Source organism: Pantoea sp. SGAir0215 (assembly GCF_043543215.1).
Map to the genome: position 1 here is coordinate 2995264 of NZ_CP028031.1, position 57412 is coordinate 3052675.

A 57412-nucleotide genomic window follows, 5' to 3' on the forward strand; every position below is an offset into this window, starting at 1 on the left:
GGGGCGCTGGGGCTGTTTGGCTATGATCTGGGGCGACGCTTTGAAACGCTGCCCGACACCGCCCTTCACGATCTGACTACGGCAGACATGGCCGTGGGCATCTATAACTGGGCACTGATTGCCGACCATCACCTCGGTAAACTCACCCTGGTCGCCCTGGACGATATCGCCTCGCGCCTTGCCTGGCTGGAAAACTGGCCCGAACGTGACGCGGCGACGTTTTCCCTTACCAGTGACTGGCGGTCAAACCTCAGCATAGACGACTACGCGGAACGTTTTAATAAGGTACAGGCCTATATTCAGGCCGGTGACTGCTATCAGGTCAATCTGGCACAGCGCTTCAGCGCCAGCTATCAGGGGGATGAATGGCGGGCATTTTGTATGCTCAACCAAGCCAATCGCGCCCCGTTCAGCGCATTTTTGCGCCTGCCCGACAGCGCCATTCTGAGCCTGTCTCCCGAGCGCTTCCTGGCACTGGATCAGCAGGTTATCACCACCCGTCCCATCAAGGGTACGCGTCCGCGTGCGGCCGATCCTGAGGCAGATGCGGCCCAGGCTGAAAGTCTGCGCACGGCGGCGAAGGACCGCGCAGAAAACCTGATGATAGTCGACCTGCTGCGCAACGATATCGGTCGGGTCGCCGTCGCGGGCTCCGTGCACGTGCCCGAACTGTTTGTGGTCGAGCCGTTCCCGGCAGTCCATCATCTGGTCAGCACTATTCAGGCCACGTTGCCGGATCATCTTCATGCCTGCGATCTGCTGCGTGCCTGTTTTCCCGGCGGCTCGATTACCGGTGCGCCTAAAATTCGCGCCATGGCGATCATTGATGAACTGGAGCCTCACCGCCGCAATGCCTGGTGCGGCAGCATTGGTTATCTCAGTGTCTGCGGCAGAATGGATACCAGCATCACCATTCGTACGCTGATTGCTGAGCGTCAGCATCTTTACTGCGCTGCGGGCGGCGGCCTGGTCGCCGACAGTGATATGGCCTCGGAATATCAGGAAACGCTGGATAAGGTCAGTCGCATTCTGCCTGCACTGGAAAAAGGAGCCTGAATGGCGCTGACGCTGGCTGATTTTCGCACCCGTTTTCTCCTGCAGCAGCCGCTGCATAACGCCCAGCCGCTGTCGGGGCGACATGCCGCTGTGTTAATCCCCGTCGTTGCCCGTCAACAGCCCGGCTTGCTGCTGACGCAACGTTCGCACGCCTTACGTAAACATGCCGGTCAGGTGGCCTTTCCCGGCGGGATGCAGGATCACGACGACAGCTCACTGGTGGCGACAGCGCTGCGAGAAGCGCAGGAGGAAGTGGGCATCGCACCCGATCGGGTTGAGGTGCTCGGCTGCCTGCCTCCGGTGACCAGCAGCACAGGTTTTCAGGTCACACCGGTGGTCGGCATTGTGCCTGCAACGCTCGAATTGCGCCTTAATCCTGACGAGGTTCAGAGCGCCTTCGAAATGCCCCTGACCGAAGCGCTTCGTCTTAGCCGCTACGCCGAACTTGACTATTATCGTGCCGGCATTCGCCACCCGGTGTGGCTTTCCCATTATCAGGGCTATCTGGTGTGGGGAATGACAGCAGGCATTATTCGTGCCCTGAGCCAGCAAATTGCATTTTAGTTGAGGGCGAGCCCATTTCTGCGCCTGAATTCAGCCTTTTGCGCCATGTCACACTATAATTTTTTCTGGTGGAGTTAATTAGTTTATTTCATGCGAAAAGCAGCACGTTTACCCTGCCTCGCCGTTTACTATTAGCGCCATTAACTGCCACGGCAGTCTGCAAGTTTTTGTGAGGAGTGTCACCCATGATTTCGGTTTTTGACATGTTTAAAGTGGGCATCGGCCCATCCAGCTCTCATACGGTCGGTCCGATGAAAGCGGGTAAACAGTTTGTAGAGTTGTTGTCTGAACAAGGCAAGCTGCATGAGGTGACACGCATTGCGGTCGATGTCTATGGTTCCCTGTCGCTGACCGGTAAAGGTCACCATACGGATATAGCGATTATTATGGGCTTAGCCGGCGAATCGCCTGACAGCGTCGATATCGACGCCATCCCCGCGTTTATTAAGGATGTGCAACAACGTGAACGCCTGCCCCTTGCCAAAGGCGCGCATGAAGTCGATTTTCCGCGTGAAGGCGGTATGGTGTTCCGTAGCGAAAATCTCTCCCTGCACGAAAATGGCCTGCGCCTGCTGGCGTTCTCCGGCGACCTGCTGGTGCTGTCTAAAACCTATTACTCTGTCGGCGGCGGCTTTATTGTCGATGAAGAGCATTTTGGTCAGTCGGCCCTGGACGAAGTCACGGTACCCTGGCCCTTCCACTCGGCCAAAGAACTGCTGGCCCACTGTCGCGAGACCGGACTTTCCCTGTCCGGGCTGGTGATGAAAAACGAGCTGGCACTGCACTCACGTGAAGAGATCAATGCATATTTTGCGACCATCTGGCAAACCATGCAGGCCTGTATTGACCGCGGTCTGAATACTGAAGGTGTGCTGCCCGGGCCGTTGCGGGTACCGCGCCGGGCGGCGTCACTGCGGCGTTTGCTGATATCCTCAGCCAAACACTCTAACGATCCGATGGTGGTGATTGACTGGATCAACATGTTTGCGTTGGCGGTTAATGAAGAGAACGCGGCGGGCGGTCGGGTGGTGACCGCACCGACCAACGGAGCCTGCGGTATCGTCCCCGCCGTCCTGGCTTACTATGATCACTTCATTGAACCCGTCACGCCCGACATTTTTATTCGCTATTTCCTCGCCTCCGGTGCCATTGGCATTTTGTATAAAATGAATGCCTCTATTTCCGGCGCGGAAGTCGGTTGTCAGGGGGAAGTCGGCGTTGCCTGCTCAATGGCTGCGGCAGGTCTGGCCGAACTGCTGGGCGCCAGCCCTGAGCAGGTGTGCGTGGCCGCCGAAATCGGGATGGAACATAATCTGGGTTTGACCTGCGATCCGGTTGCCGGCCAGGTTCAGGTGCCCTGTATCGAACGTAACGCAATCGCCTCGGTGAAAGCGATCAACGCGGCACGTATGGCCCTGCGCCGTACCAGCGAACCGCGCGTCTCACTGGATAAGGTCATTGAAACCATGTACGAGACCGGCAAAGACATGAACGCGAAATACCGCGAGACATCCCGGGGCGGACTGGCGATAAAAGTTCAATGTGACTAATCATTCAGTCTATTTATTTTTAAATTGCGCCCGTTAAACAGTGCATTAGCAAGTCCTGCCTGATATAAATATTAACGACGCTAAAGCGACCCGACAGTCGCTTTAACGCGTTCTTCACAGCCTTTCATTTTACGCACCGGTCCTAAATTTGCTCCAGGCCGTGCCGATAACAACCCAGCTATATCTATTTTTCTGGTTTTGGGAAGGTGATTCTTGATGTTCATGGCCCAGCAATATGTTGGACAGTACAGACGTAAGCGTTTGCTTATTGCTGTGGTGATTGCTTCTATTGTTCTTACGTTAACGCTGGCTTTGCGCTATTTCGAAGAAAAATCACGGATTCAGCAGCGTGCAATTAGCTTTGCCGATAACGCGATTACGCGTTTTGATCGCATGTTTTCTCCGCTGGATGTGGCAGCCAATAACACGCTGGGTTTAGTGGGCATGCCCTGTGAGGACGCGCGTTTTCCCTTAATCGAAAAGATTGCGTCCTTACAAACCGTGCGGGCGATTCTTCTGGTGAACGATGACTTACTGTACTGCTCCAGTATTTTCGGCTCACGGGATATCACCTTTAGTCAGACCTACCCTGAACTGGCGCTTAACGATAAGCGCATGATCCTGTCTACAGATGACTATCTGCTTAAAGGTTCGCCGGTCTTATTACTCTGGACGCCAACAACGCTGGATAACCGCTCAGGCATCCTGCAGGCCATCAACATTGAACTGATGAGCAGTTATCTGCTGGAACCGCAGTCGCCCTGGGTGGAACGCGCCATCTTTAACGTTAACGGCAAGAGCCTGGAATACGGCAATCCGCTTATTGAGTCGGCGGTCCCTTCGGAAGATGAAGTCACCTATAACGAAGCGTCACTGCGTTATCCCTACACGGTAACGCTTTACGGCCCTTCCCCATCCCGTCTGGCACTGGCCTCGTTGCCTTCTCAGTTGCCGCTGGCGCTAATGCTGAGTTTATTAATAGGCTATGTCATGTGGCTGGCAACCGCCAACCGCATGAGTCTGAGCTGGCAAATCAGCTATGGCATCACCGCCAGAGAGTTTATTGTTTACTGCCAGCCGCTCATCAATGCCCGAAACGGTCAGTGTGACGGCATTGAAATCCTGCTGCGCTGGCATAACCCGCGCCAGGGCTGGATCCCGCCCGATGTGTTTATTCCGCTGACTGAGCGTCAGAATCTGATTAAGCCTTTAACCCGTTTCGTGTTAAATCGCGTCGTCGAAGCGTTGCCGGATCTGCCTCACAGCCCGGATTTTCACATTGCTGTGAACGTCGCCGCCAGTCATTTTCGTGACCGCGCCATTCTGGAAGATCTGCAAACTATCTGGTGGCCTGCCAATCCGGTGCCAAAGCTGGTCGTCGAGCTTACCGAACGTGATGCGCTGCCGGTGGTCGATCAAACGGTCATTTCACAACTGCATGAGATTGGCGTACGGCTGGCAATTGATGATTTTGGCACAGGCCACAGTTCACTGTCTTACCTGAAGGACCTGCAACCGGACGTGCTGAAGCTGGATAAAATCTTCACCGCCTCGATCGGCACGGATGCGATTAACGCGACCGTAACGGATATGGTGATCTCACTGGCGCAACGGCTGAATATCAGCCTGGTGGCGGAAGGCGTGGAAACCCCGGAGCAGGCTGACTATCTGCGTGACCGCGGCGTGGATCACCTGCAGGGCTACTATTTTGCCCGCCCCATGCCGCTGGAGGATTTCCCCGCGTGGCTACGGCAACATCAACTGACCAGCGACCTGTAGTGCTATGCCTGGGGCAAAAAAAAAACGCATCACAGTGTGATGCGTTTTGCGTTTTGCGTTTTGCGTTTTCAGGGGAGGTTAACCTTCTTCGTCCTCGTCATGCTGCGGATCGCGCGTCACACGAACCAGATCAATGCGATATTCTGTCGCTTCAATAATTTGGAAGTGAAGCGGCGCGATATCAATGACGTCACCCGGCTTCGGTAATTGTCCTTTCTGAGCAATCAGCAACCCTGCCAGTGACGCATGATCGTCGTCCGGTTTCACCAGCTCATGAAAATCAAGCAGCTGCTGGAGCGAGTGGAGATCGGTTCCCCCCTTCACTAACCAGCCGTCGCCGTCCATGATGATATCCGGCGTTTCGTCTTCATCCGGGAATTCACCTGCTATCGCTTCCAGCACATCCAGCGGGGTAATCAGGCCCTGTACCACACCAAACTCGTTGGTGACGATCACAAAGCTCCCTTTGGCACGACGCAGTACGCCCAGCAGGTTAATCGGATCGAGCGTTTCCGGCACCACGATAATCGGCGTGTTTGCCGCAAAGGTGGCGACATCCACACCATGATCCAGTGCGACCAGCAGCTCTTTGGCCCTGACAACGCCGATAATCTCGTCCAGTTCTCCCCGGCAGACCGGGAACAGGCTGTGCGGTGTGTCCAGCAACTGGATACGAATCTCGTCTACCGGACGACTGGCATCCACCCAGGAGATATCGCCACGTGGCGTCATGATGCTGCGAATTGAACGGGAAGCCAGCGTCAGTACGCCGTTAATCATATAGCGCTCTTCATCCTTAAAGGCTTCCTGTGGGATCGCGACGGCTATCGCCTGCTCTTCAGTGCTGGCCGGGGCCGTCTGTACACGGTTGCGGCCCCCCATCAGGCGCAAAATGGCCTCAGCGGTACGCTCACGCATAGGACGATGCGACTGATGGCGAAGAAAGTTGCGACGCGCAATCTGGTTAAACAGCTCGATCAGGATCGAGAAACCAATCGCCGCATACAGATAGCCTTTAGGAATATGGAAGCCAAACCCTTCCGCCACCAGCGACAGACCGATCATCAGCAGGAAACTGAGACACAGGACAACGACCGTAGGATGGGCGTTAACAAATTTTGTTAACGGTTTAGAGGCCAGCAACATCACAATCATGGCGATCACTACCGCCGTCATCATGACCGGCAGGTTATTCACCATCCCCACGGCCGTAATCACCGCATCCAGTGAGAAGACCGCATCAAGTATGACGATCTGTGCCACAACGGCCCAGAAGCTGGCATAGCTGCGGTTGCCGCTGTTTTCCAGCTGACGGTTTTCCAGCCGCTCATGCAGTTCCATCGTGGCTTTAAAGAGCAGGAAGATCCCGCCCGCCAGCAAAATAAGATCGCGTCCGGCGAAACTAAACCCTCCTACGCTAAACAGCGGGCGCGTCAGTGTGACCATCCAGGAGATCAGCGACAGCAGGCCCAGACGCATAACCAGCGCCAGCGAGAGGCCAATCAAACGCGCTTTATCGCGCTGCTTCGGCGGTAACTTATCGGCCAGGATGGCAATGAATACCAGGTTATCAATGCCGAGCACAATCTCGAGCACGATGAGCGTGAGCAATCCCGCCCAGATTGAGGGGTCGAACAGAAATTCCATTAGTGACTCCTGAAAAAGGATGTGATTACGCTAAAACGTACCAGCGTCTGACGACGTGACGGTGAGCAAGGTGTAAAAGCAAAGAAAACGCGGTCTGGCGTAAATTGACGCGCTGAGGAGCGCAAAGACAAGGTTAAGCAACGTCGGTGACGGTCCATAAGGGTGGGCTGAAGCCCATTACTCCTGAATAATTAACAGATCGCTAATGTATCAGTTCGGTCAACAAGGTCAAAAAATTTTCTTATTTTTACATTCTGTCATCACTTCGTTTATGCGCCATTAAAACGTAATTTCACGCTTTTATGCTGTAAATAGCCAACCGACATCACAAAATTTATTTTTTCGGTCACTAAAATAAATCCGGCATGCACGTAGTGAGTTGGTTATCCCTGCAATGTGGATATCGGGCCGGCAGGCTCAATAAATAAGTCAGCATTGTTAACGCGATAATTCTTAACGGTTCCTCACCTTATGGAATCAACAAGCGAACGGAGGTAGCACGTGACCATTGCTCTGATCATTGGTACACACGGCTGGGCAGCAGAACAGCTGCTTAAAACGGCAGAGATGCTTTTAGGCGAACAGGAAAACGTCAAATGGATTGATTTTGTACCGGGCGAAAATGCAGAAACGCTGATTGAAAAATATCAGGCAAAGCTGGCCGAACTGGATACCTCAAAGGGGGTGCTTTTTCTGGTAGATACCTGGGGTGGAAGTCCTTTTAATGCGGCAAGTCGGCTGGTCATGGATCACGACAGCTATGAGGTCGTGGCCGGGGTGAATATTCCCATGTTAGTGGAAACCCTGATGGCGCGGGATGACAATCCAACCTTCGATGAGCTGGTGGCGATTGCGGTTGAAACTGGCCGTGAAGGCGTCAAAGCGCTGAAAGCCCAACCTGAAGTCAAACCCGCGCCCGTTGCTGCCGCACCGACTCCACCTCCCACCCCTGCCGCTGTCAGACCCCTCTCGCCTGACGAACACATGATTATCTGCCTGGCCCGTATTGATGACCGCCTGATTCATGGCCAGGTCGCCACACGCTGGACCAAAGAGACCAATGTCAGCCGCATCATTGTCGTCAGTGATGAGGTGGCAAACGACAATGTGCGCAAGACACTCTTAACCCAGGTCGCGCCGCCGGGCGTGACCGCGCACGTGGTTGGCGTCGATAAAATGGTGCGCGTCTGGAATAACCCCAAATATGCCCGTGAGCGCGTCATGCTGCTGTTCACCAATCCCACCGATGTCTTGCGGGTTGTGGAACAGGGCGTCGATATCAAAAGCGTCAACATTGGCGGCATGGCCTTCCGGCAGGGCAAAACGCAGGTCAACAATGCCGTGTCCGTTGATGAGAAAGATATCGCCGCGTTCCAAAAGCTCAATGAACGCAATATTGAGCTTGAGGTACGCAAGGTTTCAGGTGATCCCAAACTGAAAATGATGGATCTGATAGCCAAAGTAGGCGCTTAACGGGCCAGCACTCTTTTCTATCCTGTAGAGGACACGAAGTATGATGGAAATAACCACACTTCAAATTATTTTGATCTTTATTATCGCCTGTATTGCCGGTATGGGATCCATCCTGGATGAGTTCCAGTTTCACCGCCCTCTGGTGGCCTGTACCCTGATTGGGATCGTACTGGGGGACATGAAGACAGGCATCATCATCGGCGGAACGCTGGAGATGATTGCACTGGGCTGGATGAACATTGGCGCGGCGGTCGCCCCTGATGCGGCGCTGGCGTCCATTATCTCCACCATTCTGGTCATTGCAGGCGGGCAAAGCGTCGGCGCCGGTATCGCGCTGGCTATTCCCCTCGCCGCCGCCGGCCAGGTGCTGACCATTATCGTGCGCACGTTGACCGTGGCATTCCAGCATGCGGCGGACAAAGCCGCAGAGAAAGGCAATCTTACGGCCATTTCGTGGATCCATGTCTCCGCCCTGCTGCTTCAGGCCATGCGCATCGCCATTCCGGCGTTGATCGTTGCGATTTCGGTTGGCACGGACGCGGTGCACTCTCTGCTCAGTTCGATTCCTGAAGTCGTGACGAACGGACTCAACATTGCGGGCGGCATGATTGTGGTAGTGGGTTACGCCATGGTCATCAATATGATGCGGGCCGGTTACCTGATGCCGTTCTTCTATCTCGGTTTCGTGACGGCGGCTTTCACCAGTTTCAACCTGGTGGCGCTGGGGGTGATTGGCGTGGTGATGGCCGTGCTTTATATCCAGCTCAGTCCGAAATATAACCGTACCGCCGGTGCGCCTGCGGCCTCGCCGTCAGCTAACGATCTTGACAACGAACTCGATTAAGGAACAGGTGACAACATGGTTGATATAACAAAAGTCGAAAAGAAACTGACGCCAGGCGATGTCCGTGCTGTTTTTGTACGCTCAAACCTGTTTCAGGGTTCTTGGAACTTCGAACGTATGCAGGCGCTGGGATTCTGTTTTTCTATGGTGCCGGTGATTCGCCGTCTCTATCCTGAAAACAACGATGACCGCAAGCAGGCGATAAAACGTCACCTTGAGTTCTTTAACACACATCCTTATGTTGCGGCCCCGGTCCTGGGCGTGACCATGGCGATGGAAGAGCAGCGCGCCAATGGTGCCGCAATTGATGATGGTGCAATAAACGGCATCAAAGTGGGCCTGATGGGGCCGCTGGCTGGCGTAGGTGACCCGATTTTCTGGGGAACGGTTCGTCCGGTGTTTGCCGCCCTGGGTGCGGGCATCGCAATGAGCGGCAGTTTGCTTGGTCCATTGCTGTTCTTCATCCTGTTTAACCTGGCCCGCCTGCTCACCCGTTATTACGGTGTCGCCTACGGTTACCGGAAAGGGATTGATATCGTCAGCGATATGGGCGGTGGCTTCCTGCAAAAACTGACCGAGGGTGCCTCTATCCTTGGGCTGTTTGTCATGGGCGCGCTGGTCAATAAGTGGACGCACGTCAATATTCCGCTGGTGGTGTCACGCATTACCGACCAGACCGGCAAGACCACAGTCACTACCGTCCAGTCGATTCTGGATCAGTTAATGCCCGGCATCGTCCCGCTCCTGTTGACCTTTGCCTGTATGTGGCTGCTGCGGCGTAAGGTCAATGCCCTGTGGATCATTGTTGGTTTCTTTGCTATCGGTATCTTCGGCTACTGGATCGGCCTGCTTGGGCTGTAATCCTGACGCAATCGGGAGCAAGGCTCCCGATTTTTTTGGCGGTAACATCCACTGAAGCTCGAAAGGAAGCCCCATGTCATTGACGGACATCATCATCGCTCTCTGCATCGCTGCTCTGCTGGTGTTTGCGATCTACGACGAGGCGATTCTGCCCCGACGTAAAGGCCCGACGCTGTTACGTGTGCCGCTGCAGCGCCGTCATAAAGCCGACAGCCTGATTTTCATTGGTTTACTGGTCATCCTGCTCTGGAACAACGTCACGCATCAGGGACCCGTGCTGACCACCACGCTCTTGATGATGCTGTGCTTTTTGTCCTTCTGGCTGTTCTGGCTCCGCCGTCCTACGCTGGTCATGAAACGGGAGGGATTGTTCTTCGCGGGTATCTGGATCGCCTATTCCCGTATCCAGAGCATGAATCTGTCTGAAGACGGCATTTTAGTCATCCAGCTTGAACAGCGGCGCTTACTGATCGCCGTGCAGCAGCTTGACGATCTTGAACGGATTTATCAAACCCTGGTCGAAGCGCGTTAGTCGCGTTGCCACAGGGTTATCACAAAATCCGCTTCGCAGTGAAACTGCGCGCTTTCGGCTAACGTCTGCCAGACGTCTGGCCGCGCGCGCCAGGCAAAGGGCGTCATCTGCAATAATGTGGTGGCGGCCTGTCCGGTAAGGGCCATCGGATAGGTTAATGCATGCCGGGCACGTTGCTGAAAGCCCTGATACACTTTCCCTTCCGGTGCGTGCAGCTGAACATCGCGATAGATCAGCGCTTTGAACTGCGCCAGATGGTGCGGGCCCGGCGTAACCGTTAACAGGTATCCACCGGGTTTGATGACGCGATTAAGCTCCGCTTCATTACAGGGCGCATAGATGCGAACCACTGCATCAAGGGAATGGTCCGCAAACGGCAGACGCTGACTGGAGGCGACACAGAACAGGACCTGCGGATAGCGCTTCGCCGCGAGCCGAATGGCCATTTTGGCCACGTCCAGGCCAAAGACCTTGCCCGCTGGCGCAAAGTTATCCGCCAGCGCACCGGTGTAGTACCCTTCCCCACAGCCTGTATCCAGGATCTGAGCGGCCGGTACCTGCAGATGCTGATTCAGCACGTCAACCACCTTGTCCCGCAGGGGCTGATAGTAACCGGCCTGCAAAAAGTCACGTCGCGCCTGCATCATCTCCGCGCTGTCGCCCGGCTCGCGGGAGCCTTTATGTTGAACGGGCAGCAAATTGACATAGCCCTCTTTCGCCTGATCGAACTGATGGCGATTTTCGCAACACCAGCTGCGTTCGGTCAGGTTCAGGGAAGAGTGACAAAGTGGGCAAATCAAGGACATATGGCGCTCCGGCATCTATCGACGCGCAGCAGTGTACTCGACAGGGAACCCGAGCGAAAGCGTAAAAAAAGCCTCGGCCAGAAGGCCAAGGCTTTAATATCTGAGACCGGGCGCAGGGCACCCGTCTGAGGCGAAATCAGATAGCAGTAACGTTAACAGCTGCCGGGCCTTTCTGGCCGTCCTGAATTTCGAACTCAACGTTTTGGCCTTCGGCCAGCGTTTTGAAGCCGTTGCCCTGAATAGCAGAGAAGTGTACGAACACGTCTTTGCTACCGTCAGCTGGAGTGATAAAACCGAAGCCTTTAGACTCGTTGAACCACTTAACCTGACCTTTAATCTTTGCCATTTTACTAATTCCTTAAAGTGTTTATTTGCCCGGAGGCTAACCTACAGATAAAACAGAGACATTACTGAATGAGGCACTGATTAAAGTTCGGCAAGGAAGCGGTATTCAACGTCAACGTCTTTACTCGTAACTTCTTTACTGAAGATGCCATACATAAACAGAACTGTACCTCGTTTAACCCACGAATTGTTATCACATATCCGCTAAATAATGGCAAGCCATTTTTAATATGTCGATCGTTAGTTTTTGCATAATTGCAGGGTAGCTCCCAGAGAATGTACTTTATGGTACAAAATGCTGCGAACCGAAACCCAGCGACCGTCATAACTTCACGATAAAATAAAGGCTTCCTGCATCCCGGATGGGATAACGCACTACTTTTCCTGCTTTTATCATGATGTATGACAATAAATAAATTACATTGCACTAATATGGCAATAATGCACCAAATAAAGGAATGGATAAGGGGAACGGTAAACCCGGACGGCTTCAGCTTGTACAGCTTTTATTATTTCGTACAAATATAAAAATTATTATTAGTAAAATCAAAAGTTGAGACTTCCCCTCCGCACTAATCATTTTCTTGACAGCTGACGTTTGAATTACCCCGAGCGCGTAAAAGAAATAAAAAGCGAATACGCCGGAGCCTTGCCGTTTCACAAACACAGGGCCCCGTATTTCGGATTAGGTCGGATTGAGATCGCTCAGACTGTGGCTCGCCCCAATTTTCCAGGGCGCAAAATTTTGCTGACCCTCGCCGCTCTGCGCGAGTGCTCGCTGGAGTTCAGCCGGGGGCGCATCCAGTGACTCATCCGCCAGTTCGAAAACGCCCCAGTGAATGGGAAGGGTCAGTGGCTGACCTATCGCGCGCCACAACGCCACCGCCTGCTGGGGATCCATGTGTTGTGCCCCCATAAACCAGCGCGGAGCATAAGCGCCTATCGGCAAAGCGGCCAGATTAAAGGGGCCATAATGCTGCGCAATCGCCAGAAGACTGTCGCTGTAGCCGCTGTCACCGGAAAACCAAAACCGCAGCGAAGCGGTCCTGATCACCCAACCGCACCACAGGGTTCGGTTGCGATTAGTAACGGTGCGCATGCTCCAGTGGCGCGCAGGGACCGCATCAAACTGTATTCCCGCAAACACTTTCTGTTGCCACCAGTCAAGCTCATGCACCTGTTTGACCCCATGACGCTTACACCACTCCGCCAGCCCCAGCGGCACCAGAAAAATAGTGTCCGGAAAGCGGCGCACAATCTGTTTGATGGTAGGCTTATCCAGATGATCGTAATGATTATGGGATATCAGGACGTAATCCAGCCGCGGTAACTGGTCAATGGCCAGCGGAGACGGCGTTTTACGTTCAGGTCCGATAAACGGCAAAGGGGAAGCCCGCCGGGACAGCGCGGGATCAATCAGAATATAGTGTTGGTTTATGCGCATCAGCAGCGCCGCATGGCCCAGCCACCAGAGACGGTCATCCTCCCCGTTCAGATCGGCAGGTTGCCACCACTGCGTAATAAACTGGTCATAGCCCTGACGAGGCGGATGGGGTAATCCCTGGGCTTTGCGTTCACGTCGCCAGCGCTGCAGGTCACCTTGCTGGCGGCTGTCGGGCTCAGGGTTACGAAACCCCTCAGCGGTGTGATGGGGTTTACTGCTGTCATACCAGGGATTTTTCCAGGCCATCCGGCCTCCATGCAGGGTTAACGTTCCGGGATTAAACGAATCAGTCCGTCGTTTTCCGACGGCGCTTCGGGGGACGGCTCATCTGCACCATTCTGCGCCTCAATCATCCGCCGCAGCAGTGCATTCTGTTTCTTTTGCTCTTCTAACAATGACGTCAATAACGAAACCTGTTCGTTCGCCCGAACGCTGGCGCGATTAACGTAAAACCACAGCATTAATGCCACAATCAGCGCCAGCAGAAAAACGCCGTAACTGATTACCGGTCCCGCATTCGCGGCTAACTCATTCATAACTGCCTCAAGATACCTGATGAAATCACAAAAAAAGAACGACCGTCTATTCTACTCCGCGCCGCCGCAAAAGATAATGGTGACGTCAGCGATATAGCGCTTTCTGCGCTTTCAGTTATCTCTGATCGCATCCTGCCTGAAAGCGAGGCATGCTAATCCTCTACATCATGTTAAGCAGCAGTCACTGGAACGCTGCGTGGGTATCATAAGGAGATACAATGAAACTCTTCATTCGGGCGATTATCGTTATCGGCATCCTCTGGCTGGCTATGCTGTTCACAGGTTACGGCGTGCTGGCGGGCAGCAACAAGAATGCCGCGGGACTGGGGCTGAAATGTAACTATCTGACCGCCAGAGGGATGGTGACCGCGCAATATCTGCATACAGACAGCGGCGTGGTGGGCGTGACGGATTGCCCGCTGCTAAAGAAAAGTAGCGAAGTGGTCGACAACGGATAACGGAGGAGCGGGCCAACTGGCCCGCTTTTTTTTAACCCCCGTCATTGCCGGTATAGCCCAGCTCTGACGAAAGACGTTGGCCCGCTTCACGTAACAGCGTCACATACTGTTGCTTGTTCGCGGCAGAAAAGCGCAGCGTGGGAAAGGAAAGGCTCAGTCCGGCGACGGCAACACCAAAGCGATCAAAAACGGGCACGGCGATGCAGCGCACGCCCACTTCCTGTTCTTCGTTATCCTCACCATAACCCTGCGCCCTGACCTGACCCAGTGCTTCGCGTAACGCGCCTGCGTCCGGTAAGGTGTTGGCGGTGTTAATAGTGAACGTCATACGCTCCAGAATGGCATTCACCTCCTCCCGACTGCGCCAGGCCAACAACACTTTTCCCAGTGCGGTGGAGTGCAGTGGATTGCGGTGACCAATACGTGAGGCCATACGCAGGTTATACAGCGAGTCAATTTTATGCACATAGACCACGCTGTCGTCATCCAGCGCGCCCAGATGGATTGTCTCTTTGGTCAGACGCGATAACTCGCGCATGTGTACATCGGCGCTGCGGATAAGATCGCTATGCTGCAACGCGTTGGATCCCACCTCAAACAGTTTCAAGGTCAGCGAATATTTCTCACTTTCCCCTTCCTGCGCGACATAACCTAATGCTTTCATGGTTTGCAGGAATCGGTAGACCGTACTTTTGGACATCATCAGCCGTTGTGCCAGCTCGGTAATACCGTGATCGCGCTCTTCGCTTAACGCCTGCAAAATCCCGAATACTTTTTGCACCGAAGAGACGGCATCCGGCTGTTTATCCTTTTCGTCAGCGGCCATTTGTCACCCTGAATACGTGTTTCAAAAAAACTGGAACAGAGTTGCAGTATAGAGTGACAGCGCCGATCCCGGCAATCTTCCGGGTTTGAAACATCTCTAAAATATATTTTTTCCGTGGGTACGATGCAATTTGGCGGCCAATTGATTAGCATGATGATATTCACACTCTTTAATATTAGCCTCTATGTCACTTTCCTCTTCTGACGGCGGACTCGCAGTACCCCAGCGCTACTGGGCTATTCTGACGATCGCCATCGGCCTTATCATGGCGGTACTGGATGGATCGATTGCCAATGTCGCGCTGCCAACCATCTCACGTGAGCTACAGGCCAGTCCGGCCCAGTCAGTCTGGGTGATTAATGCTTATCAGATTGCCATTGTCGCCTCGCTACTGTCGTTGTCCTTTTTAGGCGATATCGTCGGCTACCGCCGCGTGTACCAGGCAGGGCTCGTGGTGTTTGCCATCACGTCGGTGTTTTGCGCCCTTTCGCCCTCCCTTCCCCTGCTTACGCTGGGCCGGGTGCTTCAGGGCCTGGGGGGTGCGGCGATTATGAGCGTTAACACCGCCCTGATTCGTATCATTTATCCCCCACGTTATCTGGGCCGCGGCATCGCGATCAACGCCCTGCTGGTGGCGATCTCGACGGCGGCCGGCCCCACGGTTGCAGCAGCCATCCTCTCATTTGCCAGCTGGCGCTGGTTGTTCCTGATCAACATGCCCCTGGGCGTTGTCACGCTCTGGCTGGCGTTACGTTATCTGCCGGATAACCCGCAACGGGCCAAAACACAGAAGTTTGATGTCACCAGTGCGGTAATGAATGCGCTCTTTTTCGGCCTGCTTATTTCGGCGCTGGGTGGCTTTGCCCAGGGACAATCGATCTGGCTTATCGCAGGAGAACTTATCACGCTGCTTGTGGTGGGCTACTTTTTTATCCGACGCCAGCTGACGATGGCCGTGCCGTTGCTGCCGGTTGATTTGCTGCGCATCCCTATTTTTGCCCTGTCGATGTGCACCTCCGTCTGCTCTTTCTGCGCGCAGATGCTGGCGATGGTATCACTGCCCTTCTACCTGCAAAGCGTGCTGGGCCGTACAGAGGTCGAAACCGGTTTATTGCTTACGCCGTGGCCGCTGGCCACCATGCTGCTCTCACCGGTCGCGGGACGTTTAATTGAACGAGTGCATGCGGGCTTACTCGGGGGATTAGGGCTGGCCCTGTTTGCCATCGGGCTTTTTCTGCTGGCTCACTTACCTGCGAAGCCAGACGATATGGACATTATCTGGCGCATGATGCTGTGCGGGGCGGGCTTTGGCCTGTTTCAGTCCCCGAATAACCACACCATTATTACCTCCGCTCCGCGTCAACGCAGCGGTGGTGCCAGCGGTATGCTGGGCACGGCACGGTTACTGGGTCAGAGCAGCGGTGCCGCACTGGTAGCGCTGATGTTCAACTGGCTGGGCAATGACGGCACCCATGCGGCGCTGTTACTGGCGGCTGGATTCTCAACCGCAGCGGCCCTGCTCAGTCTGTCGCGCATAAAAACACCGCGCGTACAGTGATAAAAAAAGGCGACTTCTCAGTCGCCTTTTTGCCGGGTTACTTCAGGTATTCGCCGCTACGCAGCGCTTCAATACGTTTATCTAACGGGGGATGCGACATAAACAGCTCGCTGAATGACTTCCCTTTACCGTTGATACAAAACGCCATCATGCTGCTGGGCTCCTGCGGCTCGTAGCTGGTTTTCAGGCGCTGCAGTGCCGCAATCATCTTCTCACGGCCCACCAGTTTCGCTGAACCGGCATCCGCATGGAACTCACGGTGACGAGAGAACCACATGGTAATGATGCTGGCAAGGATACCAAACACCAGTTCCAGCACCATAGAAACGGCAAAGTACACCAGCGGATTACCGTTGCTGCTTTCTTCCCCATCGCGGTTACCAGACATGAAGCCTGCCGCAATCTGCGCCAGAATACGCGAAACGAAAATCACAAAGGTGTTCACGACACCCTGAATCAGGGTCATGGTGATCATATCGCCGTTGGCAATATGCGCGACTTCGTGCGCCAGCACCGCTTCAGCCTCGTCGCGGCTCATGTTTTGCAGCAGCCCGGTCGATACAGCCACCAGTGACGCATTACGGCGGGCACCGGTTGCAAAGGCGTTGATGTCAGGCGCGTGGTAAATCGCGACCTGCGGCATCGCAATACCAACCTGCCGGGCCTGCTGGCTAATGGTCTCTAACAACCAGCGCTCGGTTTCGTTGCGTGGTTGTTCAATCACTTCACCGCCGACCGAACGCAACGCCATCCACTTCGACATCAGCAGTGAGACAAACGCACCGCCGAAGCCAAACAGACCTGCCATAATCATCAGGCCCTGAACACTGCTTGACTGAATTCCTGTCAGGCTGAGAATCAGCCCGAATACCAACATCACTGCCAGGTTGGTCAGCAGGAAAAGAGCAATACGCATCATAACGGTTAATCATCCTCAGTAGTTCATGCGCTCATGCGCGGATACATATCCTATGAGCATTGTGCGGGTTTTCAAGCGACCTTAACGTTTAAGTGCCTAAAAAGACATAACTTTACAATATGACATAACCTTTACCGCAACCCTACTGAATGCGCGCAGTACAACACATTAACGTAACGCATCCTTGCCGGACTTATCATAAAAAAAGCACCGCAGTGCGGTGCTTTTTATTAAACCAGAACGTATCAGTTGCTTTTCGCTGCGGATGCGTCGGGAAGCGTCTTTTCCAGCTGCGCCAGATCGTTGGCAATCTTGACGGTTTCATCCAGATAAGGATCGGGTTCTTTGTAATCCTTAGGCAGGTCATCCAGGCTCTTCAGCGGCTTTTTGCCTTCGGCCTGATAGCGCGCATTAATGCGTTCCAGACGCAGCGCATCGTCTTCGTGGTTCTCTTTCTCGCGTTGAGCAAGATTGAGCGACACGATATTGCGCTTGTCCTTCATGGCATTAAAGCGGGCAATGTCCTTCATGATGTACTGGAACTCACGATCTTTCGCGATACGTTCATCATGTTCTTTCGTCAACTGCGGCACCAGCGCTTTCACATCTCCGGTTTTCGCGTAGGTGGCAGCCGTGATGCTGTCCCACGGTAAGGCGTTATCTTCAAACTTCTCGCCTGTCTCCGCCGCTTCAACGCCGGTAGGCATCAGCAGATCGGGGGTGACGCCTTTACGCTGTGTACTGCCACCGTTAATACGGTAGAACTTCTGAATCGTGTACTGAACCGATCCCAGCGCAGGCCATTCCGGACGCAGCATCTGATCGTAAATGCGGTTCAGCGAGCGATACTGCTGAACGGTGCCTTTACCAAAGGTCGGCTCGCCAACAATCAGCGCACGCCCATAGTCCTGCATCGCCGCCGCAAAGATTTCAGAGGCAGACGCACTGAAGCGGTCAACCAGCACCACCAGCGGCCCTTTATAGTACACAATGCCGTCGTTATCGCTGTCCTGACGGATGCGACCGTTATTGTCGCGCACCTGCACCACGGGGCCACTTGGGATAAACAGGCCAGACAGTGAGACCGCCTCGGTCAGTGCGCCACCGCCGTTGGTCCGCAGATCAATCACGATGCTGTCGACATTCTGCTTTTGCAGTTTCTGCAACTGCACTTTGACATCATCGGTCAGGCCCACGTAGAAGCCCGGAATATCCAGTACGCCGACTTTCTGCTTGCCCACATTGTGAATACTCATTTTAACGGCGCGATCTTCCAGACGGATTTTCTCACGCGTCAGTGTCACAATGCGGGTTTTAGTACCTTTACCGGCAGGCAGGATTTCAAGGCGAACCTTACTGCCTTTCGGTCCTTTAATTTTGGCGACGACATCATCCAGACGCCAGCCAATCACATCTTCCATTGGCTTGCCTGGCTCACCGACGCCGACAATACGATCGCCAACGGTGATGGCTTTACTTTTCGCCGCCGGGCCACCCGCGACCATAGAATTGATCACGGTATAATCGTCATCCATCTGCAATACGGCGCCAATCCCTTCGAGCGACAGGCTCATTTCAGTATTGAACTGCTCGGTATTGCGCGGCGACAGATAGTTGGTGTGCGGATCGATTTCGTGGGCAAATGCATTCATTGCCAACTGGAACACATCTTCGCTGTTGCTCTGTGCCAGGCGACGGATGGCGAAGTTATAGCGTTTGGTCAGCACGTCACGAATTTCTTTTTCGTCTTTACCGGCCAGCTTCAGGCTCAACTCATCGTATTTCACCTTGGCATCCCACAGCGCATTTAATTCGTTCTGGTCTTTCGGCCAGGGCGCTTTGGAACGGTCAATATCGATGGTGTCATTACCGGTAAAGTTCATCGGGCGAGCCAGGACCGTGAGCGCGTACTGATAGCGTTCGAAGCGGCGTTTCTGGGCCAGATTATAAAGATCGTAAAAAATATCCAGCTTACCGCTACGCAGTTCGTCACCCAGCTGTGTTTTCTTGCTGGCAAACTGTGCTACATCCGACGCCAGCAGCACGTTGTGGCTGTAGTCGAGCATGTTGAGGTAGCGGTCAAAAATTTTGGCGGAAAACGCCCCGTCCAGATCGAACTGACGATAGTGAGAACGCGTGAACCGTGAGGTGACGCGCTCGCTGACGGTAGGATCCTGGGGATCTTCATGCAACTGAGGAATTTGATCGGCACGAGTGATGTTCTCGGCGGCAAAGGAAGGGCCTGACAACAGCAGGCCCGCGATCAATCCAACTTTTAACAAGGTGTTCATGCCGGGGTCAGCCTCCGTTTCAGAACTGCAGGTGTTCTGCGCGCACAATCATTGCCATGCCGGAAGCGAGCTGTACCCGGACGCCGTCTTTAGAAACTTCCAGAACGGTTGCGTCCATTGCACTTTTGCCTGCTTTAACTTTAATACTCTGGCCGGGTTGCAAAGTTGAGGTATCAGTGATGGGTTTAGCCTGCTGCTGCTCCGGACGGGGTGCCGGTTTGCGATGCTGCGATGCAGTAGGACGCTCAGCAGACTGCGGACGCGGCTTACGCGCGGCGTCACCCTCTGCGGCTTTACGCGGAGCAGGTTTGCGTGGACGACGAGGCGCGTTGGCCCCTTCTTCGCCCTCACCGGCTTCACGACGCGCGGCCCGCTGCTGATCGCGTTGCGCCTGAACACGCGCTTTCGCGTCTTCCAGCTGCTTGCGGGCATGCTCAACGTGCTGCTCATCGAGAACACCGCACGGATTGCCGTCGAGATCCACGCGGGTCGCACCCGCTTTAATACCGTACAGATAGCGCCAGCTGGAGGTATAAAGACGTAATGCTGAACGTAACTGTGTTTTGCTCAGGTTCATTTCGCCCTGAACGCGCTCGACCAGATCCTGAAAGATACCGATTTTGAGCGGACGCGCTTCACCTTCAGCGCTAAAGCAGTGCGGAAAGCGCTCCGCCAGAAAGCTGATGACTTCTTTACTGCTATTCAACTTAGGTTGATTTTCCATGAAATTTCCTGATTACTACGGGTTTGCCGACCAGAGCAGGCATGAACAGGCGACATTATAATGACAACATCGCTAAATGCCATGCAATCCAGTCGATTAGCTACGCGTCAGCTGCAAATATTTTTCTAAGTCCGTGTTCGCGAGCACGTCGCAAAGCCCGTCAGTCAAGGCTACCAGCCCTTTTTCATCATCACTATCAAAGCGATTGTATTCCACACTGTCGATATCCAGCACGCCCACAACGTGACCGTTTACTTTCAGAGGAATCACAATTTCAGCATTACTGGCCGCATCGCAGGCGATGTGCCCCGGAAACGCATGCACATCATCCACACGCTGGACCTGATTTTCCGCCAGCGCTGTACCACAGACACCTTTACCCACGGGGATGCGCACACAGGCAATTTTACCCTGGAACGGGCCAAGAACCAGTGTGTCTGCTTCCGTCAGCAGGTAGAAGCCTGCCCAGTTCACGCCTTCGAGACGTTCATACAACAGCGCGCTAAAGTTACCCATCGCGGCGAGGAACGCCGTTTCTCCCGCCAGCAAGGCGCGCATATCGCGATCTAAATCGGCGTAAAAGGCAGTTTTGTTCATTATTCAACCGTTACCAGTGACATCCGGGCGGCTAACCACTCCGCCAGTTAAAAATAAGCACTAAAAATCCATAGCCATAAGGTGAATCATAGCGTTAGTTACTATAACCTTAACATTCTGTGGATCGAAGCGTGATACCCGAAACAGGTACACAGCAATGTCTTAACAACCCTTTGCGTAAATAACAATAAGCGAACCCTGCACTCTTTATGAAAATTCACGCGATTAGCGAGACATTGCCCCACGCACGTTATCAGCGTTGTCCGCAATGCGATACCCTTTTTTCCTTACCAGATGTGAAATCGCATCAGTCGGCACATTGCCCCCGTTGTAATGCGCAAATTGTCAGCGGCTATGACTGGTCGATGACGCGTCTGCTGGCGATGGCGGCCACCATGCTGGTCCTGATGCCGTTCGCCTTCAGCATGCCGTTGATTGATATCCGGCTGCTGGGTATGCGCATTAACGCCAGCCTGCTGGAAGGCATTGTGCAGATGACGCTGCAGGGCAACGTGTTAACGGCCTCCATGGTGGCGTTCTGTACTATCGGTGCGCCCGTCACGCTTGTGGCCGGCATTGGCTACCTGGCGCTGGGCCAGCGTTTGGGCATGAATCTGCGCCCGGTTCTGCTGATGCTGGAGAAGCTGAAAGAGTGGGTCATGCTGGACATTTTCCTGATTGGCATCGCGGTGGCGTCGATTAAAGTTCAGGAATACTCCGATCTCGAAATGGGCTACGGTCTGGTGGCTTACATTGCCCTGACCGTCCTGAGCGTGATGACGCTGATTCATCTCAATATTGAGCAGCTATGGGAACACTTTTATCCGCAACAGCCTCAGGTGACGCGACGGGAGGATCTGCAGGTTTGTCTCAACTGCCATTATACCGATGTTCCCGACGCACGAGGCCGTTGCCCCCGCTGCCATACACCGCTCGACTTCCGTCGCCGTCACAGCCTGCAAAAATCCTGGGCTGCGCTCATCGCCTCCATTGTGCTGCTGATCCCGGCCAATCTGCTGCCCATTTCGGTGGTGTACCTCAATGGCTCGCGGCGGGAAGATACGATCTTCTCCGGCATTCTTTCCCTGGCATCCGGTAATATTCCGGTCGCCGCCATCGTCTTTATCGCCAGTATCTTAGTGCCCTTTACCAAGGTTCTGGTCATGCTGGCGCTGCTTCTCAGCATTCATTTTCGCTGCGAGCAAGGCCTGAAAACCCGCATCCGTCTCCTGCGTTTTGTAACCTGGGTCGGTCGCTGGTCTATGCTGGATCTGTTTGTCATTTCGTTAACCATGTCACTGGTCAATCGTGACCAGTTACTGGCTTTTACCATGGGACCTGCCGCGTTTTACTTTGGCGCGGCTGTGATCCTGACCATTATGGCCGTTGAGTGGCTGGATAGCCGCCTGCTCTGGGATGCACATGCAACAGGAAACGCCGACTACACCGACTAATGCTACGCTGCGTAATAAGCGTAAAATTTCCCCTTTTTGGCTGCTGCCCGTTATCGCCATGCTGATTGCGGGCTGGCTGCTATGGACGAATTTTCAGGAGCGCGGCACTACAATCACCATTAATTTCCAGACGGCAGATGGGATTGTGCCCGGGCGCACGCCTGTGCGCTATCAGGGCGTGGAAGTCGGTACCGTGCAGGGCATCAACCTGAGCGACGACTATCGCAAGATCCAGATCAAAGCCAGTATCAAAAGTGATATGCGTGATGCGCTGCGTGAGAATACGCAATTCTGGCTGGTGACACCGAAAGCCTCGCTGGCCGGGGTTTCCGGCCTTGATGCGCTGGTCGGCGGTAACTACATCGGCATGATGCCGGGCGATGGTAAAGAGAGCGACACCTTCACCGCCCTGGATACGCAACCGAAATACCGTGTTAATACCGGCGAGCTGATGATCCACCTTCATGCACCGGATCTGGGCTCGCTGAATACCGGCTCACTGGTCTATTACCGCAAAATTCCGGTAGGCCGCGTGTACGACTACAGTATCAACGGTCAAAACAACGGCGTGTCAATTGACGTGCTTATCGAACGTCGCTTCGTCAACCTGGTGAAAACCAACAGCCGTTTCTGGAACGTGTCCGGCCTGAACGCCGATGTCAGCCTGAGCGGTGCCAAAGTGCAGCTGGAAAGCCTGGCGGCACTGGTCAATGGCGCGATTGCCTTTGACTCGCCCGAAGGCGCGGAAGCCGCAAAGAGCGACCAGAATTACACCCTCTATCCTGATCTGGCTCACAGCCAGCGCGGTGTGCTGATTAGCCTCGATCTGCCCAACGGCGATAACCTGTCGGCTAACCGAACGCCGCTGATGTACCAGGGTCTGGAAGTCGGTACGCTCACCAAACTGAATCTGCAGGACGGCGGCAAAGTCACCGGCGAGATGACGGTTGATCCGTCTGTGGTCGGCCTGATGCGCGAAGGCACACGCATTGAAATGCACAGTCCGAAACTCAGCCTGACTGACACCAGCCTGAGCAGTCTGCTGACCGGCAATACCTTTGAACTGGTGCCCGGCGACGGTCCACCCGTACAGCATTTTACCGTGGTTGCGCCTGACAAAACGCTGCTGCAGCAACCCAATGTGCTCACCGTAAAACTCAGCGCGCCGGAGAGCTATGGCATCGATGCGGGGCAACCGCTGATGTTATACGGTATGAAAATCGGCCAGGTCATCTCGCGCGATCTGGATGAAAATGGGGTGAATTTTGTTGTGGCAATCAATCCTGACCACCGGCAACTGGTGCACAGCGACAGTAAATTCATCGTGAACAGTCGTCTTGATGTGAAATTCGGTCTGGACGGCATGCAGGTGCTGGGAGCCAGCGCACGTGAATGGGTCGATGGCGGTATTCGTCTGGATCCCGGCAAGCGCGGCGCGCCAAAAGCCGCCTATCCGCTGTTTGCGGATGCGGAACGTGCGGAGGAAGGTATTGTGGGTGACGGTCCGTCGACCACGCTGATGCTGACCGCGAAAAGTCTGCCGGATGTTCAGGCGGGATCTGTCGTGCTGTACCGCAAGTTCCAGGTGGGCGAAATCACGAAAGTCACACCGCGCGCGGATGCGTTTGATATTGCCGTTCATATCAAACCGGAATACCGTAAGCTCCTCACCAACGAAAGTGTCTTCTGGGCGGAAGGCGGCGCACGCGTACAGCTTAACGGCAGCGGATTAACGGTGCAGGCCTCCCCGCTGAACCGGGCTTTAAAAGGCGCGATCAGCTTTGACAACCTGACCGGGGCGAAAGTGGATAAAGGCGTAAAACGCGTGCTTTATCCGTCCGAAACGGCCGCTCGCGCGGTGGGCAGCCAGATTACCCTGCACACCTATGATGCCAGCAAACTGTCTGCGGGCATGCCGATTCGCTATCTGGGCATTAACGTGGGTCAGATCGAATCACTGTCGCTGAGTGATGACAATAATCAGGTGGTGGCCAAAGCCGTACTTTACCCGGAATACGTGCAGAACTTCGCGCGCGTTGACAGTCGTTTCTCCGTGGTGTCGCCCGAGATTTCGGCCGCCGGGGTGAATCATCTGGAGACGATCCTGCAGCCTTACGTTAACGTTGACCCGGGTAAAGGACGCGGCGCGCGGACCTTTGAGCTGCAGGAAAGCACCATCACCGACTCGCGTTACCTCAACGGCCTGAACATCTATGTGGATGCCACCGAAGCGGGTTCTCTGTCATTAGGAACGCCGGTCCTGTTCCGGGGCGTCGAAGTCGGTACCGTGACCGGCACCTCGTTGGGTAATATGGCGGATCGCGTGCAAATCGCCCTGCGCATCAGTAAAAAATATCAGCATCTGGTACGTAATAACTCGGTGTTCTGGCTCGCCTCCGGCTATAACCTGGACTTTGGGCTGATTGGCGGTGTGGTGAAAACCGGTACCTTCCAGCAATTTATCCGCGGCGGCATTCAGTTTGCTACGCCACCGACGGTCCCGCTGGCCCCGCAGGCGAATGCGAATAAGCACTTCCTGCTGCAGGACGAACCGCCGAAAGAGTGGCGTAATTGGGGTACGGCCATTCCTGACCCGAACCAACCTTAATCCTCCCAAAACGGGCAGCCAGGCTGCCCGTTTTCTTTCCGCGTGTTACACTCCCGCCTTTGCCTCAAAGAGAACTTATCCGTGTCCGACGCCGCTTCACGTTTTCCTGCCGATTTTCTTGACCTTATGCGCCAGAGCCTGCCCGATGAGGCCAGCCTGCAGCAGTTTATCGACATTAGCCAGCAGCCGTTACGCCGCAGCCTCCGAGTCAATACGTTAAAAATCAGCGTCAGCGCGTTTCTGGCCCAAACGGCTCACTACGGCTGGCAGCTTACGCCGGTGCCGTGGTGTGAAGACGGCTTCTGGATCAGCCGGGAGGATGAAAGTTTACCGTTGGGTAGCGTGGCAGAGCATCTGAGTGGCCTGTTTTATATTCAGGAAGCCAGCTCGATGCTGCCGGTGACGGCGCTGTTTGATGCCTGTCCCGATGCACAGCATGTCATGGATATGGCGGCCGCCCCCGGCTCGAAAACAACACAGATTGCCGCCCGAATGCACAACCAGGGAATTGTCCTTGCTAATGAGTTCTCTTCCAGCCGGGTAAAAGTGCTGCACGCGAACATTACCCGCTGTGGCGTGACCAATACCGCGCTGACTCACTTTGACGCCCGCGTCTTTGGGCCTGCGCTGCCGGAACAGTTCGATGCGATCCTGCTGGATGCGCCCTGCTCTGGCGAAGGCGTGATACGTAAAGATGCGGATGCGCTGAAAAACTGGTCGCTTGCCAGCACCCACGATATCGCCCAGACCCAACGCGATCTGATTGACAGCGCGTTTCATGCCCTGAAGCCTGGCGGTACGCTGGTGTATTCCACCTGCACACTCAATCCGATCGAAAACCAACAGGTTGTGGCCTGGCTGCTGGCGCGCTACCCCGCAGCCGTCGAGGTTGCGCCGCTGACGACGCTGTTTCCAGGCGCAGAACAGGCAGCCACGCCCGAAGGTTACCTGCACGTCTTTCCTCAGCTGTTTGACAGTGAAGGCTTCTTTGTCGCGCGGTTACGCAAAATCGCCTCTGTTGAGCGGCTGCCTGCGCCGACATACAAAGTCGGCAAGCTTCCGTTTACCCCCGTAAACCGCAAACTGGAAAACGATATTGTTCAGGCGGCCGCGAAGGTGGCGCTTCAGTGGGATGAGCGCCTGCAACTGTGGCAACGCGATAAAGAAATTTGGCTGTTTCCCGCCGACATCGTTCCGCTGTTAGGGCAGGTCCGTTTTTCGCGGATTGGCCTGAAACTGGCTGAAACCTTTGCGAAGGGTTATCGCTGGCAACATGAGGCCGTTGTCGCGCTGGCGTCACCGCGTCCAGCGCAGACAGTGGAACTGAATGAGGCGGAAGCGGAAGCGTGGTTTCGCGGTCGCGATATCTACCCTGAAAACCCGCCCACCGTTGATGAGATGATTGTGACCTATCAGGCTCAGCCGCTGGGGCTGGCAAAACGGGTTGGTAGCCGGATTAAAAACAGCTATCCGCGCGAACTGGTGCGCGACGGTCGGCTGTTCCGTTAAGCCGTCACATCCTGCAAGTGACACTGTCACGCATGCGGCGCTGTTTTGCTGATAGCAGCGCCAGAACCGTCGTTCAGCGCGGACGGACCTGCACAAGCGGCAGGCATCGCGCCGGCGCATTCTGGCGCGATGCCCGGCGATAACTCAGGCGGTGCGCGCTTTCGCCGGATGGGTCAGCAATTTGGCGGCGGGCCGGATGGGACGTCGCACTAATTCTCCCCCGCAGTTGGGACAATTCCCCTGCAGATGCTGCTCAGCGCAGGTCGCGCAGAAGGTACATTCGAACGAACAGATGCGCGCATCACGCGATGCCGCAGGCAGATCGATATCACAACGTTCACAGTTTGGGCGCAGTTCTAGCATGACATTCCCCCTTGCGGTAACGGCTTTCAGCGTGGCAAAACCCATGCTGCTTGTCGAGGATTTTCATCGCCCGTAACGCTTATCCGTCAGAAGATGTGGAACCTGACGTGGCCCTGCTGCGGCTTTCATCGTCGCGCGCCTGGGTCACGTCGCCTTCGTCCTCATTCTCACCCTCGTCCTCTGCGCCCTCCTCATCACTGGTGACCATCGCCGCCTGAATCGCCTCGTCTTCCAGCACCGGGTTAAGCGCCGCGCCTAAAGGCGAGGTAGCCAGGCTGTCCGGTAACACCACGTGGGGCAAGGGTACCTCGGTAGTCGGTAACGGAAGCGGCGCTTTCTTCACATAGCTCAGCACAGCAATCAACAGGGTGCACACCGTGAAGAACAGATAAAGCATGTTACTGCCGAAAGGCTGCATCAGCGAGCCCACCAGCAATGGGCCGATACTGGCTCCGATACCAAACGCCATCAGCAGACAGGCCGTCAGTGAAACGCGCTGCTCCGCCGCCACCTGATCGTTTGCCAGCGCCACCTGCAAAGGATAGAGGGCAAACTGCACCATGCTGGCAAGAAAGGCGATGCCGAGCACCCAGTGAAATGACAGCCTGGGCAGCAACACCAGCGGCAAACAGGCCAGCGCCAGCAGCGCCGCAATATAAAACAGCAGCCGCTGACGATCGTAACGGTCGGACAGCCAGCTTAAAGGAAACTGCGATACCAGCCCGGCAAAAATCGTCAGGCTCATAAAAATACCGGTCTGCGCATCGCTGAATCCCTTGCTGCTGGCATACACCGGCGCCAGGCCATAAAAGGCGCCGACGACCATACCGGTTAATAAGGTGGTGCTGAGCAATTTAGGAATGGTGCGAAGAAAGTAGCCCAGCTCCATCGGCGCAGGTGACATCGCGCGAACATGCGTGCGCGTCGTCAGCGCAATCGGCACCAGACAGAGGGCAAAACAGAGCGCCACGATTAACAACGTCTGAAGACCAAAGTCACTTTGTAAGGTCAGCACCACCTGACCGCTACTTAAGCCAAGGTAGGTCGCCACCATATAGAAGCCAAAGATTAGCCCACGCTGTGACGATTCCGCCTGGTCGTTAAGCCAGCTTTCCAGCACCATGTACTGGCACATCATGCACAGCCCGATGATCAGGCGCAGGAAAACCCAGAGGGGGATAAAATCTGTCAGCCCGTGTCCGATCACTGACGCCGTAATAATGCCGGCACAGGCTACATAGGCACGAATATGACCGACGCGCGCAATCAGGTTGTGGCCCACCTTGCCACCGATCACCAGGCCAATATAGTTTGCCGCAATGATGGCCCCAATCAGCGCACCATTAACCTTATCATGGGCCAGACGCAGTGACACGTAGGTAGTGAGTAACCCTGAGCCCAACAGCATCAACAACGTGGTGGTGTAAAGCGGCAGAAATGTTCTAAGAATTTTTCGCATACGACTCCCTGTCCACAACAGTCATTGGTGTCCTGTAAAGTTTAAAGATAGTTGAATTTGCCCCGCTTTAGGTCGGGACAATTCCGACAGTAAACTCCCGTTGTCACGTGGACGGCAGTGATGACACATTTCCCTGTCCCCGGATGTATCGTAGGCCTCCGGCAAAACCTGACTGGCTGTGGACCATGTTTACGCGGCCGGGTTTTCCGTCAGCTATAAAAAACCCGTTAACCTGGCGGCTAACGGGCTGTGGGATCAGGCGCTGGGGAACGTAATGTTGCTGCCCGGTGCCTCTCGATGCAGATGAATAAAGTTCAAGTGGCGCTCATACTGATCGAGTATATCGATGATCACCTGCTCTTTGCTGTAATCCATCAGGTCATTACCCTGACTGCCCTCCAGCAGGAACGTCTCCAGCCGGTAATAGGTAGATTTCCCGCTGCGCGCGCGGTAGGTAAAGCCCGGAATGGAATACTGCTGTGGCCAGACCTGATAGAGGAAATCCTGCTCCTCGCCCAGTTGTACGCGCAGGTCCAGATAACCCAGAGGATGCTCCCCGTCGGCGGCCACGCGGTCCAGCGTGACGCGCGCGCCACGCAGCTCCAGCTCTTTTGCCACGTCCTCCATGGCGGGAAAGATCGTGTCATCCATCATTTTCAGGGTGTAGCGCGAGCCAGGATAGTTCATCAGGCGCGACAGCCGTTTTTTCCAGGTCAGACGGTCAGTAGCATGTGCCAGATAAGGCGCCGTATCCCGCGTCGCACTCACGCGGCGATAATCTTCCACCTTGAGCGATTTATACAGCCCTGCCATCACGAAGAAGATGACGAAACTGAACGGCAGCCCCATGATGACCGTGGTATTTTGCAGCGCCGTAATGCCGTTGGTCATCAACATACTCAGCGTCAGGACGCCGATGGCGACTGACCAGAATATACGCAGCCAGTTCGGCGCATCACTGTTGATGTCTTTCAGTTTGGAGGTGAAATTACCCAGCACCAGCGAACCGGAATCCGCCGAGGTCACATAGAACAACATACCGGTAATGGTCGCGACGGAAGCACTCAGCTTGAAGGCCGGGTACTGCGCCAAAAGACTGTAGAAACCGCGTTCCGCATGGCCCATCACTTCCTGTGCAAAACCCGCATCGCCATGAAGGATTTCATACAGGGCCGCGTTACCAAAGACCGACAGCCACAGCAGCGTAAAGGTAAAAGGAATCACCAGCGTACCGAGCACAAACTCACGAATGGTACGGCCACGGGAGATACGTGCCAGAAACAGGCCCACGAACGGCGACCAGGCCACCCACCAGGCCCAGAAAAACAGGGTCCAGCTGTTCATCCACTCTGTTGGCCGGTCAAAGGCAAACGTATTCAGCGTCATGCCCATAAAGCGATTGATGTAATCCCCTACGTTGAGCACCAGTGCGTTAAGCAGGAAGCCGGTATTGCCAGCGAACAGGACGAACAGAATCAGGCCGAGAGCCAGCGCCACATTCAGTTCCGATAAAATACGAATGCCTTTGTCAACGCCCGACGTCACGGAAATGGTGGCAATGATCACCGACAGAATAATCAATGCCGTCTGTGCCGTTAATCCTTCCGGAATATCGAACAGGACCTTCAGCCCATAGTTTAACTGCACCACACCAATTCCCAGCGTGGTAGCGATACCAAAGATCGTCCCAATTACCGCGGCAATGTCTACGCTGTGGCCGATGGGACCGTTAATGCGTTTACCAAAAATGGGATACAGGGCGGAACGGATGGTTAAGGGCAGATTGTAGCGGTAGCTGAAATAGCCAAGGGCAATCCCCATCAGGGCGTACATTGACCAGCCGGTTAAGCCATAGTGGAACAGGGTCCAGACCATCGCCTGACGGGCCGCTTCAAGCGTTTGCCCTGTCCCTTCCGGCGGCTGCATATACTGCGAAACCGGTTCCGCCACCGAGAAAAACATCAGGTCTATCCCGATACCGGCGGCAAACAGCATTGCCGACCAGCTCAGTATGCTGAATTCCGGTTTCGACTGCTCAGGCCCGAGTTTAATGGAGCCAAAACGGGAACAGGCGATATACACAACGAACACGATATAAAGCGTGGCGGCCAACATGTAATACCAGCCAAACGCTTCGGACACCCAGTTTACCGCCCTCAGTATCCAGTTGGCGGCTTCGCTGCTGAATAAAATAGTGATGAGTGAAAAGGTCAGAATCAATCCTGCGGAGGTGTAGAACACCACGGGGTTGATTCTGTCTTTTTCACTCGCTGGTGGACTCATCATCGTTTACCTCTGGTTGTTGGCTTATCAATTTTGCAAGAGTTCAAACCGGTAAAAACATCCGGTGTCCCGAGGGGTAAGTGTTTTTTACGCTTCGTTTCCTGCCGTTACATTCTGGTCAAAACTAACGAATCTGCCACACTTACCGCTTCACTTACTCAACTTTTAAGACACAGCATCCTAACAAGGTTTCTATTTATATTGAACATCCAATCAAAAAAAGATTAAATAGGGGACTGATTTTGGGTGGGAGCGAACGCAATGCCAAAGGTAGGGATGCAGCCAATACGACGTCGACAGCTGATCGATGCGACGCTGGCAACGATAAATGACGTAGGTATTAATGATGCCACCATTGCTCAGATTGCCCGACGCGCGGGCGTGTCAACTGGCATCATCAGCCACTATTTCAAGGACAAGAACGGATTGCTGGAAGCCACGATGCGCGACGTCACCCGGCAACTACGTGAGGCAGTTGCCCGTCGCCTGCAGCCGTTAGCCAACGCCCCCGCCGAAGAACGACTGCGCGCAATCGTTGAAGGAAACTTCGACGAAAGTCAGGTCGAACGCGCAGTGATGAAAGCCTGGCTGGACTTTTGGTCAAGCAGTATGCACCAGCCTCAGCTTCAACGTCTGGAACGGGTCAGTCATCGCCGTCTTTTTTCATCGCTGGCCGTGGAGTTTCGCCGCCAGTTGCCCAGGGACAGGGCCAGGCTTGCCGCTCACGGGCTGGCCGCCATGATTGATGGCCTGTGGCTACGCGCAGCATTAAGCGGCAAGCCCTTTGACCCGACGACAGCACGGACACTGACCACTCAATTTATTCGCCAGCAGTTAGCAGGCGAACACGCGTAACGGAACCAGGAGAAATTATGTCCCGATTCACCGAACAACACCTCTACATCAATGGTACTTATGTTGCCGCGACGTCTGGAGAAACCTTCCAGACGATTAATCCGGTCAACGGCGAAGTACTGGCTGATGTCCAGATTGCCGGGCGCGAGGATGTCGATCGCGCTGTGGCGGCGGCCAGAAAAGGGCAAAAAATCTGGGCAGCCATGACCGCCATGGAACGCTCACGCATTCTGCGTCGGGCCGTAGATATTCTGCGCGAGCGCAATGATGAGCTGGCTGAACTGGAAATGCTTGATACCGGTAAGCCGTTCAGTGAAACCGCCAGCGTCGACATCGTTACCGGTGCCGATGTGCTGGAGTATTACGCTGGGCTGATCCCTGCGCTGGAAGGCCAGCAAATTCCTCTGCGTGATACCGCGTTTGTGTATACCCGCCGTGAACCCTTAGGCGTGGTCGCCGGTATTGGCGCGTGGAATTACCCGATTCAGATTGCCCTGTGGAAATCTGCCCCGGCCCTCGCCGCAGGCAATGCCATGATTTTCAAACCCAGCGAGGTCACACCGCTGACGGCCCTGAAACTGGCTGAGATTTACACCGAAGCCGGTGTGCCGGACGGCGTTTTCAACGTGCTGCCCGGTACCGGCGCGGTTACCGGTCAACTGCTTACCGAGCATCCGGGTATCGATAAAGTGTCATTTACCGGCGGTGTCGTCAGCGGCAAAAAAGTCATGGCAAATGCGGCAGGATCGACCCTGAAGGACGTCACCATGGAGCTGGGCGGCAAATCCCCGCTGATCATCTTTGATGACGCCGATCTCGATCTGGCCGCCGACATCGCCATGATGGCTAACTTCTACAGTTCCGGCCAGGTATGTACCAACGGTACCCGCGTTTTTGTCCCGGCCGCATTGCAGTCTGCGTTCGAAGCCAAAATCGTAGAACGTGTTGCCCGTATCAAAGCGGGCGATCTGCGCGATCCCGAGACGAACTTTGGTCCGCTGGTCAGCTTCAGCCACCGTGACAACGTGATGCGCTTTATTGAGTCCGGTATTGCAGAAGGTGCCCGTCTGCTGTGTGGCGGTAAACGCTTAACCGGTGACGGGTTTGATCAGGGCGCGTGGGTGGCACCAACCGTATTCAGCGACTGCCGCGACGACATGAAAATTGTCCGTGAGGAAATTTTCGGGCCGGTGATGTCGATCCTGAGTTACACCTCGGAAGAGGAAGTGATACGTCGCGCTAACGATACCGAATATGGTCTGGCCGCGGGTCTGGTGACCCGGGATCTGAATCGTGCGCACCGCGTCATTCATCAGATTGAAGCGGGCATCTGCTGGATTAACACCTGGGGTGAATCTGCCGCTGAAATGCCTGTCGGCGGTTACAAGCATTCTGGCGTCGGTCGTGAAAACGGCTTGATGACGCTGCAGAATTACACCCAGGTGAAGTCGGTTCAGGTTGAGCTGACGCGCTTTCAGTCTGTCTTTTAATCCCCTTACCTGAGGAGCGACGAATGGAATTTGATTACATTATCATTGGAGCCGGATCCGCAGGGAATGTGTTGGCCACCCGACTGACTGAAGACAGTAGCGTGAATGTACTGCTGCTGGAAGCGGGTGGGCCTGATTATCGTTTCGATTTTCGGACGCAGATGCCAGCGGCCCTGGCGTACCCTTTACAGGGAAAACGGTATAACTGGGCGTATGAAACTGAGCCTGAGCCGTATATGAACAACCGCCGCATGGAGTGTGGTCGGGGTAAAGGCCTGGGCGGTTCTTCGCTGATCAACGGCATGTGTTATATCCGGGGTAACGCGATGGATCTGGACAACTGGGCAAGCATGCCCGGCCTGGAAAACTGGAGCTATCTGGACTGTCTGCCCTACTATCGCAAGTCAGAAACGCGCGATACCGGTGCCAATGACTACCACGGCGGCGATGGTCCGGTCAGCGTGACCACGCCGAAGAAAGGCAACAACGTGCTGTTTGAAGCAATGATTCAGGCAGGCGTTCAGGCCGGCTATCCGCGCACAGATGACCTGAATGGTTATCAGCAGGAAGGCTTTGGGCCGATGGACCGCTTCGTCACGCCAGAAGGCCGACGTTCCAGCACCGCGCGCGGTTATCTTGACCAGGCGAAACGCCGACCGAACCTGAAAATCGTGACCCATGCCACCACTGACCGTATTTTGTTTGAAGGCAAGCGTGCAATTGGCGTGGAATATATGATCGGTGACAGTAATACGCTGCACACCGTTCATGCGCGACGCGAAGTGCTGCTGTGTGCGGGTGCCATTGCTTCGCCACAAATCTTACAGCGCTCGGGTGTGGGATCGTCCGAACTGTTACAGCAGTTTGACATCCCGGTCGTCCATGACCTGCCGGGCGTAGGTGAGAACCTGCAGGATCACCTTGAAATGTACCTGCAGTATGAATGCAAGGAGCCCGTCTCTCTGTATCCCGCACTGAAGTGGTGGAATCAGCCGAAGATCGGCGCAGAGTGGCTGTTTAACGGCACGGGCGTGGGTGCCAGTAACCAGTTCGAAGCGGGTGGCTTTATTCGCAGCCGTGAAGAGTTTACCTGGCCGAATATTCAGTACCACTTCCTGCCGGTAGCGATTAACTACAACGGCTCGAATGCGGTCGATGCGCACGGTTTTCAGTGTCACGTAGGCTCAATGCGTTCACCCAGCCGCGGACATGTGCGCCTGAAGTCCCGCGATCCGCGTCGCCATCCCGCAATTCTGTTCAACTATATGTCGCATGAACAGGACTGGCATGAGTTCCGCGATGCGATTCGTATCACACGTGAAATCATCAATCAGCCCGCGCTGGATAAATACCGTGGCCGTGAGATCAGCCCGGGCATTGAATGCCAGACGGACGAGGAGCTGGATGAATTCGTGCGTAACCATGGCGAAACGGCTTACCATCCTTGCGGAACCTGTAAGATGGGTAACGACGAGATGGCGGTGGTTGATGGCGAAGGCCGCGTACATGGACTGGAAGGTTTGCGCGTGGTCGATGCATCCATAATGCCCTTAATTATTACGGGCAACCTGAATGCGACCACCATCATGATCGGTGAAAAAATCGCCGACTGCATCCGTGGTCGTCAACCGCTGCCGCGCAGTACCGCAGACTACTATGTTGCAGGCGATGCACCAGTGCGTAAGGCACCTGAGCGGTCAACCTGATCGCCTCCCTGACCTTAAGCCGGACAACTGTCCGGCTTATTTCTTTTTTCTGCACTTATCACCTGCATTAATCAGAATAATAAGCATGATTGCTCAGATTTATGTCAATTCAACTTACAATATCGCGCTGTGCTTTTAACGCCAGTAGTGGTATAAAGTGTGGGTGTTCATTATCGGAGGCTTTACCCGTCCACTGAAGAGAAGCAATAACGTGGATGCATTGTGAAATTATGAGCAGGATGTTCATTCCCCGTTTTACCGCCCTTTCGTTCCTCGCATTACTCAGCGTTAACGCCCTCGATCAGCACTGGCGCAGCGCGCTTTAGTCCCCTTTCCGCTCGTTTATTCCTTTCTGCCGTGGCATCACGGTGGGTTAATTACGACGCTAGTTGTGGAGAAAAAACCATGCGCGCATGGGGATTATTAGCACTCGCTATTGTTGCGGAAATCATGGGTACCCTGACCATGAAATGGTCCAGCCTGAATCAAAGCCAGAGCGGCTATCTGATTATGCTGGGCATGATTGCCTGTTCGTATATCTTCCTGAGTTTTGCCATCAAACGTATCGCACTGGGGGTCGCTTATGCCCTCTGGGAAGGTATCGGCATTATGCTGATCACGCTGTTTAGCGTGCATCTGTTTGATGAAACCGTATCGCCGCTGAAAATCTGCGGTCTGGTCACCTTGATTGTCGGCATTCTGCTGATGAAAACCGGCAGCAAGAAGGAGGCCGATCATGACCCTGCCTGATCTGATTCATTTTGCCTGGCTGGCACTGGCTGTCCTGCTGGAAATTGCCGCCAATATCATGCTCAAGTACAGCAACGGTTTTAAAAAGCCCCTGCCCGGCATCGCGTCGTTGGGCTGTGTGCTGCTGGCATTCAGTGCGCTGTCGCAGGCCGTGAAAGGTATCGATCTTTCCGTGGCTTACGCGCTCTGGGGCGGGTTTGGTCTCGTCGCCACCGTTGCTGCAGGCGGCATTCTCTTTGGTCAGCGCCTGAACCGCAAAGGCTGGGCGGGCCTGGCTCTGCTGTTGCTGGGCATGGTTATGCTGAAACTGGCCTGAGAACAGGGGACGCAGACGTCCCCTTTCCGCCCTTTACCCGTACGTCTGCAATGCCGTCCTGCCCTGCTGTTTATGAAAATACGTCCCTCTTATCCGCAGTGGCAGGCCCGTCAGAGAAAGGGGTTGACCTTTGTCATCGACAGTCACTTCTGAGCCACTCAAAGGTGTGTGTATTATCACGCAGATCGATTATTCATCATAATGTCAGAATCCTCTTACTTTTATCATTGCAGGTGGACTTGATCCGACTGTTAGGGCTTAGTGATGCCTTTGGATCCAGTATAAATAATTGATTAACGAGGTTTTACCATGTCTGCAACGCGAGGATGGTCCACGGAACTGGAAGGGTTACGGGGGATTGCTTCTCTTTGGGTACTGCTGGGACACATAAGCTTGCTTATCCATTGCCATATCACTTTACTCTCTTCTCCGGGGATTGGTGTGGATCTGTTTATCCTGCTTTCGGGCTACCTGATGGCAAAAAACTATGTCGAACGTCAGGAAAAAGAGCCATGGCAAAGCCCGGAAACCATCAAGAAATTCTGGCTACGGCGTTTTTTTCGCATCGCCCCGCTTTACTATCTGCTGCTGGCGGTCGCGCTCATCTCTGGCCCCTGGTTTGGCGAGATGCGCGACACGATCGCACATGTTTATTCGGGCACAGCGACCGATGCCTCACGCTATGCCGATCAGTCACTCATGAATGTCGTGACGCATTTCTCTTTTCTGTTTGGCGTCCTGCCCGCCTATGGCTTTAACACCACGCTGCCCGACTGGAGTATCGGGCTGGAAATGCAGTTTTATCTGCTGTTTCCCTTTATCATGCTGGCGGTTATGCGCTTCGGTTATGCCCCGGCATTGCTGTGCATCATGGCGCTGAGCTGTGCCGGCCGTTATCTGCTGCCTGACTATTACGAAGCCTTTGAAATGCCGTCCATGATTCTGATTAAACTCAATATGTTTATTTCGGGCATGCTGCTGGCGGAGGCCGTACGGCGCAAGTCCCTGCTCTATGTGGTCTTTGCCCTTGCTGGCCCGGTGGTCAGTGTGTTTATCGGGTTAGGCGCGATCAAACTTCAGTTGGTGATGGAAGCCTTGATGATTATCGGCATGGCGGCGGTGCTGTGGCAGTATCAGGAAAACAGTCTGATGGCGCGGCTCATTCAGCTTCCACGTAAGGTGTTAAACAACCGCCTGAGTACATGGCTGGGCGATGTCTCTTTTTCCGTGTATTTGCTGCATCTGTTGATTGTGATTCCGGCTATCGCGCTGTTGCTGAAACAAACGGATATTGCTTACCAGAGTGATGTCACGCGTTTCCTGATTGTCTGTGCCGTATCTCTGCCGCTGACATATGGCCTGGCCTCTTTGCTGTACCAGTATGTTGAGAAACCGGGCATCAGACTGGGCAAAAAAGTGCTGGCTCCCAAACCTGCCCTGTAATACCAATATGGCTCGCCGGGGCGAGCCATTTTTATCCTCACATCATAATGCATTGCCTACATCATGCTGCTTTTCCCTCACATGCTCATCCGGTGATTCCGGCGTATCGGCAAGGCTACTGTACGTTTTCAGTCCGACGAGATGCGTCGGATCGTGCCTGCTGTGTACCAGGCTTTGTGCGGCAGAACCAAACGAGACAATCAAAAACATCCAGGCCACTGCTAATGATTTCCGCATTGTGCTATCCCATGCTGTGAATGGAGTCGCTATGGTGAAGAAATCAGGGTAAGGGAGTGTCTGATAAACTTAAAATTTTCGTCAATATTGTTACCTGCCTCACATATTTTTAGTGATCCAGGGAAACGCATGACGGTCGCGGCCCTGTGCGGGCTCGGGACAATCGCCCCTCATGCTTCAGCAAAAAGACAAGCGCGTCCCCCTTACGCATCGCAAAAACGTGCTGAGCTTAACGTTTTTCGGGTCCGGATTCGGCCCAGGCTGTGCGGCGCATCAGAGTTAGGGAGGAATCACCACTTATATTTATCTATCACCTCAAAAACACATGCTTTCCCGATGTAATACATAAAGAAATTCTTTGTTTTTTCATCATTTATCCCCTCCTTCGCAATGAAATCCTTTTATCTGACCATTTATTGATTAAGATCATTTTCAATGGTGCAAAATAAAATATTAACGATATTTATGTAAATTTTGCATTTTCCATTAATTATTTATGCTTCTGATGCCGATAGAGAACGAAACCGCTCCTTATCAGGAATCTTATTATGAAAATCTCTACACGGCTTGCGACGGGTTTCGGCCTGCTCATTCTCCTTTTGATCCTCTGTACTGCCGTTTCTCTGACCTCCCTGCATCATGCCAAAACGGGCATGGACGATGTCGTGAACAGCAAAATGAGAAAATACCAACTTATTCTGGATATGCGTGGCGGACTGCGCGATCTGGCGATAGCCGTGCGAAATCTGGCCCTGCTCACCGACGACAAAGAAATGCAGCCAGAGTTACAACGCCTTAATACGCAGAAAGCATTGTTCATTCAAAACCGCGAGACACTTGAAACCATGATGCAGACTCAGTCTACAGCAGAAGAACAGGCTGCCCTGAATCATATCAGGGAACTTGAAGCACCGATGATGGCGTCCTTCGTGACGGCCGGGCAACTGGGACTAAAAAATGAGCAAACAGAAGCGACGCGCTATCTCATGACGACCCTGCGTCCACTGCAGCGAAATATGCTGGATGCGCTTAATAAAGCCACCGATATTCTGATGTATAGCAGCCGTAACGCCGTAGAAGTTAACAGCCAGTCCACCAGCCGGGCGTCGGTAACGCTGGTGCTGTTAGCCGTGCTTTCTGTCCTGTTCTCGGTAGCAACCGGCTATGTGATTACGCGTGTGCTGATGCGTCAACTGGGCGGTGAGCCCGCCCAGGCGCAGGCGCTGGCCGCTGCAATTGCGGCAGGTGACCTGACATCCAGCGTTTCGCTGCGTCGCCATGACACCACCAGCCTGCTTGCGTCCCTGGATGGTATGCAGGCGAAGCTGCGCGGGCTGGTCTCAGAAATTAAACAAACGTCGGGCAATGTTGCCCTGGCGGCAGAGGAAATCGCCCAGGGAAATACCGAACTCTCCTCGCGTACTGAACAGCAGGCTGCTGCCTTGCAGGAAACGGCGGCCAGCATGGAGCAGTTAACTGCGACGGTAAAAAGTAATACCGCCGGTGCTCAAACTACGGCCTCGACGGCGCGTGAAACGGCAGAGCTGGCCCGCAGCGGTGAGAGTGATGTCCACCGCATGTCAGAAACCATGAACGATATTTCCCTGAGCGCCGCCAAAATTCGCGATATCACCGGCGTGATAGAAGGCATTGCTTTTCAGACCAATATTCTTGCGCTGAATGCCGCCGTTGAAGCCGCGCGGGCGGGTGAACAGGGACGCGGTTTTGCGGTCGTGGCAGGCGAAGTCCGCACGCTGGCCCAGCGCAGCGCCACTGCCGCAAAAGAGATAAAATCCCTGATTGAGCAGGCGGTGGAGCAAGTGGGAAGCGGCGTCAAAGTGGCCAACGGCACGGGTGAAAGTATCCTGAAAATTGTCAGCATGGTGGGCGACCTCGCGAGTGCGATGGATGAAATTTCCCTTGCCTCCGCCGAACAGATGCAGGGCATTTCACAGGTCAGCGTCGCGGTGAGTCAGATGGACAGCGTAACGCAGAATAACGCGGCACTGGTGGAAGAATCGTCTTCGGCTTCACAATCTCTGTCCGAGCAGGCCCATGCGCTGCGCGGCATGGTAGAAGCCTTCCGCGTGTAACGCACGCCATTGCGCCACGTCATCGCAGGTAAGGTATGACGTGGCACAACGTTGTTTTACTTTCTGGACTGACGGGGACGAGGCCAGAACAAGGCGGCCTGCCCCCAGTCCGCTTCGTGTTCTTCTGACTGCCAGACTTCACCCTCGTAGATGGTGAAGGTCTCACCCTGTTTATTGACGCGCGGGCCACTATAACCTGTGGCGATGCCATTGCGCCTCACGCTGTCCAGCAAACGCTGCCGCTCCGCCCTGTCGGCAGGCCCGGCGCTGAGCCGTGAGGGCAGTTGCAGCATCTCCGCCAGGCTGTAGTGAAAACAATCCAGCGCACAGCGGTTGGCATAGACAAAAACCGGATCGGCCTCACGGTTATGCGCGAGAATACTGTACGGCGCATCCTCGTGGAGCCAGCGGTAACGATCGGCTACGTGCTCAGGACAGTATAACCCGCTGCCGGTCAGCATCCGGTAGCGGTCATCAATGCGTTTCAGTAAGGCGATTTGCTGTTCAGACGACATGCTTCTCTCCGTAACGAAAATCAGAATGCGAAACGCTAATGTGGCGGGATTACAGGGGGAGATCAAGGGCGGGAAGATGACAGTGCCTGGTGCGTTCCGGCTTATTGGCGACCGGGATAGATATTAAGACGCGTCGGGTATAAAAAAAGACCGAACACTATTCCAGGTATTCGGTCCAGGGAAAGGGCTCTCAAGGAGCCGTGCGCTAAAAGTTGGCATTCGTTCAGGCTTTCGCCTTGCCTGTAAAGCGTAGGCCAAGACAGGAGATTTTCCAGCCAGCGCAGCGGAGCTGTGCAAAAAACCGGCAGGTTTGTGATCGGCTAAACAATTTTGCCGACAACCCTGCTGTATCGCGTGTTATTTCGCGCACAGCGCCTGAGCACGATCGACGATGGGCTGCAGACTCATCATCTGACCCGGATGGGCTTTATCCGGGGCCTGAATCACGCTGATCGGCTGCGCTTTAACCTGACCGGCCTTGAACTGCGCATCCGCTTTGTCGTTGAGGGGATACTGCATCAGCGTGCTGGGGTTAATCGCAAACAGCGCGCCGTCTTTCTCGCAGGTTAACATCACCTCTTCCCGGTTAAAGGGCCACTTCTCTTTGCCAATTTCGAAGCGGCTGACGGTGATAATTTGTGCCGCCAGCGCCTGGCCAGCCAGTGTGAATAACAGCAATGCAGAGATCGCTTTTTTCAGCAACATAACGTTCCTTTCTTGAATGTCGGTCATTTCAGGTTGGCGACAGCGTAGCAAACACACTCACCAACCCCACTACGCCGCATGCCAGCACAATTTCCAGCTGAGTCATGCGAATAAACTGCTGCTGTGCGCCCAGGCCAGCGACATGAAAACGCGGAACTAATCGGTAGCGGTTCCAGAGCGCAATCATCACCATAAGGCCCACCAGCGCGACTTTACAGAGCAACAGTACAACATAACGGTTAAGCGACCAGTCACCCGGCCAGCCTGCAATCAGCAGGCTGTTTACCAGTCCGGTGACCAGCGTCAGGGCCACAGCCAGATGCCCGTAGCGGGAAAAACGCATCATCGTGCGGATTGCGGTGGTTCGGAAGGCAATGTTCCGTGCCATCTGCATCAACACCAGTAACGGCACCAGGCCACCCGTCCAAAAAGATGCGGCGATCAGATGTACAACGTGATTACCTTGTTGCGCGATGCCAGCCAGCCCCTCTCTCATCGCGGCATGGCCGATGAGCGCCAGACAACCACACTGTAGCAGACTGGTCAGCCACCCGATCCACTGCCGCTGCGGGTCACGCATCAGGATAGCGGCTACGCTGCACAACGAAAAGAGGAGTTGCCATTGCCACACCGCGCCCCAGTGTGTAGACAGCACCGCCATCCATACGTCCGGCACGGCCAGGTTGTGCCAGTCGCCACTCATCAATGCCGTCTGCGCGGCCAGCATACACAGCGCAGTCAGGAGTGCCAGGATTGCACTGCCTGTCATCAGGCGTGACAGGCGCGATATCAGCGCCGCCCGTAACGAAACGGGCGCCAGCAGCGTCGTACAAAAATGGCTGCCGACCAGTACTATAACCGCCGTAAAATGCAGTGCCCGCAGCACCACCCACAGTGTCGTCACAGGATTACTTCACGGTGAACGTATAATTTCCGTTTGTTTTATGCCCGTCCACGGACAGCACATGCCAGTTTACCTGATACGCGCCCTGAGTCAGCGGCTGAGCGAAGTTAACCCGTAACTGGTTATGCCGGGCTTTATCGCGGCTGATCTTGCCCGCAATCGTTTTATGCTGAGCATCCACCACCTCAACGCCGCTGAACGCGGGCTCAACATCTTCCGTAAAATTCAGGGTTATCTGCTGCGGCGCGGGCGATATTTCGGCTTTTGCGGCGGGGACAGAGGACGTAAGATGCGCGTGCGCCAGCGCGAACGGACTAAAAGCCAGTGTCGAGGTCGCAAACGCGATCATTGCGCCATGCGAAAGTAATGTTTTCTTCATAACATCATCCTGTTAACGCCTGGTAAGGCCATAAACGTGGCGCAAGAATACGCCGCTGCAATTTAACTGTCGAGGCCAGCAATGCTATCCTTTACCTTGCGTATGGCGGAGGAAAACATTACTTTTGCGCACGCATATCAGGAGAATATCATGAGTCATAACCTTGCCTTGCTGTCGCAGGAAGAGAAAGACAAAGTCAACGTTGATCTGGCGGCGGCAGGCGTTGCATTTAAAGAACGCTATAACATGCCTGTGGTGGCTGAAATGGTGGCCAGTGAACAACCCGAAGCCCTGCGCGACTGGTTTCGTCAGCGCTTGATGCACTATCGCCAGGCCTCTCTGAATCTGTCCCGCCTGCCCTACGAGCCTAAACAGAAATAATGTTACGTGTCATTGATACAGAAACCTGCGGGCTGCAAGGCGGCGTTGTCGAAGTGGCATCCGTGGATGTGATTGACGGCCAGATCGTCAATCCCATGAGCGATTTGGTTTCACCCGACCGCCCTATCAGCCGCCAGGCGATGGCCGTTCATCGCATCACTGAAGCGATGGTGATGGGTAAGCCGCCGATTGAAGATGCCATTACGCGCTACCACGGCAGTGCATATTATGTCGCGCACAATGCCAGCTTCGACCGCCGGATGTTGCCTGAGATGGCCGGCGACTGGATCTGCACCATGACGCTGGCACGCCAGCTGTGGCCAGGCATCAAATACGGGAATCAGGCGCTGCGGCACAGTCTGAAGCTGGAAGTGACGCCGCCCGCAGATTTACATGCTCACCGCGCACTTTACGACTGCTATGTTACGGCGGCCCTGTTGATCCGCATTATGGAGCTGTCTGGCTGGAGCGCCGCTGAAATGAGCCAGCGCTCTCAGCCTGCCGCCCAGCGCGATGATGTACTGCCGTTTGGTAAGTATCGCGGCCAGGCGCTGGCCGTTATTGCCCGCAAAGATCCGGGTTACCTGAAATGGATGCTTGAGAACGTTAAAGATTTGCGCCCGCCATTGCGACAGGCGCTGCGTAAATATCTCAGTCAGCTTCCCTGAGGTCAGGCGGGGGCAGACTCCCCTGGGCCAGTGCAATGATAAAGGTCAGCTCCAGCGCGACGCCTTCGTAGGCTTTATAACGCCCTGACTTGCCCCCGTGCCCTGAGTCCATATCGGTACAGAGCAGGAGCAGTGTGTCATCCGTTTTATGTTCACGCAGTTTTGCGACCCATTTCGCCGGTTCCCAGTACTGCACCTGTGAATCGTGCAGGCCTGTGGTAACCAGCAGATGAGGACAGGGCCGGGCGTCAATATTGTCGTACGGGCTGTACTGACGAATAGCGTGGTAATACTTCGCCTCATTTGGGTTGCCCCATTCGTCATACTCGCCCGTGGTCAGCGGAATTGATTCATCAAGCATGGTGGTTAACACATCGACAAACGGCACCTGCGCAACGACGCCGTGATACAGCGTCGGTGCGAGATTGATGACCGCCCCCATCAGCAGTCCGCCCGCACTGCCGCCCATGGCATAAAGCCGGTCCGGGTGCCCGAAACCCCTTGCCACCAGTTCATGGGTAACGTCAATAAAATCGGTAAAACTGTTCATCTTATTGAGCAGACGACCGCCGTCATACCACTGTTGCCCCAGCTCACCGCCGCCACGCACATGCACAAGTGCATAGACGAAACCGCGATCCAGCAAACTCAGCCGGCTGACGCTAAAGTCCGCATCCATGCTGCTGCCATAGGCACCATAACCGTAAACCAGCATCGGGTTCTGTCCCTTCTGATAGTACTTGCGGTTATAGACCAGCGAGACCGGCACTTCGGTGCCGTCAGTCACGGTAATCCAGTGATGTTCACTTTTGTACTCATCCGGATTGAAGTCTTTGACGCTGCTCTGCTTTAAAATACGGCGTTCACCCGTGTCCATATCCAGTTCGAACAGCGTGGCAGGCGTGGTCATGGAGGAGTAGCCATAGCGCAGTTTACTGGTGCGTGGCGTGGGGTTGTAAGCCAGCCAGGTCACGTACGTAGGATCGTCAAATGCGATACCGCTGGTTTCGCCCGTGTGCCAGTTCATTTGCCGCAGGCTGGTGAGGCCGCGCTGGCGTTCCTCGACAACCAGCCAGTCACGGAAGAGCTGAAAGTCTTCCATCACCACATGGTCACGCGCGGGGATCACGGTTTCCCAACGCGATTCGTCGAGGTAACGCGTGCGGTACAGGCCAAAGTTTTTGCCTTCACGGTTTGAGCGTATAAAAAACGTAAAGTCATAGTGGTCGAGGCTGTACTCGTGATCGCGTCGCCGTGGCAGAAAGACCTGTGGAAGGGCGTCCGGCAAATCGGCGTCCAGCAGCTGAATTTCACTGGTATTGGTACTGTCCAGTACGATCAGGATGAACTGTTTTGAGGTGGTTTTATGAATGCTGAGGTGAAACGTATCATCCTTTTCTTCATAAACCAGTTGGTCATCGCTTTGTGGCGTACCCAGTTCATGCCGCCAGAGCTGGTAAGACAGCAACGTTTGCGGATGCTTGCGCACATAGTAGAGCGTGAGTGAATCATTCGCCCAGGCAAAGCTGGAAGAGGCATCATTCAGCACCTCAGGATACCAGCTCCCGTTTTCCAGATTGCGAAAGCGAATGCCGTACTGGCGGCGGGAAAGGAAATCTTCTGCCAGGGCCATGACCTGATTGTCCGGGCTGATATGCAGCGCGCCCATAGTATAAAAATCACTGTGCGAAGCCCGCTGATTGGCATCCAGCAGCAACGTCCATTCATCAGTTTCCTGATAACTGGCAGGCTGCCGGTAATAGGCGGCATATTCGTTACCACTTTCATAACGGCTTTGGTAGCGGTAGCCATTTTTTACGTAGGGAACGGAATGGTCCTGAGGCGGCAGTCGGTCAATGATCTCGTGGAGAATACGGTTTTGTAATGGCTCCTGTGACGCCATGATTTTCTGACCATAGTTGTTCTCAGCACGCAGGTAGTCCAGCACATCGCTGTTTTCGCGTTTGTCATCGCGCAACCAGTAGTAGTTATCGACCCGCGTCTCGCCATGCAGGGACATCTCGTAAGGTATTTTTTTCGCGTCAGGTGCTTTCATATCATCCATCCTGCTGAACATCATCAACATTAAGGGTGGCACTAATGTCTTCAGATGCCAAGTCAGGGATAGTGAGTGTGAGCGTGTTCAGGGCCCTGTTACGGGCCCGGACATGGGTTAACTGGCCTTCTGCTGATCAATATCCTGCTGGATACCTTTTCGGACATCCTGCGGAATTTTTAGCGCGTCGCCCAGTGCCAACAGGTAGCTGCGCTCCATAAAATGGTCGACATCAATGGCGGCACAGCTGAGAAAATAGAGTTCCAGTGCTTCTTCTTCATTTTTAACATCCGCCGCCAGCCATTCGGGGTCCAGCGGCCGCTGCATGGCCTGCTGGATCAGTTTCTCCGCATCCTGACCATAGCCTGCCTGATGAATGTTCTGCTCAATCGCCGCACGTTCACGGTCATCAATATGCCCGTCGCTTTTGGCGGCAAACACCAAGGCCGTGACCAGTCGTTCTGCGCGCTGATCAACCGGCGTCTGTAACTCACCAAAACCCGGTTCGTCCTGATGGGTTTCACGCACCCGCTGTTTGTATTTGTTCCACAACACCGCGCCCGCTGCTGCCCCGCCGCCGATGATTAAGGCTTTGCCGCCATATTTAGTTAACAGCTTGCGTGATGATTTACTGGCCACCAGCAATCCCGCCAGGCCACCCAGCGCACCGGGGGCCAGCATCTCACTCATCCCGCCGCCGGATTTGCCGTCACCGCTCTTTTTTGCCAGTACTGATTGAATCTGTTGCAGCCAGTTATTCATTATTTACTCCCGTTACCATCCAGAAACATCATCATTACCAAAAAGATGTCAGGAAACGTCAGAGCAGGAAAAGTAGCGCAAACGAGATGAAATGTGCGCAAGGGGTGAGAACGCAAACGTTTTCGTTTATACTGCGCGCGAATTTTGACTGGTTGACTGCTTAGGTGAAATGATGACGACTCTCGGAACTGCGCTACGCCCTGCTGCGACGCGCGTCATGCTGTTAGGCTCAGGAGAACTGGGCAAAGAAGTCGCGCTGGAATGTCAGCGTCTGGGTGTGGAAGTGATTGCGGTTGACCGCTACGCCAATGCGCCTGCGATGCATGTAGCGCACCGTAGCCATGTGATAAATATGCTGGACGGCGACGCACTGGCCGCCGTTATTGCCCAGGAGAAACCAGACTTCGTGGTGCCTGAGATTGAAGCCATCGCAACAGAGAAACTGCTGGAGCTGGAGCAGCAAGGTCAGCGCGTCGTGCCCACTGCCCGCGCTGCCCGCCTCACCATGAACCGCGAAGGCATTCGTCGTCTGGCAGCAGAGGAGCTGGCGCTGCCCACTTCAACCTACCGCTTTGCCGACAGCAAAGAAAATTTTGTCGCTGCCGCCGCCGGGATTGGTTTTCCCTGCATCGTCAAACCCGTTATGAGTTCATCCGGCAAAGGCCAGAGTTTTATTCGCGATGCCAGCCAGCTGGATAAGGCCTGGGATTATGCGCAACAGGGCGGTCGCGCCGGGGCGGGACGCGTTATCGTTGAAGGCGTGGTGAAGTTTGATTTTGAAATCACCCTGCTGACCATCAGGGCCGTTGACGGCATTCATTTCTGCGCCCCTATCGGTCATCGCCAGGAAGACGGCGATTACCGTGAGTCATGGCAGCCGCAGCAGATGAGCGACCTGGCGCTACAGCGTGCCCAGCATATCGCGGAAACCGTGGTCAACGCACTGGGTGGCTATGGATTATTTGGTGTGGAGCTGTTTGTATGCGGCGACGAAGTGGTATTCAGTGAAGTCTCTCCGCGTCCGCACGACACCGGCATGGTGACGCTGATCTCGCAGGATCTGTCAGAATTCGCCCTGCATGTCCGCGCGTTCCTGGGGCTGCCTGTAGGGGCCATTCGCCAGTACGGCCCTTCTGCTTCAGCCGTTATTCTGCCGCAGTTAACCAGCCAGAATGTCCGGTTTGCGAATGTAGAAGCAGCACTGGGGGCGGGTTTGCAGTTGCGCCTGTTTGGCAAGCCCGAAATTGAAGGTCAGCGTCGTTTAGGTGTTGCTCTGGCCTGCGCCGAGACAACGGAAGAGGCTGTTGCGCGCGCGGTAGCCAGTGCGGCTGCCGTCAGCGTTCAGGGTTAAGTGAGTGCGGTGAGCCTGTGGGCTCACCGTCTGCCCGTTAGCGGGCCCCCGCGACGGCCTCGCTGGCCAGTTGCGTAATACGCTGCCAGTCCCCTGCTTCCAGCGCCTCGTTCGGCACCAGCCAGGAGCCGCCGATACAAAGTACGCTTTTCAGCGCCAGATAATCACGGTAATTCGCTGGTGAGATACCGCCCGTCGGACAGAAACGCACCTGAGGGAAAGGCCCACCGATGGCCTGTAGCGCTTTTACCCCGCCGTTGGCTTCGGCCGGGAAAAATTTAAACTCTCGCAGACCGTAATCCATGCCGGTCATTAATTCTGACACCGTGCTGATGCCGGGAATAAGCGGAACTGGCCCTTCAACGGCGGCCTTGAGTAAGGACTCGGTGATACCAGGGCTGATTACAAACTGTGCGCCCGCTTCCGTCACTTCCTGGAGCTGCTGTGTGTTCAGCACCGTTCCCGCACCGACAATAGCCTCTGGCACCTGTTTGATAATGGCGCGTAAGGCATCCATCGCCACGGGCGTGCGTAAGGTCACTTCCAGCACCCTGACGCCGCCGGCGACCAGCGCCTGAGCCATGGGAACCGCATGTTCCAGCTTGTTAACCACGATTACCGGCACGACCGGTCCGGTTTTCAGAATCTGCTCTGCACTCGTTTTCCAGTTTTTCATCACTTCCCCTGGTAAATAACATTGTGATCACTGCGCCGAAGCCTTTACAGCGCCAGTCCGGTTAACAGCACGACTACCATACAGGATTCTCCGTTTCACCGTCCATCAACGGATAAAATTTTTAAAACAGCAGTTCATTTTTGAGAGGTGGTGCAAAAAAAAGCCCGCATTATGCGGGCTGGGAAGGGATTATTCGAATTCATTCCAGGAACGACCGTCTCGCGTGATCATCGCGACGGACGCCACCGGTCCCCAGGTGCCGGCCTGATAAGGTTTGGAGGAATCACCATCTGCGGCCCAAGCGTTGATGATGGAGTCAACGTATGTCCAGGCGGCTTCCACCTCGTCACGGCGCACGAACAGTGCCTGAATGCCGCGCATCGATTCCAGCAGTAAACGCTCGTACGCATCCGCCAGATGAGACTGGTTAAAGGTTTCTGAGTAGCTCAGATCCAGCTTGGTCGTCTGCAGTTTGTGTTTGTGATCCAGACCCGGCACCTTGTTCAGGATCTCAATGTCCACCCCTTCATCCGGCTGCAGACGGATCGTCAGTTTGTTCTGCGGTAACTCGGAGTAAGAGTCTTTAAACAGGTTCATCTCCGGGTTTTTGAAGTACACCACGACTTCAGAACACTTGGTCGGCAAACGCTTACCGGTGCGCAGATAGAAGGGCACGCCCGCCCAGCGCCAGTTGTCGATATCGACGCGAATGGCCACAAAGGTTTCCGTAGAGCTGGTTTTGTTGGCGCCCTCTTCTTCCAGGTAGCCGGGGACTTTTTTGCCCTGCACAAAGCCGGCGGTGTACTGACCCCGCACCGTTTTCTCACGGACGTTCGTCTGATCGATAGGACGCAGCGAACGCAGCACTTTCACTTTCTCATCGCGAATGCTGTCGGCACTGAGATCGGAAGGCGGAGACATTGCAATCATGGTCAGCACCTGTAACAGGTGGTTCTGGATCATATCGCGCATCTGTCCGGCTTTATCGAAGTAACCCCAACGGCCTTCAATGCCCACCTCTTCAGCCACGGTAATCTGCACGTGATCGATGGTGCGGTTATCCCAGTTGTTCACGAAGATGGAGTTTGCGAAACGCAGCGCAAGCAGGTTCAGAACCGTTTCTTTCCCCAGATAGTGGTCAATACGGAACACCTGACTCTCATCGAAATACTCGCCTACGCTATCGTTGATTTCTTTTGACGTTTCCAGCGACGTGCCGAGCGGTTTTTCCATCACCACGCGCGCCGGTTTCGCATTGAGCTTGGCCATGCCGAGGCCCTGACAAATGGCCCCGAAGGTGCTGGGCGGCATGGCGAAATAGTTAATCGTGGTGCGGTTTTTCTGATCCAGCATCTTACCCAGTCTTGGGAAATGCGAAGTATCGTTGACATCAAGGTTACAGAAATCGAGACGGTTACTGAGCTTATCCCAGAGCGCTTCGTCAATCTTTTCCTTCATGAAGGTTTCTAACGCCTCACGCACCACTTTGGTGTATTCAGCTTTATCCCACTCTGCACGGCCAACGCCGATAATGCGGGTTTCTTCATGAATCTGACCCGCTTTCTCTAACTGATACAGCGAGGGCAACAGTTTACGACGGGCGAGATCGCCTTTGGCGCCGAAAATTACCAGATCGCATGCCTGGGCTATTTGTGTTACCGCCATTTTCCTCTCCTCGTTGCAGGATAGTCCCGGTGGCGATGCATCCTGAGCACCGGGTCCATGTTGTTATTTACTTTCAGCACAATGTACTTTTTTCCCCAGGCCAGGTAAACCAGCCCGCGGCGTCACCCTACTTACTCTGCGCGTAATTCGCGTCTGTGGTAGGTTGACCCGTGCGCTTTCGCTTATTTTTCTGTGTCAAAAATTGTCTGGCTGCAGCCAGTGCGACGCTGATTATGGCAAAAAAAGGGCCAGCAGACTTATCAGACCTTGCCCCGCGGCTGATTCTACAGGGTCACCCCGGCAGCATTGCCTTTCATCTCAGCATTTATCCATTCTAACAGATATTTACTCCCTATCTGGTCGGGATAATGCGCCGGTGCAACACTTGCCGCTTTACGCTTTTCGCTGTTTACACCGGCTTCGTGGGCCAAACAACAGACGATGCCTTCCCCACCGGCAAACGAACGACCGCAACAGCCTGGTCTGTTACGCGCGGCCCGGCTGTAAATACGATACAGATGAACGGGCTGTTCAGCCTTCCGCGTTGTGACACGCAGAATGGCTGCGTCACTTGCGTCTGGTCAATTAAGCTGGCGCTAGCGTCGAAGGGGGGATGACTTCCTCGGTGAGTCTCAGTATTGTATCTGACAAAAGCGCCTTTACTGGACGTCTTCCGGGCGCAGTGCCACAGTTCTGACACACTCGAATGTATAATAATACCTCTGTGTGGTAATCAGTATCTGACGGGCTAATACCTTAAAAAGTAACGATTCAGCTCAGTTCCAAAATTCAAAGGAATCTCTATGTCCCGACGTTTAAGAAGAACCAAGATCGTAACCACTCTCGGCCCAGCCACTGACCGCGACAACAATCTCGAAAAAATCATTGCTGCTGGTGCCAACGTTGTGCGTCTTAACTTTTCACACGGTACGCCCGAAGATCACCAGATGCGTGCCGATAAAGTGCGTCAGATTGCGGCAAAACTCGGTCGACATGTGGCCATTCTGGGCGATTTGCAAGGCCCTAAAATTCGTGTATCCACCTTTAAAGAAGGTAAAGTCTTCCTGAACGTGGGCGACCGGTTCCTGCTTGATGCGGCGCTGGGCAAAGGCGAAGGCGATAAAGAACGCGTCGGCATTGACTATAAAGGTCTGCCCGAGGATGTGGTACCCGGCGATATCCTGCTGCTGGATGATGGTCGCGTCCAGCTGAAGGTGCTGGAGGTTCAGGGCGTCAAAGTGTTTACCGAAGTGACAGTAGGTGGCCCGCTTTCTAACAATAAAGGCATCAACAAACTGGGCGGAGGCCTGTCGGCTGAAGCCCTGACGGAGAAAGACAAAGCCGATATTATCACGGCCGCCAAAATCAACGTGGACTATCTGGCGGTATCCTTTCCGCGTTGTGGTGAGGATATGCACTATGCCCGCCGTCTGGCGCGCGATGCGGGCTGTGACGCGTTAATGGTCGCGAAAGTAGAACGTGCCGAAGCGGTCGCCTCGCAGGAAGCCATGGATGACATCATTCTGGCCTCTGACGTGGTGATGGTTGCCCGTGGCGACCTGGGCGTGGAAATTGGCGATCCGGAACTGGTCGGGATTCAGAAAGCCCTTATACGCCGTGCGCGCCAGTTGAACCGTACCATCATCACCGCGACACAGATGATGGAATCAATGATCACCAATCCTATGCCGACGCGCGCTGAAGTCATGGACGTCGCCAACGCCGTGCTGGACGGCACCGATGCGGTAATGCTGTCAGCCGAAACCGCTGCCGGTCAGTATCCGGCGGAGACCGTTGCCGCCATGGCAAAAGTCTGTCTGGGTGCCGAGAAAATCCCAAGCGTGAATGTCTCTAAACACCGTCTGGATGTGCAGTTCGATAATATCGAAGAAGCGATCGCCATGTCAGCCATGTACACGGCGAATCACCTGCAGGGCGTGACCGCCATTATTACCATGACGGAATCCGGTCGTACGCCATTGATGACCTCACGTATCACATCAGGTTTGCCGATCTTTGCCATGTCGCGCCACGAACGTACGCTGAATATCACCGCGCTGTATCGCGGCGTGACGCCCGTGTTTTTCGACAGCGATAACGAAGGCGTGGCCACCGCCCATGACGCCGTTAATCTGCTGCGTGACAAAGGCTTCCTCGTCTCCGGTGATTTAGTAGTCGTCACGCAAGGGGATGTGATGGGGGCAACCGGCACGACTAACACCGGCCGGGTGCTGCGCGTCGATTAATACCGCTTTTCATACACATCTGTATTACCATTTAAACGCGGCTGCCTTGCAGTCGCGTTTTTTGTTTTTTCATAAGGAGGCCAGATGGCCCGTTATCAACCCATCCGCCAGTTGACCGGACGCGTGATGCTGTTTCCGCTGGCGATGGTGCTTTATGAGTTCGCCACCTATATTGCTCACGATATGATCCAACCCGGCATGTTGCTGGTCACCGCCGAATTCGACGTAGGCGATCAGTGGGTTTCCACCTCTCTCACGGCCTATTTACTGGGTGGCGTGGTTTTACAATGGCTGCTTGGCCCGTTGTCCGATAAATATGGCCGCAGGCCTGTGCTGCTGTCCGGCATTCTGTTTTTTGCCGCCGCCTGTATTCTGACTACCTGGGTCAGCGACATTGAGCAGTTCGTCAGTCTGCGTTTCCTGCAGGGAATTAGCCTGTGTTTTATTGGTGCGGTCGGCTATGCAGCCATTCAGGAAGCGTTCGAGGAAGCACTGGCCGTGCGCATTATGGCGCTGATGGCGAATGTCGCCCTGCTGGCACCGCTCGCCGGGCCTCTGGCCGGCGCCGCCTGGCTCACGGTCGGAAGCTGGCGCAGTATGTTCTGGCTGTTTGCCGCCTGCAGCGCCGTGGCGTTTATCGTACTCTGGCGGGTCATGCCTGAAACCGCCGGCGATCGTCACCAGTCCATTGCGCTGCCGGTGCTGGCGCGCAATTATGGCCGACTGATAAAAGATCGTCAGGTGATGTTTGGGTCCTTTGCCATCGGACTGGTTTTCATTCCCATTCTGACCTGGGTAGCCCTGTCCCCGGTCATCCTGATGCGTGATGAAGGACTTTCACGAATGGAGTACGCCCTGCTCCAGCTGCCGGTATTTATGGCAATGATTGCCGGTAACCTGACCCTGAGCAAACTGGTTGGCCGGATGCCGATTGAGCAACCCGTGAAATTTGCCGCCTGGCCCATATTACTCGGGTTAAGCCTTGCTTTATTTGCCACGCTGATAAACACACACAGCTATTTGTTGATCACCGCAGGATTAAGCCTGTACGCGTTCGGCGGCGGGATGGTGAATGCCGGACTTTACCGGCTGACGCTCTATGCCAGCGATGAAGGTAAAGGCAGCGTCGCGGCCATGCTGGGCATGATCAGCATTTTGACGCTGGCTGCCGGCATTGAGTTGGCGAAGCACTTCTATTTTAGCGGTGGGGTAATCTGGTTTAGCCTGATCAACTTTATCAGTGGTGTCCTGTGGTTTGGCCTGGTGCTGATGTTTCTGCGGGAACGCAGGCGTCACGCCAAAGTAACGCCCGTCTAAATCAGAAAGGCCGCCATGCGGCCTTTCTTTATTTACGAGGATAAAGCTCGTCTCGCGAGTAGGGTTCGACATCACCCGCTTTGCGGGTTTTAAGCAGTTTCAGTATCCAGGTATATTGTTCCGGATGCGGACGCACAAACACTTCTACCTCTTCATTCATCCGCCGCGCCAGTTGACGGTCATCCGCTTCGAGTAAGTCATCCATCGGCGGACGAACGTAAATTTCCAGCTTATGCCTTGCTCCGTTATACACCGGAAACAGCGGCACGACGCGGGCGCGACAGACTTTCATCAACCGGCCAACGGCGGGTAAGGTAGCTTTGTAAGTGGCAAAGAAGTCGACAAACTCACTGTGTTCCGGCCCGTGATCCTGGTCAGGCAGATAATAGCCCCAGTAGCCCTGACGGACCGAACTGATAAACGGCTTAATGCCATCGTTGCGCGCATGCATACGACCACCAAAACGACGGCGGACACGGTTCCAGACATAGTCCACCAGCGGATCGCTCTGGTTATGGAACATCGCGGCCATCATCTGTCCCTCTGAGGCCAGCAGCATGGCCGGAATGTCCACAGCCCAGCCATGCGGCACCAGAAAAATCACGTTCTGCTTGTCGGCCTGCAGTTGATCAATGATTTCCCGACCGTGCCACTCAACCCGCTGTCGGATCTGTGCCGGATCGCGCATACCCAGCTCGGCCATCATGGCCATGGCTTGCGGTGCGGTGGCAAACATCTGATCGACGATCGCGTCACGCTGAGATTCGCTTAATTCAGGCAGGCAGTAATAGAGATTGATGAGCGCACGGCGACGCGCGCCCTTCGCCAGCTTACCAGCAAACTTGCCGAGCCCTCCCAGAAGCGGATCGCGCACGCGAGGCGGCATCAATGCAATACCCGCCAGCGCGCCAATGGCCAGCCAGCTGCCCCAGTATTTTGGCTTTAAAAAAGAACGTTCAAAAACGGGAATAAATTCAATGTTATTTTTTTTACGGGTTTCCATGCACTCGCCTCAATCAATGACGGGCTAATGATAGTGGCGACGAGTAAATTTGCAATCATCCTACGCCAGAGATAAAAAAGTCGACGGCCATGCCGTCGACGTTATCAAAGTATTTACTTCATCCCCAACTGCGGTAACCAGCCTTTGACCTGAGCAAGATACTGCGAACGATCTTTGCCCGTCAGACCTTCCATGCGCGGCAGCTTGGCCGTCAGGGGATTAACAGCCTGATTATTAATCCAGATCTCAAAATGCAGATGCGGTCCGGTTGAACGGCCGGTATTGCCGGAGAGCGCAATACGATCGCCACGCTTTACCTTTTGCCCCGGTTTCACCAGCACTTTTTTGAGGTGCATGTAACGCGTCATATACTGACGGCCGTGACGGATGGCCACATAGTTACCGGCGGCACCGCCGTTTTTGGCCACCACGACTTCGCCATCGCCCACAGCCAGCACAGGCGTACCAACCGGCAGCGCGAAATCGACACCTTTGTGTGGAGCAATTCGGCCCGTCACCGGATTAAGACGGCGCGGATTAAAGTTCGACGAGACACGGTACTGTTTCACGGTGGGGAAACGCATAAAGCCCCGCGCCAGGCCCGCACCGCTGCGGTCGTAATATTTGCCGTCTTCGGCCCGGAACGCGTAATAATCTTTGCCGCCGCTGCGCAAACGCACACCCAGTAGCTGGCTTTGCGCGCTCTTGCCTTCCAGCATTTCGCGCGACATCAGCACGCTGAATTTATCGCCCGCGCGTAACTTACGAAAATCCATCTGCCACTGCATGGCTTTGATCACGCTGCTGGCCTCTGCACTGCTTAAACCGGCACGCATAGCGCTGGCGGCGAAGCTGCCGCGGACTTCGCCCTGAATCACACTGTTGCGCCATTCACCCTTTTGTATCTGCGACTGCATGCTAAAGCCACCTTTATCGGTGCGCGTATAGGTGCGGGTTTCACGACGCGAGATTTCCCAGGTAAAGGTATCCAGTGCGCCGGCATCATTGAGCGTCCAGCTGAGCTGCTGACCGACCTGCAAATTACGCAGATCTTTATCGCTGGCCACCAGCGCATTAATGTCGCTCATGTCGATGCCATACTGGTTCAGTGCGCTGCTGAGCGTGTCGCCTGAGGAGACGGTGTAATCGTGCGAGCCTGCCGTATCGGCGACATCCTGATCGACGTCGTCTGAAGGCAGTTCTTCATCGGGTTCGGGCGTGGTTTGATCGATAGGTTCACTGGCTTCAGGAAGCAGTGTGCGAAACTCGTTTTTGTCTAACTCAATGGCTTTGACGATGGGCGTAACATCATCATTCGGATGGTAAACATAAGGCCGCCAGACTGCGACGGCCAGAGTAACAACGGTTAACGATCCCAGCATAACGCGGTGGGGGCGCGGCAAATTATTAAATGCGAGGGCGACAGAGCGGGCTATCTGCTGCACGTTAAACTATTCCTCTATGCTCCTTTCAGGCAGGTCTCATACTGGCTCGACAGCTGTGAGAGGAATTTCACATAGCTGTCTTTTCCTAAGCTGATGTCTGTGCCCAGTGGATCGAGCGTGCCTTTACGCACCTGCGTTCCACGGGCAACAGCATCGATGACCGCCGGCCTGAATTGTGGCTCAGCAAAGACGCAAACGGCCTTTTTCTCAACCAACTGTGTTCGAATTTGATGTAAGCGCTGTGCACCCGGTTGAATTTCTGGGTTAACGGTAAAATGCCCGGTGGGCGAGAGACCGTAGTGTTTTTCAAAGTACGTGTAAGCGTCGTGAAAAACGAAATACCCTTTATCTTTAACGGGGGCAAGCTGTGAGATAATGCGCTTATCTGTGTCCGCTAATTCTGCCTCAAAATGCTGCAGGTTGGCGTCAAGTTTGGCTTTATCCTGCGGCATAAGTTCCAATAATTTTTCATGGATTGCAACCGCGGTTTTTTGCGCGATTTCGGGTGACATCCACAAGTGCATATTAAACTCACCGTGATGGTGATGATGCTCTGCATCGTGGTCATCGTGATCATCGTCTTCATCGCCCCGCAGCAACATCGTTTTTACGCCGGGAATTTGTACTATCTCTAGATTCTTTTTTTCTGGCAGGGCGGCGGCTGATTTGGTCATAAACGCTTCCATTTCTGGTCCCACCCGGACCACTAAGTCCGCGTTTTGTAAGCGTTTTACATCAGACGGACGCAGGGCATAATCATGTTCGGATGCGCCATCAGGCAGCAAGACCTCCACCGGTGTTACCCCGTCCGCAATCGCAGAGGCAATGAAGCCAACAGGCTTAATGGAGGCCACCACATTGGCATGAGCGGGCAAAGCAACGGCGGTAGCAAAAGCAAGCGCAGCCAGGGTAAAACCCACCCCTTTTTTATTATGTAACATAATGCGTCATTCCTTCGTCATCAACAGATTGGATGTGATATTATAACATTCGAAATTCTGCGCAACCTGTAAATCTTATGCCATCACTTGTCACACTTGAAAATGTCTCCATCCAGTTTGCTCAACGCACCGTCCTGTCTGGCGTGAGCCTGGCGCTTCATCCTGGTAAAATTTTGACGCTGCTGGGTCCCAATGGCGCGGGTAAATCGACGCTGGTGCGCGTGGTACTCGGCCTGCTCGCGCCCTCATCCGGTCAGGTGCATCGCAGTGCGAACCTGCGTATTGGTTATGTGCCTCAGAAACTGCACATCGATCCGACGTTACCGGTCACTGTCGAGCGTTTTATGCGTTTGTCACGTGGCGCACGTCATCAGGACATTCTGCCTGCGCTCAAACGCGTTCAGGCCGGTCACCTGCTGACCTCTCCCCTGCAGAGACTGTCCGGTGGCGAAATGCAGCGCGTCCTGCTTGCGCGTGCGCTGCTTAATCAGCCACAGTTGCTGGTGCTGGATGAGCCGACACAGGGCGTGGACGTCAATGGTCAGGTCGCGCTCTATGATTTGATTAACCAGCTTCGTCATGAGCTGAACTGTGCGGTATTGATGGTCTCTCATGATTTGCACCTGGTCATGGCCAAGACAGACGAAGTACTGTGCCTCAATCATCATATCTGCTGTTCCGGCACGCCCGAGGCTGTCTCCCAGCATCCGGAATTTATTGCCATGTTTGGGCCACGCGGCGCGCAGGAACTGGCTATCTATCGTCATCACCATAATCATCGTCACGACTTAAAGGGACGTATCGTACTTCGCAAGGGACCGGGTCCACTATGATTGAATTATTGCTACCGGGCTGGCTGGGCGGCGTCATGCTGGCGCTGGCTGCCGGTCCTCTGGGTTCGTTTGTCGTCTGGCGCAAGATGTCTTACTTTGGCGACACGCTGGCCCATGCCTCACTGCTGGGCGTTGCGTTTGGTTTAATGCTGGATGTAAATCCATATTATGCCGTGATTCTGGTGACGG

Annotated in this window: 52 protein-coding genes and 1 pseudogene (2 of these 53 running past the window's edge); 27 read left to right on the forward strand and 26 right to left on the reverse strand. The window is 54.5% G+C overall.

Annotated elements, in window-relative coordinates; genetic code table 11:
• The 4 genes from pabB to C1N64_RS14045 form a co-directional block, all read left to right on the forward strand.
• Positions 1-1056 carry the 3' portion of an aminodeoxychorismate synthase component 1 gene (gene pabB, locus C1N64_RS14030; protein ID WP_367143948.1) on the forward strand. Its footprint begins 303 nt before the window's first position, so 1056 of the gene's 1359 nt are visible here — the last part of the coding sequence; its start codon lies beyond the left edge, outside the window; the stop codon is at positions 1054-1056.
• Positions 1057-1620, forward strand: coding sequence for a CoA pyrophosphatase (locus tag C1N64_RS14035; protein WP_006119458.1), 564 nt, complete (start codon positions 1057-1059; stop codon positions 1618-1620).
• A gap of 185 nt (positions 1621-1805) precedes the next feature.
• Entirely contained in the window at positions 1806-3170 is a 1365-nt protein-coding gene (locus C1N64_RS14040; protein ID WP_033741913.1) for an L-serine ammonia-lyase, read from the forward strand.
• A 216-nt stretch (positions 3171-3386) separates the two neighbouring features.
• On the forward strand, positions 3387-4949 hold the full coding sequence (locus tag C1N64_RS14045) for an EAL domain-containing protein (RefSeq protein WP_033741915.1): 1563 nt from the start codon (positions 3387-3389) through the stop codon (positions 4947-4949).
• Positions 4950-5027: 78 nt separating this feature from the next.
• Here the strand turns inward: C1N64_RS14045 and C1N64_RS14050 are convergent, their stop codons facing one another.
• Entirely contained in the window at positions 5028-6596 is a 1569-nt protein-coding gene (locus C1N64_RS14050; RefSeq protein WP_033741917.1) for a TerC family protein, read from the reverse strand.
• A gap of 501 nt (positions 6597-7097) precedes the next feature.
• On the opposite strand from C1N64_RS14050, the gene manX reads away from it, so the two are divergent.
• From manX to C1N64_RS14070, 4 genes are all read left to right on the forward strand, one after another.
• Positions 7098-8069 (forward strand): PTS mannose transporter subunit IIAB, encoded by a 972-nt coding sequence (gene manX, locus C1N64_RS14055; protein ID WP_039343077.1) that lies wholly within the window; start codon positions 7098-7100, stop codon positions 8067-8069.
• 43 nt (positions 8070-8112) lie between these two features.
• Complete coding sequence (locus C1N64_RS14060) at positions 8113-8913, forward strand: PTS mannose/fructose/sorbose transporter subunit IIC (RefSeq protein ID WP_033742216.1); 801 nt, start codon at positions 8113-8115, stop codon at positions 8911-8913.
• Positions 8914-8928: 15 nt separating this feature from the next.
• The gene (locus tag C1N64_RS14065) at positions 8929-9774 is read left to right on the forward strand and encodes a PTS mannose transporter subunit IID (protein ID WP_006119465.1); all 846 of its coding nucleotides are present in this window, start codon (positions 8929-8931) and stop codon (positions 9772-9774) included.
• Positions 9775-9847: 73 nt separating this feature from the next.
• Positions 9848-10306 carry a DUF986 family protein gene (locus tag C1N64_RS14070; RefSeq protein ID WP_033741922.1) on the forward strand — a complete coding sequence of 153 codons (459 nt, stop codon included), beginning with the start codon at positions 9848-9850 and terminating at the stop codon, positions 10304-10306.
• Here C1N64_RS14070 and rlmA read toward each other — a convergent pair.
• From rlmA to C1N64_RS14095, 5 genes and pseudogenes are all read right to left on the reverse strand, one after another.
• On the reverse strand, positions 10303-11112 hold the full coding sequence (gene rlmA / locus C1N64_RS14075) for a 23S rRNA (guanine(745)-N(1))-methyltransferase (RefSeq protein ID WP_006119468.1): 810 nt from the start codon (positions 11110-11112) through the stop codon (positions 10303-10305). The two genes, C1N64_RS14070 and rlmA, sit on opposite strands and share 4 nt — an antisense overlap.
• 136 nt (positions 11113-11248) lie before the next feature.
• Positions 11249-11458 (reverse strand): transcription antiterminator/RNA stability regulator CspE, encoded by a 210-nt coding sequence (gene cspE, locus C1N64_RS14080; RefSeq protein ID WP_001062678.1) that lies wholly within the window; start codon positions 11456-11458, stop codon positions 11249-11251.
• A 36-nt stretch (positions 11459-11494) separates the two neighbouring features.
• A pseudogene (locus C1N64_RS14085) lies at positions 11495-11613 on the reverse strand (DUF2627 domain-containing protein).
• Between the two features lie 529 nt (positions 11614-12142).
• Positions 12143-13147, reverse strand: coding sequence for an MBL fold metallo-hydrolase (locus C1N64_RS14090; protein ID WP_033741929.1), 1005 nt, complete (start codon positions 13145-13147; stop codon positions 12143-12145).
• A gap of 17 nt (positions 13148-13164) precedes the next feature.
• Positions 13165-13437: a YebO family protein gene (locus tag C1N64_RS14095; protein ID WP_367143947.1), complete on the reverse strand. Its 273-nt coding sequence runs from the start codon at positions 13435-13437 to the stop codon at positions 13165-13167.
• Positions 13438-13655: 218 nt separating this feature from the next.
• On the opposite strand from C1N64_RS14095, the gene C1N64_RS14100 reads away from it, so the two are divergent.
• Entirely contained in the window at positions 13656-13895 is a 240-nt protein-coding gene (locus C1N64_RS14100; protein ID WP_033741931.1) for a YobH family protein, read from the forward strand.
• 31 nt (positions 13896-13926) lie between these two features.
• Here C1N64_RS14100 and kdgR read toward each other — a convergent pair whose 3' ends face one another.
• Positions 13927-14721, reverse strand: coding sequence for a DNA-binding transcriptional regulator KdgR (gene kdgR, locus C1N64_RS14105; RefSeq protein WP_006119473.1), 795 nt, complete (start codon positions 14719-14721; stop codon positions 13927-13929).
• A 184-nt stretch (positions 14722-14905) separates the two neighbouring features.
• Between kdgR and C1N64_RS14110 the strand changes: the two genes are divergently transcribed.
• On the forward strand, positions 14906-16279 hold the full coding sequence (locus tag C1N64_RS14110) for an MFS transporter (protein WP_394514897.1): 1374 nt from the start codon (positions 14906-14908) through the stop codon (positions 16277-16279).
• Between the two features lie 37 nt (positions 16280-16316).
• Here C1N64_RS14110 and htpX read toward each other — a convergent pair whose 3' ends face one another.
• The 4 genes from htpX to C1N64_RS14130 form a co-directional block, all read right to left on the reverse strand.
• The gene (gene htpX, locus C1N64_RS14115) at positions 16317-17198 is read right to left on the reverse strand and encodes a protease HtpX (protein ID WP_033741934.1); all 882 of its coding nucleotides are present in this window, start codon (positions 17196-17198) and stop codon (positions 16317-16319) included.
• A 245-nt stretch (positions 17199-17443) separates the two neighbouring features.
• Positions 17444-19489: a carboxy terminal-processing peptidase gene (gene prc / locus C1N64_RS14120; RefSeq protein ID WP_033741935.1), complete on the reverse strand. Its 2046-nt coding sequence runs from the start codon at positions 19487-19489 to the stop codon at positions 17444-17446.
• A 19-nt stretch (positions 19490-19508) separates the two neighbouring features.
• On the reverse strand, positions 19509-20213 hold the full coding sequence (proQ, locus tag C1N64_RS14125; protein WP_375096338.1) for an RNA chaperone ProQ: 705 nt from the start codon (positions 20211-20213) through the stop codon (positions 19509-19511).
• Between the two features lie 96 nt (positions 20214-20309).
• Complete coding sequence (locus C1N64_RS14130; protein ID WP_039343102.1) at positions 20310-20810, reverse strand: GAF domain-containing protein; 501 nt, start codon at positions 20808-20810, stop codon at positions 20310-20312.
• 209 nt (positions 20811-21019) lie between these two features.
• On the opposite strand from C1N64_RS14130, the gene yebS reads away from it, so the two are divergent.
• The 3 genes from yebS (at position 21020) to rsmF (ending at position 26381) form a co-directional block, all read left to right on the forward strand.
• Positions 21020-22264, forward strand: coding sequence for a membrane integrity lipid transport subunit YebS (gene yebS / locus C1N64_RS14135; RefSeq protein WP_394514898.1), 1245 nt, complete (start codon positions 21020-21022; stop codon positions 22262-22264).
• Positions 22233-24872: a PqiB family protein gene (locus C1N64_RS14140; RefSeq protein WP_033741944.1), complete on the forward strand. Its 2640-nt coding sequence runs from the start codon at positions 22233-22235 to the stop codon at positions 24870-24872. The genes yebS and C1N64_RS14140 overlap by 32 nt, the downstream gene beginning before the upstream one ends.
• An 81-nt stretch (positions 24873-24953) precedes the next feature.
• Positions 24954-26381 (forward strand): 16S rRNA (cytosine(1407)-C(5))-methyltransferase RsmF, encoded by a 1428-nt coding sequence (gene rsmF, locus C1N64_RS14145; RefSeq protein WP_039343108.1) that lies wholly within the window; start codon positions 24954-24956, stop codon positions 26379-26381.
• 144 nt (positions 26382-26525) lie between these two features.
• On the opposite strand, the gene C1N64_RS14150 is transcribed toward rsmF, so the two are convergent.
• From C1N64_RS14150 to C1N64_RS14160, 3 genes are all read right to left on the reverse strand, one after another.
• On the reverse strand, positions 26526-26744 hold the full coding sequence (locus C1N64_RS14150) for a DUF1272 domain-containing protein (RefSeq protein WP_006120304.1): 219 nt from the start codon (positions 26742-26744) through the stop codon (positions 26526-26528).
• 79 nt (positions 26745-26823) lie between these two features.
• Positions 26824-28203: an MFS transporter gene (locus C1N64_RS14155; protein WP_033741947.1), complete on the reverse strand. Its 1380-nt coding sequence runs from the start codon at positions 28201-28203 to the stop codon at positions 26824-26826.
• A 255-nt stretch (positions 28204-28458) separates the two neighbouring features.
• Positions 28459-30489 carry a choline transporter gene (locus C1N64_RS14160; protein ID WP_033741948.1) on the reverse strand — a complete coding sequence of 677 codons (2031 nt, stop codon included), beginning with the start codon at positions 30487-30489 and terminating at the stop codon, positions 28459-28461.
• 258 nt (positions 30490-30747) lie between these two features.
• Here C1N64_RS14160 and betI point away from each other — a divergent pair, with 258 nt between their 5' ends.
• From betI to C1N64_RS14190, 6 genes are all read left to right on the forward strand, one after another.
• Positions 30748-31341, forward strand: coding sequence for a transcriptional regulator BetI (gene betI / locus C1N64_RS14165; protein ID WP_006120302.1), 594 nt, complete (start codon positions 30748-30750; stop codon positions 31339-31341).
• 17 nt (positions 31342-31358) lie between these two features.
• Entirely contained in the window at positions 31359-32831 is a 1473-nt protein-coding gene (gene betB / locus C1N64_RS14170; protein ID WP_006120301.1) for a betaine-aldehyde dehydrogenase, read from the forward strand.
• Positions 32832-32854: 23 nt separating this feature from the next.
• Entirely contained in the window at positions 32855-34537 is a 1683-nt protein-coding gene (gene betA / locus C1N64_RS14175) for a choline dehydrogenase (RefSeq protein WP_033741949.1), read from the forward strand.
• Between the two features lie 405 nt (positions 34538-34942).
• Positions 34943-35287, forward strand: a complete 345-nt coding sequence (mdtJ, locus tag C1N64_RS14180) for a multidrug/spermidine efflux SMR transporter subunit MdtJ (protein ID WP_006120299.1) — start codon at positions 34943-34945, stop codon at positions 35285-35287.
• The gene (gene mdtI, locus C1N64_RS14185; RefSeq protein ID WP_033741950.1) at positions 35274-35603 is read left to right on the forward strand and encodes a multidrug/spermidine efflux SMR transporter subunit MdtI; all 330 of its coding nucleotides are present in this window, start codon (positions 35274-35276) and stop codon (positions 35601-35603) included. The genes mdtJ and mdtI overlap by 14 nt, the downstream gene beginning before the upstream one ends.
• A 309-nt stretch (positions 35604-35912) precedes the next feature.
• A complete protein-coding gene (locus tag C1N64_RS14190; RefSeq protein WP_394514899.1) occupies positions 35913-37046 on the forward strand; it encodes an acyltransferase family protein in 1134 nt (377 codons plus the stop codon).
• Between the two features lie 42 nt (positions 37047-37088).
• On the opposite strand, the gene C1N64_RS14195 is transcribed toward C1N64_RS14190, so the two are convergent.
• Positions 37089-37283: a hypothetical protein gene (locus C1N64_RS14195; protein ID WP_006120296.1), complete on the reverse strand. Its 195-nt coding sequence runs from the start codon at positions 37281-37283 to the stop codon at positions 37089-37091.
• Between the two features lie 548 nt (positions 37284-37831).
• Here C1N64_RS14195 and C1N64_RS14200 point away from each other — a divergent pair.
• Entirely contained in the window at positions 37832-39376 is a 1545-nt protein-coding gene (locus C1N64_RS14200; protein WP_033741952.1) for a methyl-accepting chemotaxis protein, read from the forward strand.
• Between the two features lie 56 nt (positions 39377-39432).
• Here C1N64_RS14200 and C1N64_RS14205 read toward each other — a convergent pair whose 3' ends face one another.
• The 4 genes from C1N64_RS14205 to copC all read right to left on the reverse strand — a co-directional run bounded on the left by C1N64_RS14205 (position 39433) and on the right by copC (position 41879).
• Positions 39433-39891: an MEKHLA domain-containing protein gene (locus C1N64_RS14205; RefSeq protein WP_033741953.1), complete on the reverse strand. Its 459-nt coding sequence runs from the start codon at positions 39889-39891 to the stop codon at positions 39433-39435.
• Between the two features lie 357 nt (positions 39892-40248).
• On the reverse strand, positions 40249-40596 hold the full coding sequence (locus C1N64_RS14210; protein ID WP_033741954.1) for a YebY family protein: 348 nt from the start codon (positions 40594-40596) through the stop codon (positions 40249-40251).
• Between the two features lie 28 nt (positions 40597-40624).
• The gene (copD, locus tag C1N64_RS14215) at positions 40625-41500 is read right to left on the reverse strand and encodes a copper homeostasis membrane protein CopD (RefSeq protein WP_033741956.1); all 876 of its coding nucleotides are present in this window, start codon (positions 41498-41500) and stop codon (positions 40625-40627) included.
• A 4-nt stretch (positions 41501-41504) separates the two neighbouring features.
• Entirely contained in the window at positions 41505-41879 is a 375-nt protein-coding gene (copC, locus tag C1N64_RS14220) for a copper homeostasis periplasmic binding protein CopC (RefSeq protein WP_033741957.1), read from the reverse strand.
• A gap of 150 nt (positions 41880-42029) precedes the next feature.
• On the opposite strand from copC, the gene C1N64_RS14225 reads away from it, so the two are divergent.
• Complete coding sequence (locus C1N64_RS14225; RefSeq protein WP_006120290.1) at positions 42030-42260, forward strand: DNA polymerase III subunit theta; 231 nt, start codon at positions 42030-42032, stop codon at positions 42258-42260.
• Positions 42260-42928 carry an exodeoxyribonuclease X gene (gene exoX / locus C1N64_RS14230; protein WP_394514900.1) on the forward strand — a complete coding sequence of 223 codons (669 nt, stop codon included), beginning with the start codon at positions 42260-42262 and terminating at the stop codon, positions 42926-42928. The genes C1N64_RS14225 and exoX overlap by 1 nt, the downstream gene beginning before the upstream one ends.
• Here exoX and C1N64_RS14235 read toward each other — a convergent pair.
• Both C1N64_RS14235 and C1N64_RS14240 read right to left on the reverse strand, forming a co-directional pair.
• A complete protein-coding gene (locus C1N64_RS14235) occupies positions 42912-44984 on the reverse strand; it encodes a prolyl oligopeptidase family serine peptidase (protein ID WP_375096343.1) in 2073 nt (690 codons plus the stop codon). The genes exoX and C1N64_RS14235 overlap by 17 nt on opposite strands.
• A 117-nt stretch (positions 44985-45101) precedes the next feature.
• Positions 45102-45746 carry a tellurite resistance TerB family protein gene (locus C1N64_RS14240; protein ID WP_394514901.1) on the reverse strand — a complete coding sequence of 215 codons (645 nt, stop codon included), beginning with the start codon at positions 45744-45746 and terminating at the stop codon, positions 45102-45104.
• A gap of 172 nt (positions 45747-45918) precedes the next feature.
• Here C1N64_RS14240 and purT point away from each other — a divergent pair, with 172 nt between their 5' ends.
• Positions 45919-47097 (forward strand): formate-dependent phosphoribosylglycinamide formyltransferase, encoded by a 1179-nt coding sequence (purT, locus tag C1N64_RS14245; RefSeq protein ID WP_039343220.1) that lies wholly within the window; start codon positions 45919-45921, stop codon positions 47095-47097.
• 37 nt (positions 47098-47134) lie between these two features.
• Here purT and C1N64_RS14250 read toward each other — a convergent pair whose 3' ends face one another.
• Both C1N64_RS14250 and zwf read right to left on the reverse strand, forming a co-directional pair.
• A complete protein-coding gene (locus tag C1N64_RS14250; RefSeq protein ID WP_033741962.1) occupies positions 47135-47773 on the reverse strand; it encodes a bifunctional 4-hydroxy-2-oxoglutarate aldolase/2-dehydro-3-deoxy-phosphogluconate aldolase in 639 nt (212 codons plus the stop codon).
• Between the two features lie 189 nt (positions 47774-47962).
• On the reverse strand, positions 47963-49438 hold the full coding sequence (gene zwf, locus C1N64_RS14255; RefSeq protein ID WP_006120280.1) for a glucose-6-phosphate dehydrogenase: 1476 nt from the start codon (positions 49436-49438) through the stop codon (positions 47963-47965).
• Between the two features lie 803 nt (positions 49439-50241).
• Here zwf and pyk point away from each other — a divergent pair.
• Both pyk and C1N64_RS14265 read left to right on the forward strand, forming a co-directional pair.
• Positions 50242-51684 (forward strand): pyruvate kinase, encoded by a 1443-nt coding sequence (pyk, locus tag C1N64_RS14260; RefSeq protein WP_033741964.1) that lies wholly within the window; start codon positions 50242-50244, stop codon positions 51682-51684.
• 84 nt (positions 51685-51768) lie between these two features.
• Positions 51769-53001, forward strand: a complete 1233-nt coding sequence (locus C1N64_RS14265; protein ID WP_054633646.1) for an MFS transporter — start codon at positions 51769-51771, stop codon at positions 52999-53001.
• Positions 53002-53029: 28 nt separating this feature from the next.
• Here the strand turns inward: C1N64_RS14265 and lpxM are convergent, their stop codons facing one another.
• The 3 genes from lpxM to znuA all read right to left on the reverse strand — a co-directional run bounded on the left by lpxM (position 53030) and on the right by znuA (position 56390).
• Complete coding sequence (gene lpxM, locus C1N64_RS14270; protein ID WP_039343145.1) at positions 53030-54004, reverse strand: lauroyl-Kdo(2)-lipid IV(A) myristoyltransferase; 975 nt, start codon at positions 54002-54004, stop codon at positions 53030-53032.
• A gap of 113 nt (positions 54005-54117) precedes the next feature.
• Entirely contained in the window at positions 54118-55449 is a 1332-nt protein-coding gene (gene mepM, locus C1N64_RS14275) for a murein DD-endopeptidase MepM (protein WP_394514902.1), read from the reverse strand.
• Positions 55450-55463: 14 nt separating this feature from the next.
• Complete coding sequence (znuA, locus tag C1N64_RS14280; protein WP_394514903.1) at positions 55464-56390, reverse strand: zinc ABC transporter substrate-binding protein ZnuA; 927 nt, start codon at positions 56388-56390, stop codon at positions 55464-55466.
• A 77-nt stretch (positions 56391-56467) separates the two neighbouring features.
• Here znuA and znuC point away from each other — a divergent pair, with 77 nt between their 5' ends.
• Together znuC and znuB are read left to right on the forward strand one after the other, a co-directional pair.
• Positions 56468-57223, forward strand: coding sequence for a zinc ABC transporter ATP-binding protein ZnuC (gene znuC / locus C1N64_RS14285; RefSeq protein WP_375096346.1), 756 nt, complete (start codon positions 56468-56470; stop codon positions 57221-57223).
• Positions 57220-57412: the start of a zinc ABC transporter permease subunit ZnuB gene (znuB, locus tag C1N64_RS14290; protein ID WP_054633643.1), read on the forward strand. 593 nt of this gene lie beyond the right edge of the window; only the first 193 of its 786 coding nucleotides appear in the window; the start codon lies at positions 57220-57222; its stop codon lies off the right edge, out of view. Before znuC ends, znuB begins: the two co-directional genes overlap by 4 nt.

Bases quoted from the DNA above. Each gene is read 5' to 3' on its own strand.
- C1N64_RS14045 (WP_033741915.1), top strand. From the start codon at position 3,387: ATGTTCATGGCCCAGCAATATGTTGGACAGTACAGACGTAAGCGTTTG.
- C1N64_RS14050 (WP_033741917.1), bottom strand. From the start codon at position 6,596: ATGGAATTTCTGTTCGACCCCTCAATCTGGGCGGGATTGCTCACGCTC.
- C1N64_RS14225 (WP_006120290.1), top strand. From the start codon at position 42,030: ATGAGTCATAACCTTGCCTTGCTGTCGCAGGAAGAGAAAGACAAAGTC.
- zwf (WP_006120280.1), bottom strand. From the start codon at position 49,438: ATGGCGGTAACACAAATAGCCCAGGCATGCGATCTGGTAATTTTCGGC.
- yebS (WP_394514898.1), top strand. From the start codon at position 21,020: ATGAAAATTCACGCGATTAGCGAGACATTGCCCCACGCACGTTATCAG.
- C1N64_RS14235 (WP_375096343.1), bottom strand. From the start codon at position 44,984: ATGAAAGCACCTGACGCGAAAAAAATACCTTACGAGATGTCCCTGCAT.
- C1N64_RS14155 (WP_033741947.1), bottom strand. From the start codon at position 28,203: ATGCGAAAAATTCTTAGAACATTTCTGCCGCTTTACACCACCACGTTG.
- C1N64_RS14060 (WP_033742216.1), top strand. From the start codon at position 8,113: ATGGAAATAACCACACTTCAAATTATTTTGATCTTTATTATCGCCTGT.
- mdtJ (WP_006120299.1), top strand. From the start codon at position 34,943: ATGCGCGCATGGGGATTATTAGCACTCGCTATTGTTGCGGAAATCATG.
- znuA (WP_394514903.1), bottom strand. From the start codon at position 56,390: ATGTTACATAATAAAAAAGGGGTGGGTTTTACCCTGGCTGCGCTTGCT.
- C1N64_RS14040 (WP_033741913.1), top strand. From the start codon at position 1,806: ATGATTTCGGTTTTTGACATGTTTAAAGTGGGCATCGGCCCATCCAGC.
- C1N64_RS14100 (WP_033741931.1), top strand. From the start codon at position 13,656: ATGAAACTCTTCATTCGGGCGATTATCGTTATCGGCATCCTCTGGCTG.
- exoX (WP_394514900.1), top strand. From the start codon at position 42,260: ATGTTACGTGTCATTGATACAGAAACCTGCGGGCTGCAAGGCGGCGTT.
- C1N64_RS14095 (WP_367143947.1), bottom strand. From the start codon at position 13,437: ATGAATGAGTTAGCCGCGAATGCGGGACCGGTAATCAGTTACGGCGTT.
- proQ (WP_375096338.1), bottom strand. From the start codon at position 20,213: ATGGAAAATCAACCTAAGTTGAATAGCAGTAAAGAAGTCATCAGCTTT.
- C1N64_RS14110 (WP_394514897.1), top strand. From the start codon at position 14,906: ATGTCACTTTCCTCTTCTGACGGCGGACTCGCAGTACCCCAGCGCTAC.
- kdgR (WP_006119473.1), bottom strand. From the start codon at position 14,721: ATGGCCGCTGACGAAAAGGATAAACAGCCGGATGCCGTCTCTTCGGTG.
- rlmA (WP_006119468.1), bottom strand. From the start codon at position 11,112: ATGTCCTTGATTTGCCCACTTTGTCACTCTTCCCTGAACCTGACCGAA.
- C1N64_RS14205 (WP_033741953.1), bottom strand. From the start codon at position 39,891: ATGTCGTCTGAACAGCAAATCGCCTTACTGAAACGCATTGATGACCGC.
- htpX (WP_033741934.1), bottom strand. From the start codon at position 17,198: ATGATGCGTATTGCTCTTTTCCTGCTGACCAACCTGGCAGTGATGTTG.
- prc (WP_033741935.1), bottom strand. From the start codon at position 19,489: ATGAACACCTTGTTAAAAGTTGGATTGATCGCGGGCCTGCTGTTGTCA.
- betA (WP_033741949.1), top strand. From the start codon at position 32,855: ATGGAATTTGATTACATTATCATTGGAGCCGGATCCGCAGGGAATGTG.
- C1N64_RS14140 (WP_033741944.1), top strand. From the start codon at position 22,233: ATGCAACAGGAAACGCCGACTACACCGACTAATGCTACGCTGCGTAAT.
- betB (WP_006120301.1), top strand. From the start codon at position 31,359: ATGTCCCGATTCACCGAACAACACCTCTACATCAATGGTACTTATGTT.
- C1N64_RS14090 (WP_033741929.1), bottom strand. From the start codon at position 13,147: ATGGCCTGGAAAAATCCCTGGTATGACAGCAGTAAACCCCATCACACC.
- lpxM (WP_039343145.1), bottom strand. From the start codon at position 54,004: ATGGAAACCCGTAAAAAAAATAACATTGAATTTATTCCCGTTTTTGAA.
- C1N64_RS14130 (WP_039343102.1), bottom strand. From the start codon at position 20,810: ATGAACAAAACTGCCTTTTACGCCGATTTAGATCGCGATATGCGCGCC.
- purT (WP_039343220.1), top strand. From the start codon at position 45,919: ATGACGACTCTCGGAACTGCGCTACGCCCTGCTGCGACGCGCGTCATG.
- cspE (WP_001062678.1), bottom strand. From the start codon at position 11,458: ATGGCAAAGATTAAAGGTCAGGTTAAGTGGTTCAACGAGTCTAAAGGC.
- C1N64_RS14150 (WP_006120304.1), bottom strand. From the start codon at position 26,744: ATGCTAGAACTGCGCCCAAACTGTGAACGTTGTGATATCGATCTGCCT.
- C1N64_RS14195 (WP_006120296.1), bottom strand. From the start codon at position 37,283: ATGCGGAAATCATTAGCAGTGGCCTGGATGTTTTTGATTGTCTCGTTT.
- C1N64_RS14240 (WP_394514901.1), bottom strand. From the start codon at position 45,746: ATGAATAACTGGCTGCAACAGATTCAATCAGTACTGGCAAAAAAGAGC.
- betI (WP_006120302.1), top strand. From the start codon at position 30,748: ATGCCAAAGGTAGGGATGCAGCCAATACGACGTCGACAGCTGATCGAT.
- C1N64_RS14210 (WP_033741954.1), bottom strand. From the start codon at position 40,596: ATGTTGCTGAAAAAAGCGATCTCTGCATTGCTGTTATTCACACTGGCT.
- copC (WP_033741957.1), bottom strand. From the start codon at position 41,879: ATGAAGAAAACATTACTTTCGCATGGCGCAATGATCGCGTTTGCGACC.
- C1N64_RS14200 (WP_033741952.1), top strand. From the start codon at position 37,832: ATGAAAATCTCTACACGGCTTGCGACGGGTTTCGGCCTGCTCATTCTC.
- C1N64_RS14035 (WP_006119458.1), top strand. From the start codon at position 1,057: ATGGCGCTGACGCTGGCTGATTTTCGCACCCGTTTTCTCCTGCAGCAG.
- C1N64_RS14190 (WP_394514899.1), top strand. From the start codon at position 35,913: ATGTCTGCAACGCGAGGATGGTCCACGGAACTGGAAGGGTTACGGGGG.
- C1N64_RS14265 (WP_054633646.1), top strand. From the start codon at position 51,769: ATGGCCCGTTATCAACCCATCCGCCAGTTGACCGGACGCGTGATGCTG.
- C1N64_RS14065 (WP_006119465.1), top strand. From the start codon at position 8,929: ATGGTTGATATAACAAAAGTCGAAAAGAAACTGACGCCAGGCGATGTC.
- C1N64_RS14160 (WP_033741948.1), bottom strand. From the start codon at position 30,489: ATGATGAGTCCACCAGCGAGTGAAAAAGACAGAATCAACCCCGTGGTG.
- C1N64_RS14250 (WP_033741962.1), bottom strand. From the start codon at position 47,773: ATGAAAAACTGGAAAACGAGTGCAGAGCAGATTCTGAAAACCGGACCG.
- znuC (WP_375096346.1), top strand. From the start codon at position 56,468: ATGCCATCACTTGTCACACTTGAAAATGTCTCCATCCAGTTTGCTCAA.
- C1N64_RS14070 (WP_033741922.1), top strand. From the start codon at position 9,848: ATGTCATTGACGGACATCATCATCGCTCTCTGCATCGCTGCTCTGCTG.
- pyk (WP_033741964.1), top strand. From the start codon at position 50,242: ATGTCCCGACGTTTAAGAAGAACCAAGATCGTAACCACTCTCGGCCCA.
- mdtI (WP_033741950.1), top strand. From the start codon at position 35,274: ATGACCCTGCCTGATCTGATTCATTTTGCCTGGCTGGCACTGGCTGTC.